We start from the raw sequence: 57671 nt of genomic DNA on the forward strand, positions 1-57671 counted from the left end.
CTCCAATGCATCAAGGAAATAATATATCTCCAATGCATCAAGGAAATAATATATCTCCAATGCATCAAGGAAATAATATATCCCCAATGCATCAAGGAAATAATATATCTCCAATGCATCAAGGAAATAATGTATCCCCGATGCATCAAGGAAATATATCTCCAATGCATATGCCGCCGCAAAAACATATGCCTCACAAGCAACATGGATGTGGTTGTGGATGTACAGGGGAAAAGCCGCCATTTCATCATTACCCGAGCAACATGAATATGTATGAAGAAAAACCACCTTATCAGCAATATGCTAAGAAAATGAATAAGAGTATGTATGACGAAATGCCAGAGATGGAAATGCCTAAAAAACCGAACCATAAATTTGATGATGACTGTAATGATATGGAGAACCAACATCATTATGAAGGATACAATCAATCATATCCTCAAATGGACAATAATAAAGGGTATGGCAATCCGCGTCCAGCTCCACCTGGATTTCAACCTTTCCCTACTGCGTCATTCAGAGATGATGAGGATGAAAATAATAACGAATAAGAAAAAAAGAGAGACGAGACGAATCCAATCAATCGTCTCTCTTTTTTGTGCGAATTTTTTCCAGAAATCATCAAAGAATGTTAATATAATAAATAAATTTATAGAAAAAAGGAGTTTTATGAATGGAAGAGATGGTAGACAAAATTGTCCAGTGGTTACGTGATCAAGTGAAAGAAGCAAATGTTGAAGGATTACTAGTAGGTGTTAGTGGTGGTCTGGATTCTGCAGTTGTTGCAAATTTGATTAAACGCGCAGTACCTGATCATTCCCTGGGTGTCATTATGCCCCTTGATAGTAGTCCAGATAGTGTGACACATGCTGAAAAGGTAATTGAAAAGTGTGGGATAGATAAGATTACGATTGATTTAACAGAAACACATAAAGTCATGTACACGCAAATTCAAGAAAATTTAAAACAAAAAGATGATTGGGTAGAGAGAAATGATCAATTATCGAATGCGAATCTCCGTGCACGGTTACGTATGGGCACGTCATATTCACTAGCAACGAATTACAATTATTTAGTGGTAGGTACTGATAACGCCTCTGAATGGTATACCGGATATTTCACTAAATATGGTGATGGTGGGGTTGATATCTTACCAATTATTGATTTTACCAAACAAGAAGTACGCGAAATGGCACGTGCCTTAGGTGTTCCAGACGAAATTGTCAATAAAAAACCAAGCGCAGATCTTTGGGAAGGTCAAACAGATGAGGCGGAAATGGGAACATCCTATGACAAAATTGATGCATTTTTAAAAGGGGAAGATATTCCCAAAAAGGACAAAGAAATCATCGAAGAAATGCATAGACGAACCGAACATAAACGTAAGGCTGCTAATCAATTTCGATTAACAAATTAAATAAAGATCTAGACAATCTAAAGGAATATATTCCTGTAATTAACTAGGGTAAAAAATACTTCTTTTAAACATGCTAAATGTGAAGGAGGTGTTTTTTGCATGAAACTCAGTTTTGTTGGCTTATTATTTATTGTGTTCGTGACTACAGGCTGTTCGAATGAGGGAAATAATGAAGCAAGTAATGAACAAATCCAATCACAACCAATACAATATGAAACAAAAGACGAACAAAATGAACGTCTTGGTACACGTGATCAGACAATAGGTGAAAAAGGCGGTTATCCTCAATCAGAGCAAAAGGAAATAAATAGGGGTGATAACACAGCTGGAAACAATACCGATACTTTTACAAATGAACAATCTAAGAAAATCGCAGACCATTTGATGAAACGACGTGATATTAAGGCAGCACAAGTAGCAATCACTGATGAAAGAATTGTCGTAGCACTAATGTTGAATGAACATACGGATCATGAAATTAGTGAAGACATTGAAAAAGAAGTTCGTACATTTGATCAAAATAAAACGATTGTTGTGTATACCGATGATATTTATTGGGATCGGATGAACAATTTAGAGGCTAGACTTAAGCAATCAAAATTTCCAAATGATCTAAAAGAAGACATGGAACGATTATTTAATCCTGATCGTGATCAATAATGTAAAAAACCTTTGTGATGCAGCAAAGGTTTTCTTGTTAAAGTCAATTTTATGTTTATATGGGGGTGAAAATTTGATATAGTTAAGAAAGAAACTTTCTAGAGAGGAGAATGTCCAAGTGGCTGGTCATTCTAAATGGAAGAATATTCAAAAGAGAAAGAATGCTCAAGATGCTAAAAAAGGTAAAGTTTTTATGCGTCATGCAAAAGACATATATACAGCTGCAAAGCAAGGTGGAGGAGACATTGCAACAAACGCTTCATTGCGCTTAGTGGTTGATAAAGCGAAGTCTGATAATATGCCAGGCGAGAATATCGAACGTGCTATTAAAAAAGCGACAGGAACACTTGATGGAGCGAGCTTTGAAGAAATTACATATGAGGGGTACGGACCAGGTGGAGTAGCTGTTATTGTTCATATTTTAACCGATAATAAAAACCGGACAGCAGCGGATATCCGTCATGCATTTAAGAAAAACAACGGAAACCTTGGAGAGAGTGGTTGTGTAGCTTTCATGTTTGATCGAAAAGGATACATTGTGATAGGAAATGAAGATGGTAATATTAGCGAAGATGATATTACACTTCAAGCAATTGAAGCTGGTGCAGAAGACATTGTCGTCGAAGAAGATGCCTATGAAATCTTTACTACTCCTGAGGATTTTGAAGATGTTCGTCAACATCTAAATGGATTGGAATATTCCATTTCTGACTCTGAAATAACTTTGATTCCACAAACATACAGTACGCTACCAGAAGAAGAGGAACAAAAAATGTTAAATCTGATTGATTCATTAGAAGATAACGAAGATGTTCAAGATATTCATCATAATTTGGAACTTAGCTAAAAACAAAAACTTCTATTCCTTATTGTGAATAGAAGTTTTTGTTTTATACACCGATAGAGTGTTGCTGTGCGCTCTATCGTCAGTTATGTTAAAATGGGTGAAGGACGTTATAGAGGAGAAGGATTATGATTGCATACATAAAGGGGAAAGTTACATATATTCAAGATGATTCAGTCATCATTGATGTGCAGGGGGTTGGGTATGAGATTTTATGTGCCAATCCTTTTGTTTTTCAAACTTCACTTAATGATGAGGCACTAATATTTACGCATCATCATGTACGAGAAGATGCACAAGTACTGTATGGCTTTAAAAATCAAGAACAAAAATCTCTCTTCACAAAACTCTTGCAAGTATCCGGCATTGGTCCAAAAGGTGCGCTTGCTATTTTAGGAACCGTTAATGTCAGTGATTTTGTTGCAGCCGTTGAACGAGAAGATGATAAATTTTTAACCAGTTTTCCAGGTGTTGGTAAAAAAACAGCACGTCAAGTTATCTTAGACTTAAAAGGGAAGCTTACTACCATGCTTTCTATTCCGCATGAATTACCTGACGATCAACCGGCGCAAAAGGGGTCTGTTGAAGGATTGTCTGAAGCCCAAGAAGCATTACGATCATTAGGATATTCAGAACGAGAAATCAAAGCGGTGATTCCGCAGTTACAAAAAGAAAATCTGTCTAATACTGATGAAATCATTCGAAAAGCTTTAGCGTTGTTAATGAAGAATTAGCAAAGGGGGGATAATAATGGAGGAACGCATGGTCACTGGTGAAATACAGGAAGAGGATTCTACTGTTGAACTTAGTCTTCGCCCCACAGCACTCAACCAATACATTGGTCAAAATAAAGTCAAAGAAAATCTACATATCTTTATTCAAGCAGCTAAGATGCGTGAGGAGCCGTTAGATCATGTTCTTTTATATGGGCCGCCGGGACTAGGGAAAACAACGCTAGCGGCTATCATAGCGAACGAGATGGGTGTGCAATTTCGGTCTACTTCTGGACCAGCGATTGAACGAGCCGGAGATTTAGCTGCTATACTTTCATCCTTAGAACCTGGGGATGTCCTGTTTATTGATGAAGTTCATAGGTTACCCCGATCAGTAGAAGAAGTGTTATATTCTGCAATGGAAGACTTTTTTCTTGATATCGTCATAGGAACTGGTCCAAGTGCGCGTTCCGTTAGGATTGATCTGCCACCTTTTACACTGGTAGGTGCAACGACAAGGGCTGGTTTGTTATCAGCCCCACTAAGAGATCGTTTTGGTGTATTAAGTAGACTAGAGTTTTACGAAGCAAAGGACTTGTGTTCTATAGTAGAGCGTACAGCGGAAATATTTCAAACAACTATATCTAAAGAATCCGCAGCAGAGGTTGCTAGGAGGGCAAGAGGAACTCCGCGAATCGCAAATCGATTGTTGAAAAGAATTCGTGATATCTCTCAGGTAAGGGGAGAGGTGGAAATTAGTCTATCAACAACAGAACTTGCATTGGAAATGCTTCAAGTCGATGATGTTGGTCTAGATCATATTGATCATAAGCTTCTGAAGGGTATAATTGATGGCTTTCAAGGTGGTCCTGTAGGATTGGATACAATAGCAGCTACAATCGGTGAAGAACCACAGACTATTGAAGACGTATATGAGCCATACTTATTACAAATAGGCTTTATTCAGCGTACACCAAGAGGAAGAGTGGTTACTCCAAAGGCTTATAACCATTTTGGAATAAAAGGACCTGAGTAGAATGAGTATGGGAAAATTATTTATTGTTCTAGGATTAGTTTTTATTAGTATTGGAGTTATATGGACACTTTTTGGTAAACTGCCGGGGGATATTAGTTTTAAAAAAGGCAATTTTTCCTTTCACTTTCCAATTATGACATCCATTGTAGTAAGTATAATACTGTCTATTATTTTATTTTTAATAGGAAAATTGAGGTAAGAAAGGGTAAGGCGTTGCAACATGGATATAAATGATTTCGATTTTGAATTACCAGAAAAGTTAATTGCACAAACACCCCTACTGAATCGAACTGCATCAAGACTATTGGTCATGAATCGTGAATCAAAGCGAATAGAACACAAGCACTTTCCTGACATAAAAAACTATCTTGAAAAAGGGGATTGTCTAGTTCTAAATGATACACGAGTTCTACCTGCACGTTTATATGGTATAAAAAATGATACAGGAGCAAAAGTGGAAGTATTACTTCTTCATCAACAAGAAGAAGATTGCTGGGAGGTTCTTGCTAAGCCTGCAAAGAAAATAAAAGTGGGTACTGAGCTAAGATTTGGCGATGGTAGGCTCCGGGCTATTTGTCTTGAAACAAGGGAACATGGTGGGCGGATACTGCAGTTTAGCTACGAGGGTATTTTTTATGAAGTATTAGATGAACTTGGAGAAATGCCCCTCCCTCCGTACATTAAGGAACAGCTACCTGAGAAAGAACGCTACCAAACTGTCTTTGCTAGGGAAGAAGGCTCGGCTGCTGCTCCTACCGCAGGCTTACATTTTACTAATGAATTATTAGATGAACTGAGGGATATGGGGGTAATCATTGCATTTATTACGTTACATGTGGGACTTGGAACATTCAGGCCTGTTAGTGTAGATAATATTGATGATCATACCATGCACTCCGAGTTTTATCATATGACAGAAGAAACAGCAGAAACACTGAAGACTGTTAAAAAAAATAAGGGAAGAATTATCTCAGTGGGTACAACCTCTACAAGAACAATTGAAACAATTGCACGTGACAATGAGGGCGAATTTATTGCTTCAAGCGGTTGGACGGACATATTCATTTATCCACCATATAACTTTCAAGCAATAGACGGCTTAATTACGAACTTTCATTTGCCAAAATCCACTTTAATTATGCTGGTAAGTGCCCTTGTGGACCGGGAGAGTGTACTACATGCATACAAGGAAGCTGTCAAAGAAGAATATCGCTTTTTTAGCTTTGGCGACGCCATGTTAATTTTACACTGAAACAAAATAAATATTTTTTAAGTAAACCTTTATAAGAAAGAGGAAGAATAAAATGGCTGCAATAACGTATGAATTAATAAAGACATGTAAACAAACTGGTGCCCGACTGGGTAAGGTGCACACCCCCCATGGTTCATTTGATACACCAATGTTTATGCCTGTGGGTACACTGGCAACGGTAAAGACAATGAGCCCAGAAGAATTAAAAGAAATAGAAGCAAAAATAATTCTTTCTAATACGTACCATTTGTGGCTTAGACCTGGTGAGGAGATTATCCAAGAGGCTGGAGGCTTGCATAAATTTATGAATTGGGACAGACCCATTCTGACGGATTCTGGTGGATTTCAGGTTTTTAGTTTAAGCAAAATTCGTGAAATCCAAGAAGAAGGCGTACATTTTAGAAATCACATCAGTGGTGAAAAATTATTTCTGTCACCAGAAAAAGCAATGCAAATTCAAAACGCTTTAGGTTCAGATATTATGATGGCGTTTGATGAATGCCCACCATATCCTGCATCCTTTGATTACATGAAATCATCGGTTGAACGTACATCAAGATGGGCAGAAAGGTGCCTAAAAGCACACCAAAACTCAACTAGTCAAGGGCTATTTGGTATTATCCAAGGTGGCGAATATGAAGAATTAAGGAAACAAAGCGCACAGGATCTTGCGTCACTCGACTTACCTGGTTATGCAATTGGTGGATTATCAGTTGGTGAACCAAAGGATATCATGAATCGGATGTTAGAGTATACGACCCCACTCATGCCATCCACTAAGCCACGTTATTTAATGGGGGTCGGTTCACCAGATTCATTGATCGATGGTTCGATTCGTGGGATTGACATGTTTGATTGTGTCCTACCTACACGTATTGCGCGAAATGGGACATGCATGACTTCAAATGGTCGTCTTGTTGTTCGCAATGCAAAATACGCAAAAGACTTTTCACCTATAGATGAAAATTGTGGTTGTCATGTTTGCAAAAATTACACTCGAGCTTATATCCGACATTTAATTAAATCTAAAGAAACATTCGGATTTAGGCTTACTACTTATCATAACCTTCATTTTCTGTTAAAATTAATGGAACAAGTACGAACAGCGATAAGCGAGGATCGACTTGGTGATTTTAAAGAAGCATTCTTTGAACAATATGGTTTGAATCAACCGAATGCAAAGAATTTTTAGAGGGGGGGGAACAAATTGGATACATTATATAGTTTACTTCCAATAATTTTAATGTTTGTCATTTTTTACTTCTTGTTAATTCGTCCGCAACAAAAACGTCAGAAACAAGTAAAGCAAATGCAATCAGATCTTAAAAAAGGTGATTCGATCATCACAATAGGCGGACTTCATGCTACCATCCATGCGATTGATGAGGCTACTGTTATTGTTGCAGCCGATGGAGTAAAGTTTACATATGATCGTTCTGCTATTCGTGAAGTTAGCAATTCAGTTGCTTCAGAATAATAGACACATAGTAAATGCTGAGCTAGCGTAGTACAAGCAAGAAATGGTCTTCATTTTTTGCTTGTTTCTACAACTGTACATAAAAAAAGAAGTTGATGCAAAATTTCGCATCAACTTCTTTTTTCTTTGCCTAAGAAACTATAAAATTTGTAATTGTGGATAACTGATCTAACTAGTCAGCCACGTCCAGCTCCCATTGCCTAGTGCCCTTCCGGCTCTTCCTTACGATAACAGTTCGACATAGTTGAACGTCCTTAATCGCTTACGCTCTTCGTTTTTCCTTTATCTCATAGAAAAAAGGAGGTTCGATTAAAACCGCCACAAAGCATGAGCAACATTGAACTACCCACGTTGCGTGGACACAGGCCATACGGCAATAACCGGACGCTTGCGCTTTTGTTTTATTCTTTACTTTCCCCAACTGCATTTACTCCAATTACTCCTCCAACAACCGCTACTAAAATGTACCCTAAATGATTGAGAGATTGTTCAATAGAAAATGTTTGTTCATATCCTAAATACTGTACCGCAAAGGTGAATAAAGTGAATCCTAGCCCAGTTAAGCCGCCAATTAACCAACCCTTTTGCTTGCTTTTTGTTCCAGCCACAATGCCTCCAATGAATAACGTAATTAATCCAACTACAAGAGTTACCCAGGAAAGAGTTGGTTCATTCAATGGTGTAAACTTGAGTAAAAGCGCTAAAACAATACTTGAAACAAAAATTAGTCCTAGGATAACTACCCAGCCATACGATAGTGCAATAAACTGTTGCTTCCTCATTATGTTTCCCCCTCTGTTTGTCCATTTACTGTCATTTTATTCATGTTTTATAAAAATAGACGAACAATATTTATTTAGCAGGGAACCATTTTGCGAAGAAAGGAATTTGTTTTAATTCTTCTTTTGTGATAAATCTTAATGCAAAAAGTAATGTTATATACACAAGCGTTAAGATGAGGAATATGCCCATAAGAATAAAGAGGTTAGGGTCCATTGATGCATAAGTATTTTTTAGAATACTTCCAACCCACCATGTTACCACTAACAGACCTATCATTTTGCTTAAATCTGAAATAGGGATAGAGAATTTAATTGCTTTTCTTAGAGCAGCTAAATGTAATAATGTTACTAACACAACGCCTATAACCATGGCTAGTGCGACCCCAGTAATTCCGAACTTGGGGCTTGAAGCAAGAACAAATAACGCAGTAAACTTAACAAATGCACCAATAAGGCTATTCCACATAGCTGGCTTTGCTAAGTCCAAAGCTTGCAAGGCAGCTTGAAGCGGAGCTTGTATATAGAGTAGGATGAAAAAAGGTGCCATTAAAACAAGAAAACTACTTGCGTGATCTGTCCCATACATATAAAGTAAAATAGGTGCTGCGAATAGTGACAACACGATAGTTGCCAGTGCACCGGATGCAAATGATATTCGAATAGATTGATGAATCCGGTAATGGATTAATTCTTTATTTCGATTTGCACCTGCTTCACTTATGGATGGCACTAGTGCAATGGCTAATGACTGGGTAATGAAGGTTGGTAAAAATAAAAGTGGCAATACATATCCTGTAAGCTCCCCGTACTGTTTAGTTGCTAGAGTACTTGCAATGCCAGCTATTGCTAGGCTTTGCGTTACGAGTATAGGTTCAATAAAATAGGATATGGATCCTACCATTTTGCTTCCTGTACTGGGTAAGGCTACAGAAAACAAGTCCGATAATGTGTTTTTGCTCGACTTTAAGTAACCAAAGAAACGATATCTAATTTTAAATACCTTTTTCCGTTTAAATACGTATATAATAAAACTCAAGGAAACAAGTTCACCAAGAATAACGCTAATCATTGCACCAGCAGCAGCAAATTCAATTCCATATGGAAGAAGTAACTTAACGAAAAGCGCTACACAGCTAATCCGTACAATTTGTTCAATGACCTGTGAGTAGCTTTGTGGTTTCATATCCTGAAGACCCTGAAAGTAACCTCGAATAACCGATGAGATAGCTACAATTGGTATAATTGGACTTAAAGCTAAGAGCGGATATATTGTTCGACTGTCTGTTAATAAAGATGTAGCAATAAGTGGAATTAGGAATATCAAAAGGATCATTGCAACTATGCTCGTACAACCAGTAATAATTAAAGATACAATCAATATTTTTTTAATTTCTTGTGGGTTATTTGCGGCATCCGCTTCAGCTACACGTTTGGAGATTGCAACGGGTAACCCAAGCTGGGTAATTGTGATAACTAAAAATAAAGTAGGAAGGGCCATCATGTACAACCCTACACCTTCTGATCCCATTAATCGGGCTACGACTATACGATTTATAAAACCCAACAAACGCGTTATCATACCAGCTATAATCAAAATGATCGTTCCTTGTAAAAATGTTTGTTTGGTCATAATGAAAACCCTGCCTTCTCAAATAATAAAATTTCATATACAATGATATATATGCAATGAATGTGTCCAAGCATGACAAAAGAAAGAATTAGGGCTATTGAATAAGATAGGGGGATATGTGTTGGAAATTGTACAGACTGTTAATGAGTGGAAAACACTAATGAAACCCGCTTTGGAAAGCAAGAAGAGTGAATTTCAGTTACTGGGTTATTCCCGGGCTTCAACTGAAGAAATTTGGAATTGTTTGGAACTAAAGGTTTGGAAGGGTAATCCTCCAAAACGCGTATATGAGGTTGTTCAAGATATTTTTCATCTTGCATCGAATATATATTTGAGCTATTTAACAGTTAAAGCATATGAAGATAATGATTTGATGGCATCCATTCAAGCGGTAACAAAAAAGAATGATAAGTAGATAAGATTAGTAATTGAATACATATGAAAGTGCTAGAGAGAAAAGGGAGGCAATTGGTAAATGAAAAATCGAAGTAAAATTGTTGCCTTTTTTCTAATCGTTATAATATTTGCTACAACGATTGGAACAACGGTTACTGGGATAACGAAAGATATTAATTTAGGTTTAGATCTTCAAGGTGGGTTTGAAGTATTGTACGAGGTAGATCCGGTTGAAGAGGGAAGAGGAGTAGATCGTGATCTACTAGAAGCAACTGTGCGAACATTAAACGAACGTGTAAATAGACTTGGTATTAGCGAAGCAAATATTAATATTGAAGGCGATGATCGGATACGTGTCCAACTAGCTGGAGTAGAGGATCAAACAGAAGCCCGCGAATTATTATCAACATCAGCTAGGTTATCTTTTAGGGATGTAAGTGATAAAGAATATTTGAATGGGTCTGACATTGCAGAAGGTAGCGCACAACAAGATTTCGATGCGCAAACAAATGCACCTATTGTTACATTACAATTAAAGGATGCGTCAAAGTTTGGCGAAGTTACAAGTGAAATTAAACAAATGCAAAATCCAGAAACACCCTATCAGGATAACCTGTTAGTTATTTGGATGGACTTCCAAGAAGATGATTCATTTGCAGAAGAATATAAAAAAGAGGATCCAAAATACATATCAGCCCCACAGGTATCAGAAACTTTGAATACAACAAATGTACAGATCTCAGGGGATTTCACTGTAGAATCCGCACAACGATTAGCTGATATTATTAATGCGGGATCATTACCTGTTAACTTGATTGAGAAGTATTCGACGTCAGTTGGAGCCCAATTTGGTGAACAAGCATTAAACAAAACGGTATTCGCAGGAATGATTGGTATCGGACTAATTTTCCTATTCATGATTGCTTACTATCGTTTCCCTGGTCTAATTGCTGTGATCAACTTAAGCATCTATATATATTTAATACTAGTTGTGTTTGAATTACTCAATGGTGTTTTAACATTACCTGGAATTGCTGCGTTAATCTTAGGAGTTGGTATGGCTGTTGATGCGAATGTTATTACCAACGAACGAATTAAAGAAGAGTTACGCGCAGGCAAATCAGTTTCAGCTGCTTTTAAAGCTGGGAATAAAAACTCGTTATCAACCATTTTTGATGCTAATATTACAACCATTTTAGCCGCATCAATTTTATTTATATTTGGGACAAGTTCCGTAAAAGGGTTTGCGACCATGTTAATTATAAGTATTTTGGTGAGTTTTGTTACAGCCGTCTATGGTTCAAGAATACTATTGGGATTATGGATAAAGAGTAAATTTCTACGCAACCGCCCAGGGTTATTTGGCGTTAAACAAAAAGATATAAAAGACATTAAAGATAAAACAGAGTATGAACCGAAAATATTCAATAGAGAAGTCAATACTGTAAAACACCGTAAAAAATTCTTTATTGCTTCAAGTGTAATGGTGATTCTCGGAGCCGTATCGTTACTTCTATTCCAATTGAATCCTGGAATTGATTTCACAAGTGGTTCACGTGTACAGGTTTTAGCGGAGGATAGCTTAACTACTGAAGAAGTTAAAGATAGTTTAGCTGAATTAAATCTAGAAGCAGAATCAGTAGTGTTGTCAGGAGACAACCAAGAGATTGCAGTTATTCGCTACGACACTGTCCTAGAAGAAGATCAAATAGCAGAAGTAAAGAATTACTTTATTGAAAAACATGGCAATGAACCGAATGTAAGTGTTGTATCCCCAATTGTTGGGGAAGAACTTGTTCAAAACGCCTTGTATGCAGTTGGGATTGCGATAATTGGAATGATTATTTATGTTGCCTTCCGATTTGAATTCTTTTTTGCAATAACCGCTATTATCGCACTAGTTCACGATGCATTTTTCGTATTGGCGATATTCAGTCTGTTCGGAATTGAATTTGATGTAACCATTGTAGCTGCAATATTAACAATCGTTGGTTATTCGATTAATGATACAATCGTAACATTTGACCGTATTAGAGAAAATTTAATTAAAAAGAAACGTGTGAAGTCGGCTAAGGAACTTGCTGTTATTGTAAACCGCAGTCTGGTTCAAACATTCACCCGTAGCATTAATACGACTCTTACAACAATGATTGCTGTTTTAGCGTTTCTGTTCTTAGGTGCCGAGCCTATTACCGGATTTGCCATTGCTCTTGCAGTAGGACTTATTGCGGGAACATATTCATCACTTTTCCTAGCATCACAATTGTGGTTGATATGGAGAAGTAAAATGATCAAAAAGAAGCCAGTAGTTTTCGAGAAAAAGAAACGTTCAGAAGGACCTCAAGTATAAGATAAAGAAACCCTTGTTGCCTAATTGTAACAAGGGTTTTATGATTAATAAGTAAAAAAAAGGGTATTTTATAAATATGAAGAGGAGGATACATAATGAGAGGTCAAACATATGTTATATTCGCCATTATTTTTGTTATTATTGTAGCTATTTTTGCCGTAATAAATGTTGATCCTGTTGAAGTGAATTATTTATTCGGTACAGGTGAAGCACCCCTGATTTTCGTTATATTGTTTTCGGTACTAATGGGTGGTATTATAACGGCTGCTGTTGGTATTGTTAAAGTATTTCGCTTACAACGTGAAAATAAAACGTTGCGGAAAGAAAATGAACAATTAAAGAACAATTCCACTTCAGTTCCACACGATACACAAAATGCATCTGCTATCACAAAGGAAGAAGTTGGAATAGAAGACAAAGAAGAAGATAAACAAGTCTAACAGGGATAACTAATTCTCATTGCGACCCTTGGTTCTCTTTTGTATAATAGGAAAGTCAGGGGTGAATTTATGTTTAAAAGCAAAGCAAAATGGAATTTCACGGAAGAGAATTTGGAACAAACACGGTGGATGGGTGATTCAGCTGAAATTTCACCTGTAATTAAAGAATTACTAGTACAACGAGGAATTAATACATCAGACGCTGCCACCGAATTTTTGTCCCCAAATAAAGAAAATTTATTTATGCCTGATGAACTATTAGGTATGGATGTTGCAAGTGAACGCGTACATAAAGCAATTGATCAAAACGAAAAAATTCTTGTCTTTGGTGATTATGATGCTGATGGAGTTAGCTCGACAACTTTATTACTGTCTGCATTGCAAGAGCTCGGGGCAAAGTGTGATTACTATATTCCAAATCGATTTACAGAAGGTTACGGTCCAAATGAACAAGCTTTTTCCTATGCAAACGATCAAGGTTTTCAATTAGTTATTACAGTAGATTGTGGTATTGCATCCGTCCAGGAAGCTTTATTTGCGGAATCTCTTGGACTTGATTTGATTATTACTGACCACCATGAACCACAAGAACAATTACCACAAGCACTGGCTATTTTACATCCAAAATGTTCCCCAACATATCCTTTTAAGGAACTTGCAGGAGTTGGTATAGCTTTTAAATTTGCTCAATGTTTATTAGGCTATTTTCCGGAGCATTTATTAGATTTGGTTGCGATAGGGACAATTGCAGATTTAGTCCCGTTAGTAAACGAGAATAGAATTCTAGCATTTTACGGTTTACAGAAGTTATCGGTTACTAAAAGACCTGGTCTTAAAGCATTAAAAAAACAATGTAAGATTGAAGGTAATGTTTCAGAAGAAGATGTAGGTTTTCGGATAGGGCCCCGGATAAATGCAGTTGGTCGGTTGCAAGATGCTGGTTTAGCTGTTGAAATGTTGATGACACAAGATGAGGACGAGGCGGAGCATCTCGCTGAAGTAGTACATGGCTTGAATCAAGAAAGGCAGCAAATAGTAAACGAAATCGTTATAGAAGCAGAGGCTTTAGTAAGTGAAAACGGTATTCAAGGTGTTACCATTGTTGCAAAAGAAGGTTGGAATGAAGGGGTCTTAGGAATCGTCGCATCAAAACTGGTACGTAAATATGACCGCCCAGCAATTGTTCTTGCGATTAACAGTGAAAAAGGGACTGCAAAAGGGTCTGCCAGAAGTATACCGGCATTTGATTTATTCCAAAATTGTATGAAGGTTAGAGACCATTTCACTCGTTTTGGAGGACACTCCCAAGCTGCTGGAATGACATTACCAATAGACAATATTTCATTGTTGCAGCATGAGTTAAATGAAATGATCTATGCAACTCTCACGGAAGATGACTTTAAACAAGAAATAACGATAAGTAAGACATTATCAATTCAAGAAGTAAATGAGGAATTAGTTAATGAAATTAGTCAACTAGCTCCCTTTGGAATGGCAAACCCAAAGCCAACTTTTCATATAAAGCAAATACCATCAAGTATTCGTCAAATAGGTGCCATGCAAAATCATTTAAAAATACAATTTAAGCAGGAATCATTGATGATAGACGGGATTGGATTTGGACTAGGTGATAGCTTTCCTTTCATATCTGACAAAATCCCACTTTCTGTAGTTGGTGAATTAGGAATAAATGAATGGAATGGAAATAGAAAAGCACAAATCGTGATACAAGATTTACAAATAGATGAGCAGCAGCTATTTGACCATCGAGGTAAGAGACAAATAGATATAATGCCCTTCATAGAAAATGCGGATAACTATCTTGCTATTGGTAATGATGCTCAAAACCGTGTCAAGCTGCTGCCCATTAATTTTAACCAAATGAGTTACCTAACTGACAAGGAATTATTCGATCCAGTAGACACTGCTTTTCTATTTGATTTACCAGATGACCTAGCTGATCTTCGTACAATTATCCAAAAAATTAAACCTGCTAATATTCATGTTTGCTTTCATCTGGAAGATAGTCAATACTTAAAATCTTTCCCTTCTAGAGAGGATTTCAAGCAGTTTTATGCTTTAATCATAAAACGTGGGTATTTTGATATCAAGAAAGATCTTCTTGCTTTGATGAAAGGGCATGATTGGACAGAGGAAAGAATCAGGTTTATGTTAAATGTGTTTTTTGAGTTGGAATTTGTTATTATAGAGAATGGACTTGCAAAACCCAATACGAGTCCTACAAAAAAAGATTTACAGGAATCAAGGTTATATCAACAACGAATTAAACGCGGTGATATTGAAAAGAAACTTTATTATTCCAATTATGATGACTTAAAACAATGGTTTCAGCGCTTAATAGAAGATGTGGATATTCCCAAGGAGGAGCTTACCTATGGATTATAAAAATTATATAAAAATAGTAGATAACTGGCCTAAAGACGGAGTTCAGTTTAAAGATATAACACCATTAATGGATAACGGTGTTGCTTTTAAATCAGCCGTGGATGAAATTGTTGAGTTTGCAAAAGAGAAGGAAATAGACATAGTGGTGGGCCCTGAAGCACGGGGATTTATCATCGGATGCCCTGTTTCCTATGCACTTGAAATCGGTTTTGCTCCAGTTAGAAAAGAAGGTAAGCTGCCACGTGACGTGATTAAGGTTGATTACGGATTAGAATATGGTCAAAATGTTCTAACCATCCACAAAGATGCTATTAAACCAGGCCAACGTGTGTTAATTACAGATGATTTACTTGCAACTGGTGGTACCATTGAAGCTACGATTAAATTAGTAGAAGACCTTGGTGGTATTGTAGTAGGTTGTGCGTTTCTAATAGAACTTACTTATTTAGATGGCCTTAGTAAACTAGATGGTTATGATGTACTAACGCTCATGCGCTACTAAACGTAAAGTATTTTTTAGATACATTGCAATGGTCTGACGAAGCAACCATTATTCGTCAGGCCTATTATTATATAAAGGCTTGCTATCTGCAGCATAATAATAGATTATAGGTATATAGTGGTGTTACTGTTAGATTTAATGTGTATCGCTTTACATTTTTGTAAAAATTTTCGATACTTATAAGAAATAGAATTATTATACTTTAAGAATAACTATTCCCTACAATGAATTTAGGTGATTTCATGGCTAAAGAGGATATTTTAACAAGTGAAGATGTTATTGAAAAAGCTCGCACATATTTTTCGGTGGATGATGCGGCTTTTATTCGACGTGCATATGAATTTGCAGAACGTGCTCATGCAGATCAATTTCGAAAATCCGGTGAACCGTACATTATACATCCGGTTCAGGTTGCTGGTATTTTAGTTGAACTGGAGATGGATCCCGAAACAATTGCCGGTGGTTTTTTGCATGATGTTGTAGAGGATACAGATGTGACTTTAGAAGAGCTAGAGTCAAATTTCAATCATGAAGTGGCAATGCTAGTTGATGGTGTAACGAAGCTAGGCAAAATTAAGTATAAATCGAAAGAGGCATTACAAGCAGAAAATCATCGGAAAATGTTTGTTGCTATGGCGAAGGATATTCGCGTTATTTTGATTAAACTAGCAGATCGACTACACAATATGCGGACATTAAAGCATCTTCCACCAGAGAAACAGCGAAGAATTTCCAATGAGACACTTGAAATTTTTGCGCCATTAGCTCATAGATTAGGGATTTCGACCATAAAGTGGGAGCTGGAAGATACAGCACTACGCTACCTTAATCCACAACAGTATTATCGTATTGTTCAACTTATGAAACAAAAAAGAAATCAACGAGAATCTTATATTCAAGACGTGATGGATCAGGTTAATAAGCAGGTTGAAGAAGTAAATATTGATGCGGATATTTCTGGTAGACCAAAACATTTATATAGTATCTATCGAAAAATGATTCAACACAACAAACAATTCACTGAAATTTATGATTTACTGGCGGTTCGCATTATTGTGGATAGCATTAAAGACTGTTATGCAGTATTAGGTATTATTCATACATGTTGGAAGCCAATGCCAGGCAGATTCAAGGATTATATTGCAATGCCTAAACCAAATCTATACCAATCCTTGCATACTACCGTAATTGGACCTAAAGGTGATCCACTTGAAGTGCAAATACGTACGAAAGAAATGCATGAGATTTCCGAATATGGAATTGCCGCGCATTGGGCATACAAAGAAGGTCGTCAACTTAATAAAGACAAGAAATCATTCGAAGAAAAGTTGACTTGGTTTAGGGAAATATTGGACTGGCAAAACGAGACACACGATGCTGAAGAATTTATGGAATCATTAAAAGTAGATTTATTTTCAGATATGGTGTATGTGTTTACACCAAAAGGTGATGTAATCGAGTTACCTTCCGGATCTGTTCCGCTTGATTTTGCTTACCGAATTCATACAGAGATTGGCAATAAAACAATTGGTGCTAAAGTTAATGGGAAAATGGAGCCACTTGATTATGAACTGAAGAATGGTGATATTATTGATGTAATGACATCCAAGCATTCCTATGGTCCTTCACAGGATTGGATCAAAGTTACACAAACATCCCAAGCTAAGAATAAAATCAAACAGTTTTTCAAAAAGCAGCGTCGTGAAGAAAACATTGTTAAAGGAAAAGAATTAGTTGATAAAGAAATTCGTGCACTGGGAATTGAACCTAAAGAAGCATTAACACAAGAAAATTTGCAACGAATCTATGAAAAGTTTAACTTTACCAACGAAGAAGATATGTATGCAGCTGTTGGTTATCAAGGAATTACTGCTGCATTGATTTCCACCAGACTGACCGATAAGATTCGTCGATCCAAATTAAAAGAACAGGATTTAGCCCAGACCTTAGAAGAAGTAAAAACGGATGTAAAAGCGAATAAAACGCACAAACGTGATTCTGGCGTAAAAGTTGCGGGTGTTGACAACTTATTGGTACGGTTATCAAAATGTTGTAACCCAGTCCCAGGTGATGTGATTGTTGGTTATATTACTAAAGGACGTGGAGTTTCTGTACACAGATCAGATTGTCCTAATGTACAAACAGAAGATGCGAAACAACGATTTCTGCATGTTGAGTGGGAAGCACATCAACGAGATAAAAAACAATATCATGTTGACTTGGAAATATCCGGGTATGATCGTCGTGGATTGCTGAATGAGGTCCTACAGGCTGTAAATGAAACAAAAACGAATATTACGCAAGTTAATGGCCGTTCAGATAGAAATAAAATGGCTGTAATTCATATTACAATACTCATTCATGATACCAATCATTTGAAAAAAATTGTAGAACGAATTAAACAAATTAAAGAAGTTTATACGGTTACAAGAACCGTTCAGTAAAAAGAAAAGCGAAGGCGACTGTTTAGAACCAGCCGTATAAGTAAGGGGCCGAAGATTCATGGTTCTGCATTCTAGTTGTCCATTGCTTATGATGACAGCTTCTGGGAGCAGTAGCTGAGAACAAGAGTGGTGAGTAGTTTATGAGAGCAATTATCCAACGCGCAATTGATGCTAGTGTAACAATTGATGGGAAAGTGTCAGGACACATCAACAATGGTTTAGTTATGCTATTAGGTGTTACACATGATGATACGATAGAGGATGCTAAGTATATCGTGAATAAAGTAGTCAATCTACGCATTTTTGAAGATGAAAATCAAAAAATGAATTTATCACTTAAAGATGTGAATGGGGAAGTACTATCTATTTCTCAATTCACATTGTATGGTAATGTTCAAAAGGGTAGACGTCCAAGTTTTGTCCATGCTGCTAAGCCTGATTACGCAAATAAATTGTATGAAGCTACGAACCAGTTGATAAAAGAACAGGATGTTTCTGTTGAAACTGGAGAATTTGGCGAAATGATGAATGTTCAACTAACCAACGTTGGACCAGCAACATTTATTTTGGATAGTAACGATAATTAGAAAACAATCCGTTCGCATAATGCGAACGGATTGTTTTCTAATTATCGTTACTATCCTATTTATTCCCAAAATATTTGAGTAATCCATTAACCATACCTTGAACCAATTTCTTCTGATAGGCATTTGTTTGGAGTAGTTGCTCCTTGTTCTTATTCGATAAGAAGCCAAGTTCTACTAATATAGCTGGTTTGAATGTTTGTCTGATTACAAGATAGTCTCCAAATGCAACACCACGATCTTCTGCATTAGTCTCTTTAATCAATTCCTTTTGAACATAAGTTGCTAATTCCTTATTTTGTCCGTGATAATAATATGTTCCTATCCCGGTTACGTCTGGTAATGCTGGGGTACTATTATAATGAATACTAATAAACGCATCCGTATCAGCGACATTTGCATAGCTTGTCCGACTTCCTAAAGATATAAATTCATCTTTTGGTCGAGTCAGTACAACATTTGCTCCTAAAACAGTTAGTTCTTGCTTTAACTCCAATGAGGTTTGATAGGTGTAGTCCTTTTCAAAAGTGCCACTTGCGCCAATTGCTCCCACATCACGTCCACCGTGACCGGCATCAATCACGATCGTTTTATTTTCGATTGATGAAGATACTGTATCGGCCGCATCTTTTACGAATTGCTTTTTTAAAAAGCCCTTCAAATCCTTCTGTTTAACCTCATACCAACCTTCTGTTTCACCCAAAACATCAAAGGAAGTTCCCTTATCTGCAAAGCCGGTAATTCCATATTCAGTCGATGGGCCACTTCTTAGGTGTGTATTTTTATATGGTATGGTTATTTTATCAACAGTTGACTGTTTGGAAGATGCTTCTGATTCATTGGTTGAAGAAGGTTTTCCCTCACGGATTGAAATGTATTCTGTCGTTACCCACCCAGTCTTCGAATCTAATTTAATTTCTACCCAATCATTTTGTTGTTGTATGATTGGATAGGTTTCATCTGTATGTACCTCCGTAATTTCCTCAAAGTTTTGTCCAGGACCACTTCTCACATTTAAGATTTCTGTATCGATAACCGCTTCCTTTGTATTCACTGGACTGGCCATGGCAGTTAAAACCAACAGTAAGCCAAAACAAATACCGGCTATTTTCAACTTATGCAAATCAATTCCCCCTATAAGTGCGTGTTCAAAAACAGAAAAGCAAGCTAACAAAGAAATTCGTGCGTCATTTTTACCGGACTTTTTGAACAACCTCTATAAATCGAAACAAATAATATGTATCTTGTTTTATTTTAATAGAAATACTGTATTTAGGCAAAGATAGATGTATTGGAGGTTGTAATTAAATGCGAACGAATGATATGCAATGGAAGACTTCAACTAGTAAAGAACTGCAGGATATTAATTTACATCGATTTATGGAGCTACATGATCATGCTAATCATATGGAAATAGCGATGGAACTTGGAATTTCGTTAGGAGAAGTTAAACAACTAAAGAAAAAAATAAATCGCGCTTGACATTATTACAGGATGCGATTATGATTATAATCATTCTATAAAGAATCGACATTATATTTAAACATATAGTAACCCCGTTGAAGGAAAAAGTAGTTAAGTATTAGATGAGTAGAGAGAAAATGTCGTCGGCTGTAAACATTTTCACATCTGACTTAATGAAAGACATTCCTTAGGATCTTAATTGAAGTAAATGTAGATTAAGACGTTTTGCAGGCGTTAACTGTGAAGAGTGGATGCTAGATAATGCATTAACTAGGGTGGCAACGCGGGTAACTCTCGTCCCTATATATATATATATATATATATATAGGGATGGGGGTTTTTTATTGTTTTTTAATGTATAGAGGAGGACCAATCAATGAATATTAAAGCCCCACGTGGTACTGTGGACATTTTACCTGAAACAGTTAAAAAGTGGCAATATGTAGAACGTGTTATAAAAAATGTATCTGATAAGTTTCATTATAATGAAATACGTACACCGCTGTTCGAACACACGGAATTATTTCAACGAGGTGTGGGGGATTCAACAGATATCGTGCAAAAGGAAATGTATACATTTGAAGATCGTGGCGGTAGAAGCCTAACTTTACGACCAGAAGGAACAGCATCAGTTGTTCGAGCTTTTGTTGAAAATAAGTTATTTGGTTCGCCAATTCAGCCAGTGAAACTTTTTTACTTTGGCCAGATGTTTCGTTATGAACGTCCACAAAAAGGTAGAATGCGTCAATTAAATCAGTTTGGCGTGGAAGCAATGGGGAGTGCAGATCCTGCTGTAGATGCTGAAGTAATTGATTTAGCGATGACATGCTATAAAGAGCTTGGATTAAAATCATTGAAGCTAGTGATCAATAGTCTTGGTGATAGTGAAAGCCGTAATGACTATCGTGAGGCACTGGTTCAACATTTTATACCACATAAAGAAGAGTTGTGCACGGATTGTCAAAATAGATTGACTCAAAATCCATTACGAATATTGGATTGTAAAAAAGACCGTGACCATCCTGCGATGGAAACAGCGCCATCCATGTTAGACTTTTTGAATGAAAATTCAAGATCCTATTTTGAAAAAGTTAAGAGCTATTTAGATAGAATGAATATCCCGTACACAGTGGATAAAAATTTGGTTCGAGGGTTAGATTATTACAACCATACAGCATTCGAGATTATGAGTGAGGCCGATGGCTTTGGCTCCATCACTACATTGGCTGGTGGGGGCAGGTACAATGGTCTTGTAGAAGATCTGGGTGGTCCAAATACACCTGGAATTGGATTTGGGATGGGCATTGAAAGGCTTCTAATGGCACTTGAAGCAGAAAATATAGCAATACCAGTAGAAGATAAAATAGATTGTTTTATTGTTGCCTTTGGAGACGAAGCGGTGTCAGAGTCCGTTAGTCTTGTACACAAGTTACGTGAAAATGGCATTCAAGTTGATAAGGATTATCAGGATCGTAAAATGAAGGGTCAGTTTAAAGCTGCAGACCGTGTCAATGCGAGATTTGTCCTTGTGTTAGGAGATCAAGAAGTAGAAAATAAAGCAATCAATGTTAAGGACATGGAAACGGGTAATCAGACCAAGGTTGCGATTTCAGATATTGTATCGTACATGAAAACTATAATGAAGGAAGAGAGAGGTATATCATAATGGAAAAAGAAGCGCGATGTTTAGCGGGGTCATTGAGTTCAGAACATATTGACCAGGAAGTACTACTTAAAGGGTGGGTACAAAAAAGACGTGATTTAGGAGGGTTAATTTTTATTGATCTACGTGATAAATCAGGTACGGTTCAAATTGTGTTCAACCCAACTGTCTCAGAAGAAGCACTGGCAATCGCTGAGTCCGTTCGAAGTGAATATGTTGTTGAAGTGAAAGGTCATGTAGTTAAGCGTGATGATGCTACAGTTAATGAATCAATGAAAACAGGAACAATTGAGGTATTTGTCAGTAATCTTGAAATATTAAATAAGTCAAAAAACCCTCCATTTCCCATAGAAGATGAGACGGATGTTTCAGAAGATTTACGATTAAAATATCGGTACCTAGATTTGCGAAGAAGTTCATTACAAGAAAGGTTTAAATTGCGCCATCGTACGACCCAGGTTATCCGCAATTTCCTAAATCAAAATGAATTTCTTGAGATGGAGACACCTATTTTAACGAAAAGTACGCCAGAAGGGGCGCGTGATTATTTAGTTCCTAGTCGTGTACATGCAGGTGAATTCTATGCATTACCACAATCACCTCAATTGTTTAAGCAATTGATTATGGTTTCAGGTTTTGAGAAATACTATCAAATTGCAAGATGCTTCCGTGATGAGGATTTACGTGCTGACCGTCAACCAGAATTCACACAGGTTGATATTGAGACCTCATTCATGACGAGCGACGAAATAATGGGAATGACAGAAAACATGATGCAAAAAGTGATGGAGGAAGTAAAAGAGGTTGAACTTTCTTTACCATTACCTCGTATGAAATATCAAGAAGCAATGGAACGCTATGGTTCCGATAAACCAGATACTCGCTTTGAAATGGAACTTATCCATATATCTGATAGTGTGAAAGATTCTTCCTTTAAAGTGTTTCAAAGTGCAGTGAATACTGGAGGTAAAGTAGCATTGCTTAACGCCAAAAGTCAAGCATCCAATTATTCACGAAAAGATATCGATAAGCTTACGGATTTCGTTAAGGTTTATGGGTCTAAGGGACTTGCTTGGTTAAAAGTAGAGGGCAATGAATTAAAAGGCCCTATTTCTAAATTCTTATCGGAAGAAGAAGTTGAAGCAATTAGTAGTAAAGCGGATGTTGGTGATGGGGACTTACTTCTGTTTGTTGCTGATAAAACGTCTGTTGTTTATGACAGTCTTGGAGCCCTTCGTCTAAAACTGGGTAAAGAAATGAAATTAATTGATGAGAGTAAATTTAATTTCTTATGGGTTACAGACTGGCCATTACTGGAATACGATGAAGGCGCAGAGAGATATAGTGCTGCACATCATCCATTTACACTACCTATGGATGAGGATGTGGATAAATTATCAACAGATCCTGCAAATGTACGTGCAAAAGCATACGATCTAGTTTTAAATGGTTATGAGCTCGGTGGTGGATCATTGCGTATTTACAAAAAAGAACAACAGGATAAAATGTTTAAAATACTTGGATTTACCCCTGAACAGGCTCAGGAGCAATTTGGCTTTTTATTAGAAGCACTAGAATACGGTGCACCACCACACGGAGGGATTGCACTTGGATTGGATAGAATTATTATGCTGTTGGCTGGCAGTTCTAACATGCGTGATACAATCCTCTTTCCGAAGACAGCTTCTGCTTCAGACCCATTAACTGATGCACCTAGCGGGGTAACCACTAATCAACTAGATGAATTATCTATTCAGTTAAATATAAAAAATGACAAAAAACAGTAATTGTAAGAAATTTGTTATGAATGTAATGCAATTTTCACAATTATCTATATTGATAAAATATAATTACTGTGTTAAGATTATTTTACAGTAAAATAATGAAGTATTTAATCCTGATGTGTTCGTTTATAAAACGTTTTGACCGAACATTTTTATACTTGGGAGCCTGACCGTTTCTGTGTTGCGTGCAAGCCTTGAACATACTTAGCGAGGAAGCATAATAGGTATAGAACAAGGCACCCACCTGCCGAGAGCGGGATCAAAACATAGAAAATTAGACGGCACAATCGGGATTAAATGCATACATAAAAAAAGGCTGTCACATTGTGACAGTCTTTTTTAAAATCAAGGAAAGTATAAATTTTGGCGTATATCTGTCTAGCTCTAGCGCCTAGCCGGCTTGAGGCTATCCAAGGCGCTCTTTGCGCTTTTCTTAAGAGTAAAGAAAGTATAAACGAAAGTCTGTCTAGCTCCAGCGCCTAGACACTCGAGACATAAGCAGTTCGCTTCCGTGTGAGCAAAGCACCCACACTGCACCGCTCTGCTTATGCTTGTCGTGTCTTTCAAGGCGCCTGCGCTTTTCTTAATTACTTGTGCCATTTGCAACTTGCTGTAAATTTCCGTTCTTATCCATGCGGAAAGCTGGTGTTTTGATTGGACCTTGGTCGTCCAAAACAGTCATTTTACGTGCACGTTCCATAATTTGTATGAAAACTTGGTAGTCTTCTTGGATGGTACTTAATTGTTTTTCAGTAATAGATAATTTCTTTTCTAGTTCAAGTACTTGATTTTTTAAGCCCTGGTTCTCTTTTTCTATCCGTTCTAATGTAACTTTTGATTGATTTGATGTTTGATTCTCTTTTTTTACTTGTTTTAAATATCCAATCACCATTTCCATTGAAATGACTGGCTCTGTAGGTTGTATTGCAACATCCTCTACATTAGAATGTTCGTCTGTATGATCAACATGTTTGACCGTATGTTCAATTCTGTTTACTGGTTGTTTCTTAGATTGAACAGCTACTGCCACGGCTCTCTTTTTTTCTTTTCGTTGTCTTTTTGCAAGATCGATAGCATGATCATATTTATTTCTTACTTCAGCATTCCATCTGAACCCACACGCTGCAGAAGTTCGGTTTAAATGATCGCCAACTTCCTCAAATGCATTTAACTGCGTGCTTCCTTCACGTATATGTCTTAGAACAGTTTCTGCTAAAAGTAAATCATCTTCATGAGACCATGCGTCCTGTCTAACTTTAACCACAATGTTCAGCTCCTTTTACTCGGGCAACTAGATTTGTTTAGTGCACATCGTTATTTGCTAACTAGTTTTACCGTTTGCAGAAGGAAATATACCTATCTCACTTGCTATTATTTTTATCCCTTTTGATTTTTTCATATACTTGTTTCATAGCTTGTTCAAATTTCCCTGTATTCTTAGGTTTATAGTATTCTCTTTTACGTAATGTTTCGGGGAGATATTCCTGATTCACCCAGTTATGTTCGTAATTGTGAGGGTATTTATATTCGACGCCTCTACCCAAGCTTTCTGCTCCGCTGTAGTGAGAATCCTTAAGGTGAGCTGGTATATCACCACTTTTCCCACTTCGAATATCAGATAATGCAGCATCAAGTGCCTTATATGCTGTATTCGATTTTGGCGATAAACATAGTTCCACAATAACGACTGACAATGGTATGCGTGCTTCTGGAAATCCTAACCGTTCCGCGGCCTGAATTGCAGTTACAGCTCTTGGGCCTGCTTGAGGGTTAGCAACCCCGATATCTTCATACGCACAAACGATTAAACGCCTTGCTATACTATCTAAATCGCCAGCTTCAATTAATCTTCCTAAATAGTGTAATGCTGCATTGACATCACTACCGCGAATAGATTTTTGAAAAGCGGATAAAACATCATAATGCGCATCACCATCTTTATCATGTGAAAAGCTTTTCTTTTGCATACATTCTTCAGCCACACTCAGGGTGAGGTTGACTTGATTATCAGCATCCTTTGGCGTAGAAAATACAGCAAGTTCTAGCCCATTCAACGCTGATCGCATGTCGCCATTTGCCGCTTGGGAAAAGTGCTCTAATGCCTCATTCGTTAGCTTTACATCATAATTTCCCAGTCCCCTTTCGTCATCTTTAATAGCTCGATTAATTGCTTCCTTAATGTCTGAAGGTGTTAATGCATGTAGTTCAAAAAGATGACACCGACTTCGAATAGCTGGATTAATAGAATGGTATGGATTACTTGTTGTACATCCAATTAATGTGATTATATCGCTTTCTAGATATGGTAATAAGAAATCCTGTTTTGCTTTGTCTAGACGATGAACCTCATCAAGCACTAGTACAACCTGCCCAGTCATTTTAGCTTCTTCCACTACAATTTCCATATCTTTCTTTTTGTCTACAACTGCATTTAGCATTTTAACGGGTATACCTAAACTTTTCCCCAACGCTACAGCCATAGAAGTTTTGCCGGTTCCAGGTGGACCAAAAAGGATCATGGAAGCTAATCGTTCTGCCTGAATCATTCTGTTTATAATTTTGCCTTGGCCCACAACATGCTGTTGCCCAATGACTTCACTAATGTCTGTAGGTCTCATTCGATATGCTAATGGTTTTTGTTTCATGTTATCGTCCCTTTATAAAGATTATCGTATGTTTCATTTGATTAGTGATGATGATATCTGTACGATGCAACATATCCACTATTCATGCTATAATATCATGTGTCAATAACAAATTCTTGTAATACGATAACTAGAATGATTTAATTTCTATCTATAAAAAAAAGTAGTACAATACCAATAGAGGTGTAATACATGAAGATTTCTACAAAAGGACGATATGGTCTTACCATTATGATTGAACTTGCGAAACATTATGGAAAAGGACCTGTATCACTTAAATCAATAGCACGTGAAAAAGATTTATCGGAACATTATTTAGAACAGTTAGCTTCACCACTCAGAAATGCTCGTTTAGTGAAAAGTGTCCGCGGGGCATATGGCGGCTATATGTTGGCAGCTGAGCCGAAGGAAATAACTGCAGGGGACATTATTCGAGTTTTAGAGGGACCAATTACGCCTGTTGAAGGTATTGAAGAGGAAGATGCAGCTAAACAAGCTTTGTGGTTACGTATCCGTGACGCTGTAAAAGATGTATTAGATACCACAACACTAGAGGATTTACTGCATCATGATAATGATCAGTATCCAGAATCATATATGTTTTATATTTAGTAAGTGGATAGAAAAGCATGTTCAAAAAAGACACCAAATGATAAACTACGTATTTCTTCGTTGGCTTGTCTTTCCGGTCCTCATGTAGCAGTAATACAGAGGAACTTCTACTATCCGGTCTCAGGGACTCGCCGCCTTGAACTTCTTGTTTCTAATTTGGCACCTTTTTGAACACGTACTAGAAGGGAAATGTTTACCATGAATCACATTTACTTGGATCATGCTGCTACCACTCCGATGGCCAAAGAAGTGATAGACGCAATGGTACCAGTTTATTCTGAGGTGTTTGGAAACCCATCAAGTGTGCATGCGTTTGGTAGAAAAGCTCGCCACGTAATAGATCAAGCACGACAGGTATTTGCCAAGAGTATACACGCAGATGAAAAAGAAATTGTTTTAACTAGTGGAGGGACTGAGGCAGATAATCTGGCGCTTATCGGAACTGCACTAGCAAATAAACAAAAAGGGAATCACATTATCACAACCGTTCAGGAACATCATGCTGTCCTCCATGCAGCTGAACATTTAGAAGACAACGGATTTGAGGTTACGTATTTACCTGTTTACGAAGATGGTAAAATATCTGTTGTGGATTTACGGAATGCATTAACAGACAAAACTACTGTCGTTTCTATTATGACTGTTAATAATGAAACGGGAATTGTTCAACCCATACAGGAAGTTGGCGAACTCTTAAGCGAGCATCAAGCCTATTTTCACACAGATGCAGTACAAGCTTATAGTCAATTAACAATAGATGTAGAAAAAGATCACATTGACTTGTTGACAGTGAGCTCTCACAAAGTAAATGGGCCAAAGGGAATCGGATTTTTATATATAAATAAAAATGTACAAGTTAGCACATTGCAATTTGGTGGAGAACAAGAGCGTAAACGGCGTCCAGGAACAGAAAATGTCGTTAGTGTAGTAGGCTTTCAACATGCTGTTCAATTATTGATGGATCAGAAAGAGGAGCGAATAGAAACATATACAGGCTATAAAAAATTATTTTTAAAAACATTAGAACAAGCTGGAGTTAAATTCGAAATAAATGGTGAGCTATCTGATGCAATCCCTTCCATTATCAATATAAGTTTTCCGGGGACAAATGTGGAGGCATTGTTAACAAACTTTGATTTGTCCGGAATAGCAGCATCAAGTGGAAGCGCGTGTACTGCTGGCTCAATAGAGCCGTCACACGTGCTGAGCGAGATGTATGGAACGGATAATCATCGTACAACCAATTCGATTCGGTTTAGCTTTGGACTTCATAATAAAAAAGAGGAGATTGTGGAAGCAGCTGAACGAATTGCTTCTATTGTTATGCGGTTAACCTCTTTATAATAGGTGGTGAAAATAATGAAAAGTAATAAAGATATACGAGTCGTTGTAGGAATGAGTGGGGGAGTTGACTCATCCGTTGCGGCATTATTGTTAAAAGAACAAGGATATGATGTTGTAGGTATTTTTATGAAAAATTGGGATGATACAGATGAAACTGGTTTTTGTACGGCAACGGAAGACTTTGATGATGTCGTTCGAGTGTGTAATCAAATTGGTATTCCTTATTATGCGGTGAATTTTGAGAAACAATATTGGGATAAGGTGTTTACTTATTTCTTAGATGAATATAAAACTGGAAGAACGCCAAATCCAGATGTAATGTGTAACAAAGAAATTAAATTTAAAGCATTCTTAGATCATGCGATTTCACTTGGTGCTGATTATTTAGCAACTGGACATTATGCACAAGTGAGACAGCAAAACGGTGAGTATGAAATGCTTCGTGGTGTTGATGATAACAAAGATCAAACATACTTTTTAAATCAACTCTCGCAAGATGTTTTAGAAAAGGTTATGTTTCCACTAGGTCATCTACCTAAAAAAGAAGTGAGAAAAATAGCTGCTGATCATGAATTAGCAACCGCTACAAAGAAAGATAGTACGGGCATATGCTTTATTGGTGAACGTAATTTTAAAGAATTTTTAAGTGAATACTTGCCAGCACAGCCAGGTAAAATGAAAACATTACAGAATGAGGTAAAAGGGAGCCATGAAGGCCTTATGTATTACACAATTGGCCAACGTCAAGGACTAGGCATAGGCGGATCAGGCGATGCATGGTTTGTAGTTGGGAAAAACTTAAAAGATAATGTTCTATATGTGGAACAAGGATCTACTAATGAATATTTATATTCAGAAAGTTTAGTTGCAACAGATTTGAATTGGATCACAACCAAGGACCTTGGTAAAACGTTTACTTGTACCGCCAAATTCCGTTATCGTCAAAAAGATAGTAAAGTGACAGTGTCCATATTAGATGATGATACTGTTCATGTCAGTTTTCACGATAAACAACGATCAATTACCCCAGGACAAGCTGTCGTATTTTATGATGGCGAAGTTTGCTTAGGGGGAGGTACAATTGATCAAGTGATTAAAAATGATCAGCCCATTAGTTATGTAGGTTAGAATCGTAAAAGGGGATCTCAGTTCCATTAAATAAATGGATTTGGATTCTTTTATTTACATTATTGTTTAAGGAATAAGGGTTAAAGAGATTCTAAGGAAATCAGTATAAGAAATGTGTGGTGTTTTAAGTGGATAAAATGCAACAAGCAATTGAATTCATGCAAGAACAAAAATTTGAAGAGTCTGCCAAGCTATTCACTGAAATTATTGAAGAACAACCAGATGACCCAATTGGTTATATTAATTTTGGTAATTTATTGATTCATCTTCACGAGCTTTCCCGTGCACAACGTTTTTTTGAAAAAGCAATTGAGCTGGATGAGCATGCTGCAACAGCATATTATGGATTAGGTAATGTGTATTTAGAGGAGTCTGTTTATGCTAAGGCACAAGCGAATTTTCAAAAGGCAATTGAGTTAGGTTTAGAGGAAGGCGATGTATACTACATGCTTGGTATGACGTTGCAAAGCCAGGAACAAATGAAGCTAGCATTACCATATCTCTTGCGAGCGACGGAACTCGAACCAAAGGACGGGGAAATTGCTTTTCAATATGCCATATCGTTGGCTCAGAGTGATCACTTAAAAGAGGCAAAAGATGCATTCGAGCACGTCTTAACATTGGACAGTGAACATAGTGATGCACATTACAATCTAGGAGTTATTGCCTTATATAATGAGCAAATAGATATTGCTATGACACATTTTGATACAGCATTGACTATTCAACCGGGTCATGAACTTGCGTCTAATGGTAAAGAGCAAATACAAATATTACTTGACCAAAACAAAAAGTAAGATAGTGAGGTTGTTTTGATGGAACATACCACGCAATCGAGAGAACTTGATGTACAAAAATATATTAAAGGAGAGCTTCTGTACACCATTTTTCATAATGCTACAGAGCATTTTTCGATTGCAAAAATAAAAGTGCTTGATACGAATGAAGAGATACAGGATAAAGAAATTGTTGTAAAGGGCCATTTTTCTAATCTTCAGGAAGCAAAAAATTATATCTTTTATGGTCAAATGGAACGACACACTAAATTTGGCCTTCAGTATCAGGTTACTTCTTATGAATCAGATATACCAGATACAACAGATGGATTAATCGCTTATTTGTCGAGTGATTTATTTTACGGAATTGGTAAAAAAACAGCTGCTAAAATAATTGAGCATTTAGGTGAAAATGCAATATCGCAAATACTGACAAATCCAGATGTGCTAAAAAGTGTTCAAGGATTGAAACCTGATAAAGCCGAGCACTTAGTAAAAACATTACAAGAAAATGAAGGCTTTGAGCATGTAGTTGTATACTTAGCGAAGTTTGGGATTGGCTTGAAGATTGCTCAGAAAATATATCAAGTTTATAAGGATGAATCGATTGAAGTGCTTCAGAAGGATCCCTATCAATATGTATTTGATGTTGAAGGATTTGGATTTCAAAAAGCGGATGAAATTGCCGGACTAAATGGACTATCACTGACTCACCCGAACCGAATAGGTGCAGGGTGTATCTTTGTCATGCAAAAAAGTGTACAGGAAGGCAATGTATACTTGCCAGTAGAAGAATGTATTACAAATGTTATTCTATTACTGGGGAAAATGGGTGGTGAACTGGATGAGGAAACGGTTAAAAGTCGATTGGAATCGTTAAACACAGATAAAACGATGATCATCCAGAATGGAAACGTTTATTTACCTTCTTTATATTATGCTGAAGACGGATTTGCTTCGCACGTGAAACGGTTAATTACCAAGCCTATCGAACACGAGACAACATTGGCAGAAATGATGAAAATTATTGGCGATATTGAAGAAACTGAAACGTTAAGCTACGGAAAAGAACAATTCAATGCTATTAATCAATCATTACACGCTAAATTAATGATTGTAACCGGTGGACCTGGTACAGGGAAAACTACCGTTATTAAAGGAATAGTAGATGCATATGCGGCAATCCACAATGTTTCTATTGACCCAAAGGATTATGAGAAAAAATCCGATTATCCATTCGTTTTGACTGCACCAACTGGTCGGGCAGCTAAACGATTAAATGAATCGACCGGACTACCAGCAGTTACTATTCATCGACTACTCGGTTGGGATGGAAATAGTGGGTTTGATAAAGATCAAAACGAGCCATTGTCAGGCAAGTTTCTAATTGTTGACGAGTTTTCTATGGTAGATATTTGGCTTGCCAATAGTTTGTTTAAAGCAATTCCAGATGATATGCAAGTCCTACTAGTTGGTGATGAGGACCAACTTCCTTCCGTCGGGCCTGGCCAGGTGCTCACTGACTTATTAGCAAGTCAATCAATTCCCTTAGTTAGTCTTAACGAAGTGTATAGACAAAAAGAAGGATCCAAGATTATTCAATTAGCTCATACCATTAAAAATAACGCATGTACAAATGAGACTCTTCAAAACGATAAGGATTTTAGCTTTCTTAAGTGTAATGAATTTCATATGATTGATGTGATTACCAAAGTATTTTCCCATGCAGAAAAGAAGGGTATTGATCTGAAAGATATACAGGTTTTAGCGCCAATGTATCGCTCACAAGCAGGAATAACAATTATTAATAAAACACTGCAAACATTAGTAAATCCTAAAACGAAAACCAAACGTGAGGTAAAGATATACGATACTATATTCCGAGTTGGGGATAAAGTGCTCCAATTAGTGAATAAACCTGAAGAAGGTGTCTCAAACGGTGATATTGGAGAAATTGTAGCGATCTTTTTCGAGGATGAAAATAAGGAAAATGTAGAACAGATTGTTGTGACGTATGAAGGTAAAGAAGTTGTGTATGAACGAAAGGATTATACAAACATCACACATGCTTATTGTGTTTCCATTCATAAATCACAAGGAAGTGAGTTTCCAATTGTCTTGTTGCCTGTAGTATCAACCTACCACCGGATGCTACGTAAAAATTTATTATATACAGCTATAACGAGAAGTAAGCAATCCTTAATTATCTGTGGAGAAACACAAGCATTTTTACAAGGTGTAAATACAATGGATACAAACAAACGGTATACTAGTCTAGTAAACCAATTGCATGAACGATTACCAAACAAAATAGAAAAAGTAACGGAAGACATTACTGAAGGAGAGATTAGTCCTTACGATTTTATGTAAAATATGTATATTTCAGATTTATTTGGGCAAGCATAACCTAATAATGTATAGCTATTTAAAAGGAGTTATGTAGGTTATGGAATGCCCAAATTGCAATCGAAAAGATCTAGGGAAAATAGGCTCTCAGCAATATTACTGTTGGAACTGCTTTATTGAAATAACGGTAGTAAATGAGGAAGTGAAAATTCATCAAATTGAGTCAGATGGATCGCTCAGTTCATTAAATGATTTATTTACGGATGAAGAACGAAAAGTACAGTGGTGAGGTTCAGTTTTAATTCGTAACTTATCTTTAAAACTAAGGAGCGCCATTCATGTTTAAAGAAAAAAATCCCTTACATATTTTATATTGGCTAATAATAGGTATTTTGATATTCTTATTAGTTTATCTTTTTGTAAAACTGTTCCCTTTTTATGGAACTGTTTTTTCCTTTTTGTGGAGTGTTTTTCTCCCTTTCTTCTTTTCCCTATTTATTGCATATTTGCTCTATCCAGTTGTGCAAAAGATTCACTCGTTTAACATTCCAAGAGGATTAGCAATCCTAATAATTTACGTGTTATTCTTCGGAGGGATAATCTTTGCAATTAATCGTATTTATCCACTTTTTCTTCGTCAATTAACAGAGTTAAGCGATCAATTGCCGCAATTTATTTCAACCTATAAAGAATGGATTTATCACATTTATGAGTCAACAGCCTTTTTACCTGAAACAGTTCATGATAAGATGGACACCTTATTTCAGCAGATAGAGGCGAGAATGGGAAATTTAGTCTCGAAAATTATAAACTCTATTACAAAAATATTTGATATTATTGTTGTAGTTACAGTGATACCAGTACTCGTTTTTTACTTTTTAAAAGATACGAAGCGGATTAAAAAGTGGTTAAAAAAATGGATTCCATCAAAATATCATCACCGAGCACATGAAATATTATATTCAATTGATAAAAGCCTGGGAAATTATATACGTGGGCAATTGCTTGTAAGTCTCTTTGTGAGTATTGCGACGTTTACAAGCTATTATTTTCTAGATCTCAAATATGCTTTGGTGTTGGCAATTATTATGGGATTTACTAACTTTATTCCTTACTTTGGCCCAATTATCGGCGCATTACCAGCACTTGCAATCGCGTTAACTGTGTCGACTAAGCTTGCCATCTTTGTATTGTTAACTGTTTTTGTTATTCAACTAATTGAAAGCAATTTACTCTCCCCTTACATTGTTGGGAAAAGCATACATATCCATCCAATAGCTATTATTTTTGCACTTCTCGTTGGTGGACAAGTTGGTGGTGTGATAGGTTTGTTACTAGCAGTTCCATTACTAACGATTATCAATGAAATTGTAAAGCAAGTTCGAGGCGCTGAAACTAGACAACTTACCACGAAAAATACTTCTGATTGACATATAAATGGATATTATTTATACTTAATTAAATTAAAATATTCTAAGGATATAAGTATAAGAAGAGCTCCTCCATTCGCTGTTAAGACAAGGCAATGACGAGTTTTTCTAATATAATCTTATTTTTAGTTATATAACAAAATGTTGAAGGTTCTAAGTACATGGTGCTCTATTTATAAGAGAGGGATTTTCATTTGGCTGAGAGAAATCCTACCTGACAGAGTCATGGAAAGCTAGACTGGAGTATGGTTAATACCCATCGGTTTCAAACCGTTACCATGATTAAGTGATGAACAATTGATTGGTGTTGTTCATAATTAGGGTGGTACCGCGATAAAATCTCGTCCCTGCAAATTTGCAGAGATGAGATTTTTTTATTTGAAAATAGGTACCAATAACCCATGTAGCTGGGTCTAATTTAAAAGCATATTTAGGAGGACAAAAGTTATGAAACAATTATCATCTGCTGACGTAAGACAAATGTTTATCGACTTCTTTAAAGAAAAAGGACATCGTGTGGAGCCAAGTGCGTCACTAGTTCCAAATGAGGATCCAACATTGTTATGGATTAATAGTGGTGTTGCTACATTGAAAAAATACTTTGATGGGCGCGTAATACCGGAAAATCCACGACTAGTAAATGCACAAAAGTCAATTCGAACAAACGATATTGAAAATGTTGGTTTTACGGCACGTCACCATACATTCTTTGAAATGCTTGGAAACTTTTCAATTGGTGATTACTTTAAAAAAGAAGCAATTGAATGGGGTTGGGAATTCTTAACGAGTGATAAATGGATAGGATTTGATCCGGAGCTTTTAGCGGTAACCGTCCATCCAGAAGACGATGAAGCATTTGATATCTGGTTAAAGGATATTCAGATACCAGAAGAACGAATTATACGTTTAGAAGAAAACTTTTGGGATATTGGAGAGGGACCAAGTGGGCCGAATACAGAAATTTTCTATGACCGGGGTGCGAAATATGGCAATGATCCAAATGACCCGGAGTTGTATCCAGGCGGCGAAAATGACCGATATCTCGAAATATGGAATTTAGTATTTTCACAGTTTAATCACAATCCGGATGACACATACACACCATTACCAAAGAAAAATATTGATACAGGTATGGGTCTGGAACGTATGGTCTGTGCTATTCAGGATACCCCTACAAACTTTGAAACAGATTTATTTATGCCAATCATTAAAGAAATTGAAGTATTTGCAAATGTATCGTATGGTTCAAAAAGTGAAAGTGATACTGCTTTTAAGGTAATTGCCGATCACATTCGCACTGTCACGTTTGCTATTGGGGATAATGCAATTCCTTCAAACGAAGGACGCGGCTATGTTTTACGTAGACTATTACGTCGCGCAGTTCGTTTTGCAAAACAAATTGGTATTGAAAAGCCATTCATGTATAAGTTAGTTTCAATTGTGGGCGCCATCATGAAAGATTTCTATCCAGAAGTTTTAAATCAACAGAAACACATTGAAAGAATTGTGAAATTAGAAGAAGAACGTTTTCATGAAACATTGCATGATGGATTAGAGATGCTTCATCATATTATGAAAGAAGAGAAAGAAAAAGGGAGTAAAGTCTTTCCAGGTAAAGAAGTTTTCCGCTTATATGATACCTATGGTTTTCCTAAGGAATTAACAGAGGAATATATAGAAGAAGAGGGCTTTTCCATTGATGAGCAGGCTTTCGAAAAAGAAATGCAGGATCAACGTGATCGTGCTCGAAGTGCACGACAAAAGGTGGATTCCATGCATGTCCAAGATGAGGTCTTAAGCAAGGTCGATCACGCAAGTGACTTTGTAGGCTATAACCAGCTAGAAACACAAACCAGCATTTCGCAACTAATTATAGGAGAAGAATTTACTGATTCTTTGCAGGCTTTGGATGAGGCTTTTGTGTTTTTAAAAGAAACTCCATTCTATGCAGAGAGTGGTGGACAGGTTGCAGATAAAGGGTGGATTTATACTGAAAGTGCTTCTATGTATGTAAAAGATGTTCAAAAGGCACCTAAGGGACAACATATTCATCGTGTTGTAGTGAAAGAGGGAAGCTTCAAGTTTGGAGAGCATGTATCAGCATCTGTAGATCGTAATTTCCGCAATGCTGTTATTAAAAATCACACGGCTACACACTTGCTACATCAGGCATTAAAGGATGTACTGGGTAATCATGTTAAACAAGCAGGATCACTAGTGACACCTGATAGACTACGCTTTGACTTTTCCCATTTTGGTTCTATTTCGGGTGAAGAAATAAAGCAAATCGAAACAAAAGTAAATGAAAAAATCTGGTTGTCGCTACCACTTATGATTGAAAGTAAAAAAATTGCAGAAGCAAAAGAAATGGGTGCAATGGCATTATTCGGTGAAAAATACGGAGATGTTGTTCGTGTTGTTCAAGTTAGCGATTATAGTATAGAGCTTTGTGGTGGATGTCATGTAGGTAATACGGCTGAAATTGGATTGTTTAAAATCATGAATGAAACCGGAATTGGTGCAGGAACACGTCGTATTGAAGCAGTTTCTAGTAAACATGCCTACCATTTTATCAATGAAAAAATGGATATACTAAAAACGACAGGACATTTATTAAAAACGAATCAAGAAAAAGTACCTGAAAAAATTGAGGGATTGTTTAAGGACGTAAAGGTATTGCATAAAGAAAACGAATCTTTACGTGCAAAACTATCCAATCTTGAAGCATCATCAATCCTAGAGCAAGTGAAGATCGTTAATTCTGTTCCTTTATTAGCAGAAAAAGTGAATGTGAAAGATATGAATCAATTGCGTGGAATGGTAGACGATATAAAACAGAAGCTTGGGACTGGTATGATCCTATTAGCTACGGACAACGATGGTAAAGTCCAATTAGCTTCAGGTGTATCAAAAGATTTAATTGAAAAAGGTCTACATGCAGGCAATCTAATTAAAGGAGCTGCACAGCTTTGTGGTGGAGGCGGTGGTGGACGTCCAGATATGGCCCAAGCAGGTGGAAAGGATCCAAGTAAAATCAATGATGCTTTAACTTATGCTACTACCTATATAAAAGAAACGTTGAAAAACTAGCTACTACGTATTTATGGTAGTAAAAAATGATATAATAATAATTACAAACATGTTAAGATGATTGAAGAAGCCAAAACTTGGAATGAGGTGTCACTATGAGCTCTATTGATAAGACAATGAAATTTAATTTTTCGGAAGAACCGTTTGATCAGGATATCAAGGAAATTTTGTTCACAGTCCACGAGGCACTTAAAGAAAAAGGGTACAATCCGATCAATCAAATTGTGGGTTATTTATTATCTGGTGACCCTGCGTATATACCAAGATACAATGATGCGCGAAATTTAATTCGTAAGCTTGAAAGAGATGAGTTAATTGAAGAATTGGTTAAATTTTATTTAGATCATCAAGAGGAATAGTGTAAATGAAAATAATAGGATTAGATGTTGGTTCAAAAACGATAGGTGTTGCTGTTAGCGATGCACTAGGCTGGACAGCACAAGGCATCACGACTATCAAATGGAATGAGAATGATCGAAAATCGGCTGACGCGGAATTGAAAGCAATCATTGAGAAGCATGAAGCTGAAAAGGTAGTGATTGGCTTACCAAAACATATGAATGGGGATATAGGTGAACGTGGAGAAGCATCTATCGCATACGCTAAACATGTGGAAAAGACCCATAAAATCCCAGCAACCTTATGGGATGAACGACTTACAACAGTAGCTGCAGAACGAGTTCTTCTAGAAGCAGATATGAGTAGAAAAAAAAGAAAAAAAGTTATTGATAAAATGGCAGCTGTAATGATATTACAAGGTTATTTAGATAAAAAATAATGAAGGAGTGACGGAATGGCACTAGATGAAAAAGAACGCATTGTAATTCCAGATGAAAATGGAGAAGAACATTTATTTGAGGTGTTATTTACATTTGATGCTGATGAAACAGAACAATCGTATATTGCAGTAGTACCAGTAGAGCAGAAAGATGACGAAGAAGTAGAAGTGTATGCTTTTCGTTATGAAGAAAAAGATGCTGATGATAATGATTTGTCTCTATTCCCAATTGAATCCGACGAGGAATGGGAAATGGTAGAAGAAATGTTAAATACCCTTGCAGACGAGGAAACGGAACAGTAAGGTTTTAGTTTGACGTTTAATGTAAAAAACTGGTGTCTTTTGGACATCGGTTTTTTTATGTTCACATTTCTCGTCATTAAAATACCTAATTCGCTTTTAATCATAGATATTCTATCTAGTTTTTAGTATAATATAGCGGATGAGAGGAGTTAGTTTATGTTCAAGAAGAAAGAACCAGGCAGTTATACGGACAACTTAATAAAGCGTAGTGAAGATGCAAAAACCGTTCGTAAAATTGTAACGATTGTAATTATATCGTTAATTTTGATTCTCCTAGTAGGGGGAATTTCTGGCTATATGTATGTGAAATCTGCACTTCAACCAGTAAATCCTGATAGTAAAAAAGAACTTAAAGTTGAAGTCCCAATGGGTTCTTCTACATCTGATATAGCGTCTATCTTAGAAAACCAAGGAATTATTAAGGATGCACGTGTGTTTCGCTTTTACATAAAATTTAATAATGAATCAAATTTTCAAGCAGGTAGTTATACATTTTCTCCTTCCATGACATTAGATGAAATAATAGAATCACTAAAAAGCGGGAAGGTTTTAGAAGAGGCAAAATATAGTGTTACAATTCCAGAGGGTAAAACAATTAATCAAATGGCAGAAATTTTTTCCGGGAAATTATCGTTTAGTAAAGAGGACTTCTTAGAAAAAGTGAATAATGTGGATTATGTAGAATCATTAATTGATGAACATCCATCAATTTTAACGAAGGAAATTTTGAATCCAGATATTCGTACTCCTTTAGAAGGATATTTATTTGCTGCCACCTATAATTTTTATGAGGAAAAACCTAATGTAGAGGCTGTTATCGAAAAAATGTTAGGTAAAACTGAAGCAGTAGTTACACCATATTTGGATGATATATCGGCACAGAATCTTACCATTCATGAAGCATTAACGATGGCGTCTTTATTGGAAAATGAAGCGAAGACATTTGAACAACGTAAGAAAATTGCTGGTGTTTTTTACAATCGTCTAGAAGATGGTATGCCATTGCAAACAGATCCAACTGTATTATATGCTCTAGGAGGTCACAAGGAAAAGGTATTATTAAAAGATTTAGAAGTAGAATCCCCTTACAATACTTATCAAATCACAGAATTGCCAATAGGACCTATTTCAAATTTTGCTGAGAATTCCTTAAAAGCAGCTCTTAATCCAGAGGAATCCAAAAATCTATTTTTCCTCCATGATAGTAAAGGAAACATTCATTACTCAGAAACATATGAAAAGCATTTGCAGTTAAAAGAAGCGTATATAAACTAAATTACAAAAACAAAAGTGCTTTTGGACTAGATGTGGACGTAATAAATTTGGAAGTGTGGATGAGAATTCACATTTCCCGTTTTTTTGTCAACTGCCTGAGGAAGGAGTAATAACAATGAATGACGAAGTATTGAACAAGTATCTACAAGGAATGATTCCAGTAAATGAAGAATGGGTAAACCGATTGGAATTATATGCAAAAAAGAACCATGTACCGATCATGGATCCAGTAAGTATGCAATTTTTGCAACAGATTATTCGAATTCACAAACCGACGCATATTTTGGAAATAGGCACTGCAATTGGTTATTCGGCTTTACGAATGCTTCAAGCAAATTCAAATGCTTCCATAATATCTATAGAACGTGATGCAGAACGTTTTAAGCATGCGTTGGATGTAATTAAATCACAGGATAAAACAGAACAAATTAACGTGATATTTGGTGATGCGCTTGAAGTTGCTGGAGAAATAACTAGTCAATTCTCATTTGATTTCATGTTTATTGATGCAGCCAAAGGTCAATACAAACGATTTTTTGAATTATATAGTTCCTCCATTCGAAAAGGTGGATTAATTATTTCTGATAATGTATTATTCAAAGGGTATGTTGCGAATCCTAGCAACGATAATCCACGACTCACAAAAATCGCAAACAAAATTAAAGATTATAATCAGTGGTTAATAAACAATGAGGACTTTCATACAACTATTGTTCCGATTGGTGATGGAATAGCCATTAGCATAAAACTATAAGCCCTAAAGGAGTGCACAAGAATATGCGAGACAAGCCAGTAGTTATTGGAGTGGCTGGAGGTAGTGGAAGTGGTAAAACCACAGTTACACGGTCCATATGTAAACGATTCTCTGATAAAACTATTCTTGTGATTGAACAAGACTATTATTATAAAGATCAATCTCATTTACCTTTTGAAGAACGACTAAATACAAATTATGACCATCCGTTGGCATTTGACAACGATCTTTTAATTGATCATTTAAAGGACTTAATGAATAAGGAATCGATTGAAAAGCCGATTTATGATTATAAAATACACACACGTTCAAAGGAATCCATAGTGGTGGAACCAAAAGAAGTCATCATTTTAGAAGGAATTTTAATCTTAGAGGATCCACGATTAGTCGATTTGATGGACATAAAGGTTTTTGTTGATACCGATGCTGACATTCGAATTATACGAAGAATGATGCGCGATATTAAGGAACGGGGAAGGTCTCTAGACTCCGTGATAGACCAATATGTAAATAATGTACGTCCAATGCATTTACAATTTGTTGAGCCAACAAAGCGGTATGCGGATATTATCATACCTGAAGGTGGACAAAATCATGTAGCTATTGATATAATGGCTACTAAAATTGAAAACATATTAGCAAAAAATCATTCAAAACAATAGTGGAAAGCGCAAGCACCTGAATAAAAGCTCGGCATGTCCTCGTAAAAGAAACCCGCTTTTTCTTCGTGCGATGAATTTCGGGGAAGCTTTCCTTGTCCTGTGCCCACGCAACTTAGGCAGTTCGATGTTGCCGCGCAAAGTAGCGGTTTTTAATCGAACATCTATCCGTATGAGATAAAGGAAACACGAAGACATAAGTGATTCGATGTTGATCTTATCGTATGGAGGCGCCTGAAGGTCACTAGGCGAATGGGCGATGGTACTATTTTGTGGAAAAGTATTGAAAATTTAAATAAAATCTGGCATATTAAGATTAGAACATATTTATTTTACCGGGCGCACAATCCAGTGCTGCTTATTTTTATATGTTATTTCTTATTGTAGATAAAAAGGAGTGTTTTTTAATGGCTGTAGAAAAAAGCTATTATATGACTGAAGAGGGAAAATCGAAATTAGAGAAAGAATTACATCATTTAAAAACAGAACGCAGACAAGAGGTAGTAGAACGAATAAAAGTGGCTCGTGATTTTGGGGACCTATCCGAGAATTCAGAATATGATGCAGCAAAAGATGACCAGGCCTTTGTAGAATCGCGTATTTCCCAAGTGGAAAAAATGATTCGTAGTGCGGTAATTATAGAAAATGATAATGATAACCCAGATATCGTTTCACTTGGCAAATCTGTGACATTTCAGGAGTTACCAAGTGGAGAAGAAGAGACATATACAATTGTAGGTAGTGCAGAAGCTGATCCATTTGATGGTAAAATTTCAAATGATTCTCCTATGGCAAGAAGCCTTTTAGGCCATCAGAAAGGTGCAGAATTAACGGTAGTAACACCTGGTGGAGATATCCAAGTTAAAATTGTTCGTGTAAATTAATATAACTCTAGGCGAGATAAAGCTATCTCGCTTTTTCTATTTCTAAAAAAATAGTCAATAAGATTCATTCTTAACTTTGCGTATTAAATAAATTATAAAATATGGTATTATAATAGCATGCGTGAGGGAGGGAATGTAATATGAAAGATTCTAATAAAAATTCTAGGGTAGATAAATTTGAAAAAAGGCGAAAAAATACCAAGTCTATTTCTCTTTTTCTAATTGTAGGCAGTATATTAATTATTCTATTGCTTGGTCTATTTCTCTTTGGTGGAAATGAAGAAACAGAAAGTGGACAATCATCTACCGAATCATCGAGTGAACAGAACACTGGTGGAGATAGCGATGAAGCTACAAAAGAAGAAAAAAATGATGACAAGACATCTAAATCTGATGAAAATAGTGAATCAACGAATGATGATAGCACAAACTCTGATGATCCTAATGCAGAAGATGAGCAAAACGCTACAACAGATGATGAAAATGAAACAGAGGAAAAATCGGATGATAACGATGTAAAGAAAGAAACAGTAGAAATAACTGATGATGCAAACGTCAAGGAGGCATACACTGCAGATTGGGAACCTATTGGAACAGAACAAGAAGGTCCACATACCACTCAATTTGATACAAAGACTCAGGACTGGAAAGAAATGGAAAAAGCAATACGTGTAGCTACAGGTCTACAAGAGGGAAATATGGTAACGGAGATGATTGAGAATGGTGGCGACCAAAAAGTAATAGGAACTGTTACAGATCAGTCGCAGGAGATTATATATCAGGTAAATCTTACTTGGATTGAAGACGAAGGTTGGAAACCAACAATCGTAAAAGTATTAAAAGAAAATCCTTATGACTAACTATATAGTTTACTTAAAAAGCGGAGGCATATCAATGACAATCGGAATAATTGGGGCTATGGACGAAGAGGTAGCTCTCCTAATAGAAAATATGTCAGAGAAAAAAGAGCAAACAATTGCAAGTTGTTTATTTGTAACGGGAAAGATAAATGAAAAAGAAATCGTTATATTAAAGTCAGGGATTGGGAAAGTTAATGCAGCAATGGCAACCACTATTCTTCATGAGCGGTTTAATCCGGATTATGTTATCAATACAGGATCTGCTGGAGGATTCGCACAAGAATTAGAAATTGGGGATATTGTTGTGTCTTCTCAAGTTGTTCACCATGATGTGGATGTTACAGCATTTGACTATGCATATGGACAGGTTCCAGGAATGCCTGCGATGTTTCCGGCAGATTCAAGACTTATTTCATTGGCTACTACTGCAGTTAAATCGCTTAATGTTGCTTCACGGGAAGGTATCATTGCAACAGCAGACACATTCATGGCTGATCCTGTTCATGTACAACGAATAAAGGTAAAGTTTCCTAGCATGATTGCAGCAGAGATGGAGGCAGCTGCAGTAGCGCAGGTTTGTTTTCAATATGATAAGCCATTTGTCATTATCCGAGCACTTTCTGATATAGCAGGTAAAGAATCCTCCATATCATTTGATGCATTTATAGAAACAGCAGCAAAAAACGCAGCTAACTTAATAATGAAAATGATCAAAGACCTTTAACTAGTTAGTCACTTGATAGAAATCCCTCCAACATGGACCAATCCACGTCGGAGGGATTTTTTTAATATGCGCACATTAATTTTCTTCTTGGTGCGTTATATATATTAGAGGGCAATCAAGCTTGATTATCCTTTTTTTCTATTTGGGTTTTCTTGTTTAAAGTATTCATGGAATACCTTCATTAAGGCGCGTTTTTCTATACGTGACACATAGCTTCTTGATATATTTAATTTTTTAGCAATTTCTCGTTGTGTCATTTCCTGATAATTATTTAGGCCATAACGATAAATAATTACTTCTCGTTCTCGTTCATCTAAGATAGAAAAGTATTTTTTCATCTTGTCGAGTTCCATATGTAATTGAATATATTCAATTACATCCTCTGATTCTGATTCTAAGATGTCGATTAAGCTTATTTCATTTCCTTCTTTATCTTGCCCAATGGGATCATGTAAGGAAACATCTTTTTTGACCTTTTTCAAAGCTCGTAAATGCATCAAAATTTCATTCTCTATACACCGAGCTGCATAGGTAGCTAACTTTGTTCCTTTATCTGGTGAATAGCTCTCAATCCCCTTAATCAAACCGATTGTTCCGATTGAAATTAAATCTTCCATGTCTTCACCAGTATTTTCGAATTTCTTAACGATATGGGCAACCAAGCGAAGATTATGTTCAATTAGCTTATTCCTAGCATTTTCGTCTCCGGTTTGCATTTCCTTAATGTACTTGGCTTCATCTTCTGGAGGAAGAGGCTGTGGAAAAGCATGATTTTTCACATAGGATACAAAAAAGAGCGTTTCTTTTATTAATAAAGCAAGAACGCTTAAAATACTCGACAAATTATACACCTCCTGAGAGTTTCTGCTAGGCAAAGGCCTATAACTCATCTATATGAACGAAGATGTACTTTTGTGTATGTCCTATGTAAGAAGGTGAAAATAAAAAAAGTGACTTATCATTCAAGTCACTTTTTCCTAGCTGCTTCTTTTATACTTTTTTGGATTGCTTCTTCATATTCATCCCTTTGTTTATTTGTTACAGGTTTTATCTCATTTCGGTGTGCGGCTCTAGAGATCATATGCCCAGAAACTGGAGCAGTCAGTAAAGTGAAGAAAATAGCCAATAGCAATTTACCACTTACAATCGAATGGGAAACATATAAATATAAAAATGAACCAATTAAAATGCCAGCAATACCCAGTGTCGATGCTTTTGTTGCAGCATGTAGGCGAGTGAAAATATCTGGGAACCGTACAACACCTATTGAACTGGATAAAAGAAAAAACGAACCTGAAAGAATAAATAAGCTAATAATAATGTTTAGGATGATATTAGTCCAAGTTTCGATCAATGATAACACCCTTTTCAAGAAATTTGGCAATAGCTAACGTACCGATAAATAACAGAATTCCAATTAACAAGATAACATCGTTAAAATTAGTAGAACTACGTATGATTGCTAGCAATGCTGCAAGTCCCATTAGACCCATTCCAATTGTATCAAGTGCAACAGCACGATCTGCATTAGAAGGCCCGACTATAATTCGATATAGAAGCAACACCAGTGAAATCGCAATACCTACCGCAGATAATATGGTTGAGATCTCAAGTATATTTTCTGAAAGAGTTAGAAGTTCATTCATCTTGTAACCTCCATTATTGCTTTTTCAAACGTGTTTTTGATTTCAGCAATTGCTTCATCGATGTCATCTATATCCATTGCATGTATATAAAGATGTGTATTGTCATCTGATATAGCGACAGTTAATGTACCGGGTGTTAATGAGATTAGATTAGCCAGTAAGGTAATTTCCCAATTACTCTTTAATGTTGTTGGCATCGCGAATATACCAGGTTCAATATCAAGCTTCGGTTTATAAACTAATTTAACAATATCCATATTAGCCGAAATTAGTTCTTTACAAAACAGAAGAATAAGCTGGATGGTTTTGAAAAATCGTTTCAAATAAAATGAATCAGGAATGAACCTGTTCAGTAATAAAAGCAATATGATTCCAAGAATATATCCGCCAATAAAGCTTGCGGTAGTATACGTTTCCTGTAAAAACATCCACATTACTGCAACCATTAAATTAATAACAATCTGAAATGTCATAGTAATTTACTCCTTTAATACAGCATCAATATATACGTCAGGATCAAGTAAGTAAGTTGAAATATCTTCAACTGTAGGATAAACGAACTCTGCACCTATTCCTAGAATAACAGAAAATGATAATAAAAAGATAATGGGTCCAATTAATCCTTTTGTAGATTTTCTATCCACTTCGTATGCCGGATTTTTCTCACCCCAAAATCCCTTGATAAAGATCTTCATAATAGAATATAAAATCAATAAGCTGGATAGCAAGGCAATAATAACTATGGCAATTTCATCATCAGCCAGAGCGCCCTTTAATAATAGTAATTTGCCTATAAACCCGCTAAATGGTGGGATACCAGCAAGGATAAATGCTGCAACAAATAATAGCCATCCAAGTACAGGATAGTAATGGATTAGACCACCCATTTTTCGTAAGTCAGATGTTCCAGCTACATAAGCAATTGCGCCGACTATCAGAAATAAAGCACATTTGATGAGCATATCATGTAGAAGATAATAGACTGATCCACTCATCGCATCTTGATTAAATACACCGATACCCATAATGATAAAGCCGATGGCGGGAATGATGTTATATGCAATAATGAGCTTTACATTATTTGTTGATAAGGCACCTAGTATACCAAATATCATTGATAGACCAGCGATCCAAATAAATGTTTCATGTGTAAGGTCGAGTTTGTAAACAAATATTAATGAAAAAACTCGTAGTATGGAATAAATACCTACTTTTGTTAGTAGTGCACCAAATAAAGCTGAAACAACTGGATTTGGTACGACGTATGACTTCGGCATCCAGTAATACAATGGAAACAAAGCAGCCTTCGTAGCAAAAACGAAAAAGAATAAAATCCCAATTGCAGTTAGTATTCCTTTTTGATCCACTTCCTGGACACGCTCAGCAATGTGAGCCATATTTACTGTGCCAACAACACCATATAAAAATGCGACTGCTGTTACAAATAATATAGAAGAGAAAAGGTTAATTATTACATATTTAATGGATTCGCGAAGTTGTACCTTACCTCCACCTAAAACGATCAAGGCATAGGAAGCCATTAAAAGCACTTCAAAAAATACGAATAGGTTAAATAGGTCTCCTGTTAAAAAAGCACCTGAAACACCAGTTATTAAAAAGAACATAAACGAGTAAAAATAATGTTGTTCTTGTTTTAAGGTCATGGAATGTGGTGCATAGAAAGCACAGGCCGTTAAGATAATATTCGTTGTCAAAACAAGAATAATTGCCAACGGATCTGCAACAAGAATAATACCGTATGGAGCAGGCCAATTACCTGTTTCCAGTATAATCGGACCAGTAGTAACAACTTGCCAGGTAATATATGTCACTACTGATAAACTAGTAATGGAAAAAACCTTAGTCAATGTTCTTACTAAATTTACTTTTTTTGGGAAAAAGGCCAGGATCATACCAGCTAATAATGGAATGATGATTGGCAAAACTGCTAAATTACTCATTTTCGTTACCCCTTAATTGATCCATGTTATCTGTTTCATTATCATTCGCGGCTCTATATGCTAACGCCAAAAGTAGACTCGTAATACCAAAGCTGATTACAATGGATGTTAAAATTAACGCCTGTGGCAATGGATCAGTGTAATCTGTAACCCCTTCTTCTAAAATTGGAGCATTTCCACGTTTTAATTTTCCCATCGTTAATATAAATAAATGCGCTCCGTGGGATAGAAGGGCAGTCCCAATGATAATCCGTAATAATTGCTTTTGAAGGAGGTTGTAAATACCTGCAGCGAACAATAATCCAGCAAGAATACAAATGATTATTTCCATTTACTCCGCCTCCTTTTTTCGCTTTATTTTAACTAGACTATAAATTGCCAGTGCTGCTATACCTAAAACGGTAATTTCAAACAATGTATCAAGCCCACGCATATCTACTAATATTACGTTAACAACGTTATCCCCTCCACCAAGTGAGTGTGAAGTTTTTATAAAGTAATCTGCAATAGAGTCAAACCAATTACTACTGTGAGCGGAAATTCCAATCAATGTCAGCATTAAACCAAACCCTAGAGAAATAATGACATTAACTAATTTTGTTTTCTTGGATTCTTTAATAGCTTGCAATTTTGGTAAGTGGAAAAAGCATAATAGGAATAATGCTACAGTTACCGTTTCAATAACTAGCTGTGTTAACGCTAAATCTGGTGCTCGATAAATAACAAACAGAATTGAGACCCCGTATCCAACCACACCTAAGATAAGAATTGCCGCTATATTATTTTTGGCAACAATGGTACCAAGTGCTGCTACAATCATAACTACTACTACAGAAACTTCTATAACAGTAACAGTTGCGAGATTATCAAATTGTATTGTCAATCCACCTGTTAATGCCATTATAGTAAAGGTGGCGATCACAGTAGTACTTAAAATTATGGCTACATAAAGTCTCAGTGAACCGTTCATATAGAAGCCTGTAATGTTATTGCCATAAACTTCAAATCTGTCAACAATGGCATCGTAAGCTTTATTTAAGCTTAGTTTACCAGGAAGGAAACGGTAAACGCTACTCCACTTTTTACGTGTAAGAAATAATAGTGTTCCAACTCCTACCACAATTAAGGACATGATAAATGCAGGGGAATTCCATCCATGCCAGTATTTAACATGTTTTTCAATTGACTCACCCTTGATTGCTTCAGCCGCATGCGCTAAAAAGGTTCCATTTACTAAGTTAGGAAATAGTCCAATGATAATAACTAGTGCTACTAGGATGATGGGTGAAAGCAACATACCTATTGGAGCTTCGTGAGGCTTTTTAGGTAGACTCTTTTCTTTTTTCCTACCTGCAAAAACTCCAAAAAAGAAGTACATCGAATAGACAAATGTAAATATACTACCAAAAACGGCTAGCGCAGGAATGATATCAATTAGAAAAATAGCAAACGCACCGACATTTTCATTTAAACCGAGACTAGATTCGAAAAATAACTCTTTACTATAAAATCCATTTAAAAATGGTAGGGGAACACCAGCCATTGAAAATGTACCAAATAATGCTAACGTAGCTGTAATTGGCATAAATGTCAGTAAACCGCCCAATTTACGAATATCACGCGTCCCTGTCTCATGATCAACAATACCTGCTACCATGAACAAGCTACCTTTAAATGTTGCATGATTTAGAATATGGAATACAGCCGCAAATACTGCAACTTTGGTACCGAAACCGAGCATAGCCATGATCATACCTAGCTGACTGATTGTGGAAAATGCAAGTATGGCTTTCAAATCGGTCTGTTTGACGGCCATATAAGAGCCCCAGCATAACGTAACGATACCTGCGATACTTACAATGATAAAGAACCATTCATAGCCCGCAAAAATCGGTGAAAACCGGGCTACAAGAAATAAACCAGCTTTTACCATGGTAGCTGAATGAAGATAAGCACTAACTGGAGTTGGTGCTTCCATCGCGTCTGGTAACCAAATATGGAATGGGAATTGAGCAGACTTGGTAAATGCACCGAGTAATATAAACCCTAGTATTAATGGAAGGTAGGAACTTTCTAAAATAATATCCTTTTGATCAATCATTGCCTGGATACTTGTTGTATCTGTAATGACAGATAATAGAATGAATCCACCAAACATACTTAATCCACCGAAAATAGTAATAAGCATAGATTTAAGCGCACCATAGCGGGAACGTTCATTAAAATGCCAATAACCAATTAATAGAAAAGAGGATATAGAAGTTAGCTCCCAAAACGTATACATAACAAAAACGTTATCTGATAGGACAACACCAAGCATTCCCGCCATAAACAAAATTAAATAGACATAAAAATGCCCTAACCGTTCTGTTTTATCTAAGTAATAGATAGAGTAGAGGACAACTAATGCACCGATTCCGCTTATTAATAATACAAATAGTAGACTTAACCCATCTAAGTAAAAGTCTAAATTGATGGATAAGGAAGGTATCCAGTAGTATGTTTGTCTGACGGGTGAAAAGGTTGAACCAAGAAACTGGATAAAGTAAAGAAAGATTACGAAAGGAACAAAAAAAACAAATATTCCTGTATGTATTTTATGTTTGATTTTGCTTAAGAATGGAATTAAGCAGGCAATTAGAAGTGGAAGTAAAACTGCAAAAATCATCTAATTGGATTCCTCCTTGAAAAGTATATGTGATTTTTAGTTGCAAGAGATAAAAACTCTGAAAATAAGTATATACGGTATTTAATTTTTAGGAAAGTAGGTATGATGATAATACAACCGTTTTTAGGTCGGTAAAATCCTAATAAAACTAGTAATCCTGAAATATAGCTTATCATAAGTACGATCTTGGAAAAATAAAAAACCCTTATCATTCACAAAAATGACAAGAGTTGTGGGAGGGAAGTGTATATAATGCTTATTAACCAGAATATTCCATTTTATGGGTCAGTCTTCTTTTGTGAATTTCCTTTTCAATTAAATAGATAAAGTCAGGGCTTAGCTTTAATTCATGTGCTTTATAGAACGATTCCAATAATAATTCATCAGATAAGTGATTCATGAATACAGCCCTCCTTGAATGAATTTATACTTTAATATGTTAAGTAAATATAATTTACCACGAATACCCTAGTAGGACAAGGTCTGAGTTATCTACAAGCGCCTGTAGATAACTTGTGCATAAATATAAATAAATTGTCGTATCGCCTGATTTACAAGCCTTTATCATGTTAACAAAGTTATCCACAACGAGAAAAATAGGAGAATTTGTCGAACGGTTTTTACAAGTTACCCCTTTATTTTGCGGCTGGCAGGGTTTCCAAGGAAAGGACAAATTTCGCTAGCGCTTTATATATATGTTAAGTTATTATAGGGTTACTATATAATAGGGTTTCCATAAAAGGAAAAGTAAAACTAGGTTTGACAATAATAAAGAGGTGTAAACGTTGTTAAAGAATTTTTTACCTAATGAACATGTGAAAAGTGTTTTTGATATCCAACCTGCGTCACTTAAACAAAGAGGAATTAAGGGTGTCATAACAGATCTGGATAATACATTAGTGGCTTGGGATGTTAAGGATGCAACTCCAGAGATTATAAACTGGTTTAAACAAATGAGGGAATATGAAATTAAAGTAATGATTATTTCCAATAATAAACAAGAGCGTGTCAAAATCTTTTCTGAGCCACTTGACACACCTTTCGTATTTAGTGCAAGAAAGCCTTTGAGTCGAGCATTTAAGACTGCTGCCAAAAAAATGGGATTAAAAAAAGAAAATATCGTTGTTATTGGTGATCAACTTTTAACAGATGTATTAGGTGGGAATTTTGCGGGTTTTTACACAATCCTTGTGCTTCCAATCGTACAGACTGATGGAAAAATAACACAGTTTAATCGTAAAATAGAACGTCGAATACTAAACTACATGAGAAGAAAAGGCAAGATAACTTGGGAGGAGTAATTATGGAAGATATATATTGTCAAGGTTGCGGTGCAGCCATTCAAACAACAAGTCCGGATGAGGTAGGGTTTACCCCTGAATCTGCGCTAAATAAAGATATTGTGTTATGTCAGCGCTGCTTTAAGTTAAAGCATTATAATGAAATACAAGATGTTTCTGTTACGGATGACGATTTTTTAAAAATGGTTAGCCAAATACGAGACGTAGAGGGTTTAGTTGTGCATTTAATTGATATTTTCGATGTCAATGGAAGTATGATTCAAAGTTTGGTACGCATCATAGGTGATAAGCCGATTATATTAGTAGGAAATAAGGTAGATTTATTACCGAAATCAACAAATAAGCAAAAGTTGATAAATTGGCTGAAGAAATCCGCTAAAGATGCTGGAATTAAAGTTAAAGACGTATACCTTATATCATCGATTAAAGGTCATGGTATGGATGAACTAACAGAAGCAGTAGAAGTAATGAGGGATAACCGGGATGTATATGTTGTGGGAACGACAAATGTTGGGAAATCAACATTTATTAATCGACTTATTCAACAATCAACGGGAGATAAAAACGTTATTACCACATCTTATTTCCCAGGTACTACACTCGGATTCATCGAAATTCCACTAGACGATCATTCTGTATTAATTGACACACCAGGTATCGTTAATAAACAACAAATGGCACATTACGTATCAAAAGATGACCTGAAAACTATTACCCCTTCAAATGAAATTAAACCAAGGGTGTTTCAATTGAACAATCAACAGACATTGTTTTTTGGTGGGCTAGGACGAATCGACTTTATAAAAGGAGATAAACAGTCCTTTGTTTGTTACTTTTCTAATCATGTACCAATCCACCGTACAAAGCTTGAAAATGCTGATAAGCTTTATGAAGATCATGTAGGTGAACTATTATCACCACCAGATGAAATGACACGCACAACGTTACCTGAACTAGTACAAAGCACGTTTAAAATTAGAGAAGAGAAAATGGATATTGTTTTTCCTGGTTTGGGGTGGGTTATGATCCCTGAAGTTAACACTACTGTTGTCGTGCATAGTCCGAAAACTGTAGCTGTATCAATTAGGCCATCATTGATTTAAGGGGGACTGTGGTAAATGGGCTATCGTTTCGGATTGATTGGTTATCCAATTAAACATTCTTTATCACCTTGGATTCATGAAAGATTTTTACAAAAGGCTGAACTTCATGGCAGCTATGCCTTGTATGAAATAAATCCAAATGAATCATTTGCTGATAAAATAGAGGAACTGAAAAGTGAAAAACTTGATGGGTTTAACATAACTGCTCCTTTTAAAAAATCCATCATTCCTTATCTAGACGAGCTAGATAAAGAAGCGGAAGCAATTGGAGCAGTAAACACAGTAGTATGTAAAAAAGGAAAATGGATCGGTTATAATACGGATGGTGACGGATATATAAGGTCACTGATTAAGGCCTATCCAACGGTTGAACAGGATCAAAATAAGAAAATTTTAATTTTTGGTGCCGGCGGGGCCGCACGAGCAATTCTTTACACATTTTTAAATAATGGATTTAAACACATCGACTTAGCAAACCGAACAGAAAATAAGGCCAGAGAACTAAAGATGTTATATAAAATGAACAATACTCACCTATTGTCTTTACAGGAAGCTGAAAATGTACTGGATGAATACGACATTATTATTCAGACCACTTCACTTGGGATGAAATCTACACAAGATAGTGCTATTGTTTCGGTTACTAACAGACTATCAAAGAAAAACATTGTGAGTGATATCATTTACCAGCCTGTGACTACTAATTTTTTAAGAAACGCAAAACAGGCTGGTGCTAGGATTCATTACGGACATACTATGTTATTATATCAAGCGCAATATGCTTTCGAATTATGGACGAATGAACGTGTGGAAATAAATGAAATGGAACGAGAATTACTCGAACAATTGGAAGGATGAATTAGATGTTAACTGGAAAACAGAAGCGATTCTTACGAGCAAAAGCAAACCAATTAAAACCTATTTTTCAAGTAGGTAAAGTAGGTGTAAATGATAATATGGTTGAGCAAATCTCGGAGGCATTGGAGAAACGAGAATTGATAAAAGTTAGTATTTTACAAAACTGTATGGAAGAGAAAGATACCGTTGCATCTGAATTAGTAGAAGGTGCCGATGCAGAATTGGTCCAGATTATCGGGAACAATATTGTTTTGTATAAAGAATCACGAGAAAACAAACATATTCAATTGCCATAAAGGAGTATATTATGAGACGTGTAGGCATTTTAGGAGGAACATTCGACCCGCCACATTTAGGTCATTTAATAATAGCTGAAGAGGTTCGGCTTGCATTGGGTCTAGAAGAAGTATGGTTTATTCCTTCACAGGAACCTCCGCATAAAAGTAGAGCGTTCATGAGCGCGGGTGACCGCGTTGAAATGGTTCGAAACGCAATTAAAGGTAATCCTTATTTTAAATTGAATACAATAGAAGTAGATCGTTTAGGTAAGTCATATACATTTAATACACTAAACATATTAAGAAGTGAGCACCCTGACGTTTCTTTTTATTTTATAATTGGTGCTGATATGGTGGAATATCTACCTAAATGGTATAAAATAAGCGAATTAATGGCAATGGTTTCATTTGTTGGGGTGAAAAGAATTGGCTCTAGGTTGGATACTCCTTATCCAATTAAGCTAGTGGATATCCCGTGTATCGAAGTTTCTTCTACAATGATTCGGGAGCGGATAGGTAAAAATAATTCCATTAAGTACTTTCTTCCTGAGGCAGTTATTCGTTATATAAAGGAGAAGCGATTGTATGAGGATAGAAAAAGCAATTAAAATTGTTCAACCATCTTTAACTAAGGAACGATTTGATCATACCTTACGAGTAGCAGAAACAGCAGTAAAGCTAGCGGATTTGTATGAAGTACCAACAGAAAAAATGGAGCTTGCAGCAATTTTTCACGATTATGCGAAGTACCGACCGCTTGAAGAGATGAAAGAATTTATTCTGAACAGCCAATTACCAAACGATCTATTGGATTATCATCATGAAGTTTGGCATGGACCTGTCGCTTCAGTGGTAGTAGAGGAACAATTTGGCATTTCCGATAAAAAAATACGGGATGCCATACGTTTCCATACAACAGGCAAAGCGAACCTTGGAACATTTGAAATGGTTCTTTTTCTTGCAGATTATATTGAACCAGGAAGATCATTCCCAGGAGTAGAGAAGGTCCGGGATATGGCATATAAGGATTTAAACCATGCATGTCTGATGGTTTCACGTAATACAATACAATTCCTACTCTCTAAAAATGCAACGATTTATCCAGATTCATTTTATGCATACAATTATTTTTTGACAAAATTAAATGGAGGTTTTAATTAGATGAACAGTAATGAAATTGTACAATTAGCAGCAGAAGCAAGTGACGATAAACGAGCAGAAGATATCGTTGCTTTAGATATGAATGAGGTCTCATTAGTAGCAGATTACTTTTTAATTTGTCATGGAAGTAACGAAAGACAGGTGCAAGCAATCGCTCGGGCGATCAAGGATGCTGCAGAGGAAAAAGGTATTCCTGTAAGACGATTGGAAGGTTATGAACAAGCAAGATGGATTTTAGTTGATATTGGTGATGTCGTTTGTCATGTTTTCCATAAAGATGAGCGCTCTTATTATAATTTAGAACGTTTATGGGGCGATGCCACGCGAGTATCATTAAGTGTAGGGCAAGAAGGTTAGGCAATGGCATACCAACAAATGGCAAAGCTTTATGACAAGCTTATGGATGAAGCACCATATGATAAATGGGCAGATCTAACAAAAGAAATAGTGAAACACTCATCCATTCCCGTAAAACATATAGTAGATTTAGGTTGTGGAACTGGGCAAATAACAGCAAGACTTGCTCAAAATGGCTATCAGATGATCGGTATAGATTATTCTATTGATATGTTAAGCTATGCCGAACAACGTGCAAGTGAACAAAATTTCGACATTCAGTGGATCAACCAGGATATTCGCGAAACGGAAGGTATTACACAAACGGATGCTGTTGTAAGCTATTGCGATGTTATCAATTATATAACAACTGAAGAAGAACTGGATTTGGTTTTTGCCAATGTTACCAATATGTTAAAAGATAATGGAATGTTTATATTTGATGTTCATTCTTTGCATCATGTGGAACACGATCTAGTAAATCAAACATTTTCAACAGTTGAAGATGATATGTCCTCCATCTGGTTTTGTATGCCTGGAGAAGAAGTGGGCGAAATGTTCCATGATCTAACCTTTTTTGTTTCAAACGATGAAGAGTCTTATTCAAGATTTGATGAATACCATTATCAAAAAACATTCTCTATTGAGGTATATCGGAAAATTTTAGAACAAAATGGATTTAAAATTCGAAACATATGTGGCGATTTTTCTTTGAAAGAGGAAAGTCTCCATGAAAAAACGCAACGAATTTTCTTTGTTGCAGAAAAAGGATCGATAAAATAAAATTTTGTCGATCTTTATTTTTTAGAAGGATTAAGACTTTAAATGTCGAACTATTGTATTGGTAGTAAGAAAATATTTTCACTCCCGTAATCTCTCCTATACCCCGTAAGTTTTTAACCTCATAAATAAAGGAAGTGACCTCATTGATTAATCTTGCCAAGAAAAACCTATTTTTTATTGTGATTGGCATCGCTGCAGTATTGTTTTTATTTGTGTTCAATGAAAAGCCAGAACAAGATAAAGTTGTAGATGTAAAACCAATAAAAGCAGCAAGTATAAAGGAACCTACAACTATTCAAGGAACAACAGATGCGTTTGTTGATGTAAAAGGAGAAGTGATAAGTCCTGGGGTTTACGAAGTTTCCGTTGGTTCACGAGTAGAAGAGGTCATTGATCGTGCGGGTGGATTTACCGAACAAGCAAATCAATCTGTTTTAAATTTAGCACAAAAAGTTCACGATGAAATGATCATTTTGGTACCAAAAACTGGTGAATCAATTGACACGGGAATGGAAGAACCAACCAACTCTACAAAAGTTAACCTTAATTATGCCAAGCAAAAAGAAATCGAACAATTGAATGGTATCGGGCCTTCAAAAGCACAAGCAATCATTCAATACCGTGAAGAAAATGGCTTATTCCAAACGATGGAGGATGTTTTAAACGTACCAGGTATTGGTGAGAAGACGCTTGAAAATATGAAGGAAGGTATTCAAATTCCATAAGAGATTGACGAAAATAAATTACTGCATGTAGACTTATTTTTATACGTTACGTGTAAAATTTCTAAAGAATAAAGTACAAGGAAATCTTCACCATCCCCTATGAAAGAAGGGGTCAATGCTGGAATTTTTCTAATAATTATAAATAAAGGTGGAATTAGGATGGAACGAATTTCATGGGATCAGTATTTTATGGCGCAAAGTCATTTGCTAGCATTAAGAAGTACGTGTGAACGATTAACAGTAGGCGCAACCATTGTACGGGATAAGCGAATTATAGCAGGTGGATACAATGGTAGTGTTTCTGGAGATTCACATTGTATCGATGAAGGTTGTTATGTTATTGGTGGTCATTGTGTTCGAACAGTACATGCAGAGGCAAATGCACTCCTGCAATGTGCAAAATTCGGTGTCCCAACAGAGGGCTCTGAAATGTATGTTACCCACTTTCCTTGCCTACAGTGCTGTAAAACAATTATTCAAAGTGGTGTGAAAACGGTCTATTATGCAGCTGACTATAAAAATGATCCATATGCTGTTGAATTATTTAAGAATTCTGGCGTTCATGTTAAAAAAGTGGAGCTTGAATATAATGCAGTTGATATAAGTGCAAAGGAAAAAGCTTCATATGTAGCGTCATTATTAAACAAGCTTGAAGGTACCTCAATAAATAATAATCAATTAGAGGAATATAGAAATGAAGCCGAGCGGCTATTTCATATTCGTAAGTGATCAGGTATAACGGATATGAAAGGATACTGGCACTTTCTAGCACTTTCGGTTTTGTTAAGCATTTTGACGGTTATTTTCGATAAGAAAGTCTTTATTATTGTTTTATTACTTTGGTTATTTTATCTTTATAAACATAAAAAGCTTGGCCTTGGACCTGTATTTTTATCGTTATTGTTTTATATTGTTTTCTGTAGTTATATACCTTCAATTGAGAATGAAAAAATTAATCGATCAACTGTGGACCAAGCTATTAATGGAGAAATACAAGGTACCATTAGTAGCTCTGTTAAAACGTCGACCAGAAAATTAGAATTTGTGGTACAAGAAGAAACATCGAACCATAAATTGCTTGTATCAGCATTTAAACAAGAAAAGGAAGAATGGAACCAAACTGAGCTAAATCAATTAAAACATGGTGCGAACTGTCATATAAAAGGTTTCATAGAGTTGCCAGACCGGAGCAGGAACCCCGGTCAATTCGATTACCGTTCCTACTTGTATAGTAAAGGTATTTCCTATCGACTCACACTTTCTTCGTTAGAAAATATCACGTGTGAAGGGTCCTCTTACCTCAATTCTATTTTCCAAGCACGATTATCCCTCATCAACTTTGTTATTTCAAAAACAGATCCATATACAGCAAAATGGTTATCAGCGCTTATTTTAGGTG

Annotated in this window: 62 protein-coding genes, 1 other RNA gene and 2 other annotated features (1 of these 65 running past the window's edge); of the genes, 49 read left to right on the forward strand and 14 right to left on the reverse strand. The window is 36.2% G+C overall.

The genetic code is table 11. From position 1 onward, the window contains the following. On the reverse strand, positions 1 to 243 hold a 243-nt coding region (locus tag AC3G7N_RS06275; RefSeq protein WP_489421298.1), incomplete at its 3' end, for a hypothetical protein. A 20-nt stretch (positions 244 to 263) separates the two neighbouring features. On the opposite strand from AC3G7N_RS06275, the gene AC3G7N_RS06280 reads away from it, so the two are divergent. The 10 genes from AC3G7N_RS06280 to yajC all read left to right on the forward strand — a co-directional run bounded on the left by AC3G7N_RS06280 (position 264) and on the right by yajC (position 7399). After that, on the forward strand, positions 264 to 551 hold the full coding sequence (locus tag AC3G7N_RS06280; protein ID WP_489421299.1) for a hypothetical protein: 288 nt from the start codon (positions 264 to 266) through the stop codon (positions 549 to 551). Between the two features lie 122 nt (positions 552 to 673). Further along, the gene (gene nadE / locus AC3G7N_RS06285; protein WP_489421300.1) at positions 674 to 1417 is read left to right on the forward strand and encodes an NAD(+) synthase; all 744 of its coding nucleotides are present in this window, start codon (positions 674 to 676) and stop codon (positions 1415 to 1417) included. A gap of 99 nt (positions 1418 to 1516) precedes the next feature. Beyond that, entirely contained in the window at positions 1517 to 2077 is a 561-nt protein-coding gene (locus AC3G7N_RS06290) for a YhcN/YlaJ family sporulation lipoprotein (RefSeq protein ID WP_489421301.1), read from the forward strand. A gap of 118 nt (positions 2078 to 2195) precedes the next feature. Beyond that, positions 2196 to 2924, forward strand: a complete 729-nt coding sequence (locus tag AC3G7N_RS06295; RefSeq protein ID WP_489421302.1) for a YebC/PmpR family DNA-binding transcriptional regulator — start codon at positions 2196 to 2198, stop codon at positions 2922 to 2924. A 125-nt stretch (positions 2925 to 3049) separates the two neighbouring features. Further along, positions 3050 to 3655 carry a Holliday junction branch migration protein RuvA gene (gene ruvA / locus AC3G7N_RS06300; RefSeq protein WP_489421303.1) on the forward strand — a complete coding sequence of 202 codons (606 nt, stop codon included), beginning with the start codon at positions 3050 to 3052 and terminating at the stop codon, positions 3653 to 3655. A 16-nt stretch (positions 3656 to 3671) separates the two neighbouring features. Next, entirely contained in the window at positions 3672 to 4670 is a 999-nt protein-coding gene (gene ruvB, locus AC3G7N_RS06305; RefSeq protein WP_489421304.1) for a Holliday junction branch migration DNA helicase RuvB, read from the forward strand. Between the two features lie 7 nt (positions 4671 to 4677). After that, positions 4678 to 4869, forward strand: a complete 192-nt coding sequence (locus tag AC3G7N_RS06310) for a DUF2905 domain-containing protein (RefSeq protein ID WP_489421305.1) — start codon at positions 4678 to 4680, stop codon at positions 4867 to 4869. A gap of 21 nt (positions 4870 to 4890) precedes the next feature. Continuing rightward, a complete protein-coding gene (queA, locus tag AC3G7N_RS06315; protein ID WP_489421306.1) occupies positions 4891 to 5922 on the forward strand; it encodes a tRNA preQ1(34) S-adenosylmethionine ribosyltransferase-isomerase QueA in 1032 nt (343 codons plus the stop codon). A 52-nt stretch (positions 5923 to 5974) separates the two neighbouring features. Then, entirely contained in the window at positions 5975 to 7114 is a 1140-nt protein-coding gene (gene tgt / locus AC3G7N_RS06320; protein ID WP_489421307.1) for a tRNA guanosine(34) transglycosylase Tgt, read from the forward strand. 15 nt (positions 7115 to 7129) lie between these two features. Next, positions 7130 to 7399 (forward strand): preprotein translocase subunit YajC, encoded by a 270-nt coding sequence (gene yajC / locus AC3G7N_RS06325; RefSeq protein ID WP_489421308.1) that lies wholly within the window; start codon positions 7130 to 7132, stop codon positions 7397 to 7399. A gap of 401 nt (positions 7400 to 7800) precedes the next feature. Here yajC and AC3G7N_RS06330 read toward each other — a convergent pair whose 3' ends face one another. Next, positions 7801 to 8181 carry a TIGR04086 family membrane protein gene (locus AC3G7N_RS06330; protein ID WP_489421309.1) on the reverse strand — a complete coding sequence of 127 codons (381 nt, stop codon included), beginning with the start codon at positions 8179 to 8181 and terminating at the stop codon, positions 7801 to 7803. A 70-nt stretch (positions 8182 to 8251) separates the two neighbouring features. Further along, positions 8252 to 9811, reverse strand: a complete 1560-nt coding sequence (gene spoVB / locus AC3G7N_RS06335) for a stage V sporulation protein B (protein ID WP_489421310.1) — start codon at positions 9809 to 9811, stop codon at positions 8252 to 8254. A 118-nt stretch (positions 9812 to 9929) separates the two neighbouring features. On the opposite strand from spoVB, the gene AC3G7N_RS06340 reads away from it, so the two are divergent. The 7 genes from AC3G7N_RS06340 (at position 9930) to dtd (ending at position 18936) form a co-directional block, all read left to right on the forward strand. After that, positions 9930 to 10226, forward strand: coding sequence for a post-transcriptional regulator (locus AC3G7N_RS06340; RefSeq protein ID WP_489421485.1), 297 nt, complete (start codon positions 9930 to 9932; stop codon positions 10224 to 10226). 60 nt (positions 10227 to 10286) lie between these two features. After that, on the forward strand, positions 10287 to 12557 hold the full coding sequence (secDF, locus tag AC3G7N_RS06345) for a protein translocase subunit SecDF (RefSeq protein WP_489421311.1): 2271 nt from the start codon (positions 10287 to 10289) through the stop codon (positions 12555 to 12557). A 95-nt stretch (positions 12558 to 12652) separates the two neighbouring features. Next, on the forward strand, positions 12653 to 12997 hold the full coding sequence (locus AC3G7N_RS06350; protein ID WP_489421312.1) for a LapA family protein: 345 nt from the start codon (positions 12653 to 12655) through the stop codon (positions 12995 to 12997). 69 nt (positions 12998 to 13066) lie between these two features. After that, entirely contained in the window at positions 13067 to 15403 is a 2337-nt protein-coding gene (gene recJ / locus AC3G7N_RS06355) for a single-stranded-DNA-specific exonuclease RecJ (RefSeq protein ID WP_489421313.1), read from the forward strand. Then, complete coding sequence (locus tag AC3G7N_RS06360) at positions 15393 to 15905, forward strand: adenine phosphoribosyltransferase (RefSeq protein WP_489421314.1); 513 nt, start codon at positions 15393 to 15395, stop codon at positions 15903 to 15905. The genes recJ and AC3G7N_RS06360 overlap by 11 nt, the downstream gene beginning before the upstream one ends. A gap of 242 nt (positions 15906 to 16147) precedes the next feature. Beyond that, positions 16148 to 18349: a RelA/SpoT family protein gene (locus tag AC3G7N_RS06365; protein WP_489421486.1), complete on the forward strand. Its 2202-nt coding sequence runs from the start codon at positions 16148 to 16150 to the stop codon at positions 18347 to 18349. A gap of 140 nt (positions 18350 to 18489) precedes the next feature. Then, positions 18490 to 18936, forward strand: coding sequence for a D-aminoacyl-tRNA deacylase (dtd, locus tag AC3G7N_RS06370; protein ID WP_489421315.1), 447 nt, complete (start codon positions 18490 to 18492; stop codon positions 18934 to 18936). A gap of 55 nt (positions 18937 to 18991) precedes the next feature. Here dtd and AC3G7N_RS06375 read toward each other — a convergent pair whose 3' ends face one another. Beyond that, the gene (locus tag AC3G7N_RS06375) at positions 18992 to 20056 is read right to left on the reverse strand and encodes an N-acetylmuramoyl-L-alanine amidase family protein (RefSeq protein ID WP_489421316.1); all 1065 of its coding nucleotides are present in this window, start codon (positions 20054 to 20056) and stop codon (positions 18992 to 18994) included. Between the two features lie 185 nt (positions 20057 to 20241). Between AC3G7N_RS06375 and AC3G7N_RS06380 the strand changes: the two genes are divergently transcribed. From AC3G7N_RS06380 to ssrS, 4 genes are all read left to right on the forward strand, one after another. Then, the gene (locus AC3G7N_RS06380) at positions 20242 to 20415 is read left to right on the forward strand and encodes a hypothetical protein (protein ID WP_489421317.1); all 174 of its coding nucleotides are present in this window, start codon (positions 20242 to 20244) and stop codon (positions 20413 to 20415) included. A 68-nt stretch (positions 20416 to 20483) separates the two neighbouring features. Then, positions 20484 to 20702: a binding site (T-box leader), on the forward strand. A 71-nt stretch (positions 20703 to 20773) separates the two neighbouring features. Then, positions 20774 to 22063 carry a histidine--tRNA ligase gene (gene hisS, locus AC3G7N_RS06385; RefSeq protein WP_489421318.1) on the forward strand — a complete coding sequence of 430 codons (1290 nt, stop codon included), beginning with the start codon at positions 20774 to 20776 and terminating at the stop codon, positions 22061 to 22063. Beyond that, positions 22063 to 23847 (forward strand): aspartate--tRNA ligase, encoded by a 1785-nt coding sequence (gene aspS, locus AC3G7N_RS06390; protein WP_489421319.1) that lies wholly within the window; start codon positions 22063 to 22065, stop codon positions 23845 to 23847. Before hisS ends, aspS begins: the two co-directional genes overlap by 1 nt. Before the next feature lie 104 nt (positions 23848 to 23951). Beyond that, positions 23952 to 24142, forward strand: a non-coding RNA gene (gene ssrS / locus AC3G7N_RS06395) — 6S RNA. Positions 24143 to 24427: 285 nt separating this feature from the next. Here the strand turns inward: ssrS and AC3G7N_RS06400 are convergent. Both AC3G7N_RS06400 and AC3G7N_RS06405 read right to left on the reverse strand, forming a co-directional pair. Then, on the reverse strand, positions 24428 to 25108 hold the full coding sequence (locus tag AC3G7N_RS06400; RefSeq protein ID WP_489421320.1) for an RsfA family transcriptional regulator: 681 nt from the start codon (positions 25106 to 25108) through the stop codon (positions 24428 to 24430). A 97-nt stretch (positions 25109 to 25205) separates the two neighbouring features. Beyond that, positions 25206 to 26489 (reverse strand): replication-associated recombination protein A, encoded by a 1284-nt coding sequence (locus tag AC3G7N_RS06405; protein ID WP_489421321.1) that lies wholly within the window; start codon positions 26487 to 26489, stop codon positions 25206 to 25208. A gap of 192 nt (positions 26490 to 26681) precedes the next feature. On the opposite strand from AC3G7N_RS06405, the gene cymR reads away from it, so the two are divergent. The 17 genes from cymR (at position 26682) to mtnN (ending at position 43452) form a co-directional block, all read left to right on the forward strand. Continuing rightward, complete coding sequence (cymR, locus tag AC3G7N_RS06410) at positions 26682 to 27101, forward strand: cysteine metabolism transcriptional regulator CymR (RefSeq protein WP_489421322.1); 420 nt, start codon at positions 26682 to 26684, stop codon at positions 27099 to 27101. Between the two features lie 198 nt (positions 27102 to 27299). Continuing rightward, the gene (locus AC3G7N_RS06415) at positions 27300 to 28445 is read left to right on the forward strand and encodes a cysteine desulfurase family protein (protein ID WP_489421323.1); all 1146 of its coding nucleotides are present in this window, start codon (positions 27300 to 27302) and stop codon (positions 28443 to 28445) included. A 15-nt stretch (positions 28446 to 28460) separates the two neighbouring features. Further along, a complete protein-coding gene (mnmA, locus tag AC3G7N_RS06420; RefSeq protein ID WP_489421324.1) occupies positions 28461 to 29573 on the forward strand; it encodes a tRNA 2-thiouridine(34) synthase MnmA in 1113 nt (370 codons plus the stop codon). 137 nt (positions 29574 to 29710) lie between these two features. Continuing rightward, on the forward strand, positions 29711 to 30370 hold the full coding sequence (locus AC3G7N_RS06425) for a tetratricopeptide repeat protein (RefSeq protein ID WP_489421487.1): 660 nt from the start codon (positions 29711 to 29713) through the stop codon (positions 30368 to 30370). Positions 30371 to 30388: 18 nt separating this feature from the next. Then, positions 30389 to 32719 (forward strand): SF1B family DNA helicase RecD2, encoded by a 2331-nt coding sequence (recD2, locus tag AC3G7N_RS06430; protein WP_489421325.1) that lies wholly within the window; start codon positions 30389 to 30391, stop codon positions 32717 to 32719. 76 nt (positions 32720 to 32795) lie between these two features. Further along, positions 32796 to 32984, forward strand: coding sequence for a YrzR-like zinc ribbon domain (locus AC3G7N_RS06435; RefSeq protein WP_489421326.1), 189 nt, complete (start codon positions 32796 to 32798; stop codon positions 32982 to 32984). Positions 32985 to 33033: 49 nt separating this feature from the next. Further along, complete coding sequence (locus tag AC3G7N_RS06440) at positions 33034 to 34125, forward strand: AI-2E family transporter (protein WP_489421327.1); 1092 nt, start codon at positions 33034 to 33036, stop codon at positions 34123 to 34125. Positions 34126 to 34260: 135 nt separating this feature from the next. Next, positions 34261 to 34477 (forward strand) — a binding site (T-box leader). Between the two features lie 95 nt (positions 34478 to 34572). Next, entirely contained in the window at positions 34573 to 37215 is a 2643-nt protein-coding gene (gene alaS / locus AC3G7N_RS06445) for an alanine--tRNA ligase (protein WP_489421328.1), read from the forward strand. A 95-nt stretch (positions 37216 to 37310) separates the two neighbouring features. Beyond that, complete coding sequence (locus AC3G7N_RS06450) at positions 37311 to 37574, forward strand: IreB family regulatory phosphoprotein (protein ID WP_489421329.1); 264 nt, start codon at positions 37311 to 37313, stop codon at positions 37572 to 37574. A gap of 5 nt (positions 37575 to 37579) precedes the next feature. Then, entirely contained in the window at positions 37580 to 37993 is a 414-nt protein-coding gene (ruvX, locus tag AC3G7N_RS06455; protein ID WP_489421330.1) for a Holliday junction resolvase RuvX, read from the forward strand. 15 nt (positions 37994 to 38008) lie between these two features. After that, the gene (locus AC3G7N_RS06460; protein WP_489421331.1) at positions 38009 to 38296 is read left to right on the forward strand and encodes a DUF1292 domain-containing protein; all 288 of its coding nucleotides are present in this window, start codon (positions 38009 to 38011) and stop codon (positions 38294 to 38296) included. A gap of 156 nt (positions 38297 to 38452) precedes the next feature. After that, on the forward strand, positions 38453 to 39571 hold the full coding sequence (gene mltG / locus AC3G7N_RS06465) for an endolytic transglycosylase MltG (protein ID WP_489421332.1): 1119 nt from the start codon (positions 38453 to 38455) through the stop codon (positions 39569 to 39571). Positions 39572 to 39686: 115 nt separating this feature from the next. Continuing rightward, positions 39687 to 40325 (forward strand): O-methyltransferase, encoded by a 639-nt coding sequence (locus AC3G7N_RS06470; protein WP_489421333.1) that lies wholly within the window; start codon positions 39687 to 39689, stop codon positions 40323 to 40325. 23 nt (positions 40326 to 40348) lie between these two features. Beyond that, on the forward strand, positions 40349 to 40987 hold the full coding sequence (gene udk, locus AC3G7N_RS06475; RefSeq protein ID WP_489421334.1) for a uridine kinase: 639 nt from the start codon (positions 40349 to 40351) through the stop codon (positions 40985 to 40987). A gap of 404 nt (positions 40988 to 41391) precedes the next feature. Continuing rightward, a complete protein-coding gene (gene greA, locus AC3G7N_RS06480; protein WP_489421335.1) occupies positions 41392 to 41868 on the forward strand; it encodes a transcription elongation factor GreA in 477 nt (158 codons plus the stop codon). Between the two features lie 140 nt (positions 41869 to 42008). After that, a complete protein-coding gene (locus tag AC3G7N_RS06485; RefSeq protein WP_489421336.1) occupies positions 42009 to 42728 on the forward strand; it encodes a YrrS family protein in 720 nt (239 codons plus the stop codon). Between the two features lie 34 nt (positions 42729 to 42762). Further along, on the forward strand, positions 42763 to 43452 hold the full coding sequence (gene mtnN / locus AC3G7N_RS06490; protein WP_489421337.1) for a 5'-methylthioadenosine/S-adenosylhomocysteine nucleosidase: 690 nt from the start codon (positions 42763 to 42765) through the stop codon (positions 43450 to 43452). A 125-nt stretch (positions 43453 to 43577) separates the two neighbouring features. Here mtnN and sigK read toward each other — a convergent pair whose 3' ends face one another. The 8 genes from sigK to AC3G7N_RS06530 form a co-directional block, all read right to left on the reverse strand. Beyond that, a complete protein-coding gene (gene sigK / locus AC3G7N_RS06495) occupies positions 43578 to 44294 on the reverse strand; it encodes an RNA polymerase sporulation sigma factor SigK (RefSeq protein WP_489421338.1) in 717 nt (238 codons plus the stop codon). A 125-nt stretch (positions 44295 to 44419) separates the two neighbouring features. Further along, on the reverse strand, positions 44420 to 44806 hold the full coding sequence (gene mnhG / locus AC3G7N_RS06500; protein ID WP_489421339.1) for a monovalent cation/H(+) antiporter subunit G: 387 nt from the start codon (positions 44804 to 44806) through the stop codon (positions 44420 to 44422). Beyond that, entirely contained in the window at positions 44787 to 45098 is a 312-nt protein-coding gene (locus tag AC3G7N_RS06505; RefSeq protein WP_489421340.1) for a Na(+)/H(+) antiporter subunit F1, read from the reverse strand. Before AC3G7N_RS06505 ends, mnhG begins: the two co-directional genes overlap by 20 nt. Further along, positions 45095 to 45571 carry a Na+/H+ antiporter subunit E gene (locus AC3G7N_RS06510; RefSeq protein WP_489421341.1) on the reverse strand — a complete coding sequence of 159 codons (477 nt, stop codon included), beginning with the start codon at positions 45569 to 45571 and terminating at the stop codon, positions 45095 to 45097. Before AC3G7N_RS06510 ends, AC3G7N_RS06505 begins: the two co-directional genes overlap by 4 nt. Positions 45572 to 45577: 6 nt before the next feature. Next, positions 45578 to 47059, reverse strand: a complete 1482-nt coding sequence (locus AC3G7N_RS06515) for a Na+/H+ antiporter subunit D (protein ID WP_489421342.1) — start codon at positions 47057 to 47059, stop codon at positions 45578 to 45580. Then, positions 47052 to 47390, reverse strand: a complete 339-nt coding sequence (locus AC3G7N_RS06520; protein WP_489421343.1) for a Na(+)/H(+) antiporter subunit C — start codon at positions 47388 to 47390, stop codon at positions 47052 to 47054. The genes AC3G7N_RS06515 and AC3G7N_RS06520 overlap by 8 nt, the downstream gene beginning before the upstream one ends. Next, positions 47391 to 49727 (reverse strand): Na+/H+ antiporter subunit A, encoded by a 2337-nt coding sequence (locus tag AC3G7N_RS06525; protein WP_489421344.1) that lies wholly within the window; start codon positions 49725 to 49727, stop codon positions 47391 to 47393. Positions 49728 to 49986: 259 nt separating this feature from the next. Next, positions 49987 to 50127: a sporulation histidine kinase inhibitor Sda gene (locus AC3G7N_RS06530; RefSeq protein ID WP_489421345.1), complete on the reverse strand. Its 141-nt coding sequence runs from the start codon at positions 50125 to 50127 to the stop codon at positions 49987 to 49989. Positions 50128 to 50512: 385 nt separating this feature from the next. Here AC3G7N_RS06530 and AC3G7N_RS06535 point away from each other — a divergent pair, with 385 nt between their 5' ends. From AC3G7N_RS06535 to AC3G7N_RS06585, 11 genes are all read left to right on the forward strand, one after another. Next, positions 50513 to 51028 carry a YqeG family HAD IIIA-type phosphatase gene (locus AC3G7N_RS06535; RefSeq protein ID WP_489421346.1) on the forward strand — a complete coding sequence of 172 codons (516 nt, stop codon included), beginning with the start codon at positions 50513 to 50515 and terminating at the stop codon, positions 51026 to 51028. A gap of 2 nt (positions 51029 to 51030) precedes the next feature. Continuing rightward, on the forward strand, positions 51031 to 52131 hold the full coding sequence (gene yqeH, locus AC3G7N_RS06540; protein WP_489421347.1) for a ribosome biogenesis GTPase YqeH: 1101 nt from the start codon (positions 51031 to 51033) through the stop codon (positions 52129 to 52131). 15 nt (positions 52132 to 52146) lie between these two features. Beyond that, positions 52147 to 52989 (forward strand): shikimate dehydrogenase, encoded by an 843-nt coding sequence (gene aroE, locus AC3G7N_RS06545; RefSeq protein WP_489421348.1) that lies wholly within the window; start codon positions 52147 to 52149, stop codon positions 52987 to 52989. A 5-nt stretch (positions 52990 to 52994) separates the two neighbouring features. Continuing rightward, positions 52995 to 53285, forward strand: a complete 291-nt coding sequence (gene yhbY, locus AC3G7N_RS06550) for a ribosome assembly RNA-binding protein YhbY (protein WP_489421349.1) — start codon at positions 52995 to 52997, stop codon at positions 53283 to 53285. An 11-nt stretch (positions 53286 to 53296) separates the two neighbouring features. Continuing rightward, positions 53297 to 53875, forward strand: coding sequence for a nicotinate-nucleotide adenylyltransferase (locus AC3G7N_RS06555; RefSeq protein ID WP_489421350.1), 579 nt, complete (start codon positions 53297 to 53299; stop codon positions 53873 to 53875). Beyond that, positions 53853 to 54428, forward strand: coding sequence for a bis(5'-nucleosyl)-tetraphosphatase (symmetrical) YqeK (gene yqeK, locus AC3G7N_RS06560; RefSeq protein WP_489421351.1), 576 nt, complete (start codon positions 53853 to 53855; stop codon positions 54426 to 54428). The genes AC3G7N_RS06555 and yqeK overlap by 23 nt, the downstream gene beginning before the upstream one ends. Further along, a complete protein-coding gene (rsfS, locus tag AC3G7N_RS06565; protein ID WP_489421352.1) occupies positions 54429 to 54785 on the forward strand; it encodes a ribosome silencing factor in 357 nt (118 codons plus the stop codon). Positions 54786 to 54788: 3 nt separating this feature from the next. Beyond that, entirely contained in the window at positions 54789 to 55547 is a 759-nt protein-coding gene (locus AC3G7N_RS06570; protein ID WP_489421353.1) for a class I SAM-dependent DNA methyltransferase, read from the forward strand. Between the two features lie 143 nt (positions 55548 to 55690). Further along, positions 55691 to 56272 carry a helix-hairpin-helix domain-containing protein gene (locus tag AC3G7N_RS06575; RefSeq protein WP_489421354.1) on the forward strand — a complete coding sequence of 194 codons (582 nt, stop codon included), beginning with the start codon at positions 55691 to 55693 and terminating at the stop codon, positions 56270 to 56272. Positions 56273 to 56431: 159 nt separating this feature from the next. Beyond that, a complete protein-coding gene (locus AC3G7N_RS06580) occupies positions 56432 to 57001 on the forward strand; it encodes a ComE operon protein 2 (protein ID WP_489421355.1) in 570 nt (189 codons plus the stop codon). 15 nt (positions 57002 to 57016) lie between these two features. Further along, positions 57017 to 57671, forward strand: partial view of a DNA internalization-related competence protein ComEC/Rec2 gene (locus AC3G7N_RS06585; protein ID WP_489421356.1) — the beginning only. 1643 nt of this gene lie beyond the right edge of the window; only the first 655 of its 2298 coding nucleotides appear in the window; it begins with the start codon at positions 57017 to 57019; the stop codon falls past the right edge of the window.

The organism is Virgibacillus carmonensis (genome assembly GCF_057836705.1).

Bases quoted from the DNA above. Each gene is read 5' to 3' on its own strand.
- AC3G7N_RS06280 (WP_489421299.1), top strand. From the start codon at position 264: ATGAATATGTATGAAGAAAAACCACCTTATCAGCAATATGCTAAGAAA.
- nadE (WP_489421300.1), top strand. From the start codon at position 674: ATGGAAGAGATGGTAGACAAAATTGTCCAGTGGTTACGTGATCAAGTG.
- AC3G7N_RS06290 (WP_489421301.1), top strand. From the start codon at position 1,517: ATGAAACTCAGTTTTGTTGGCTTATTATTTATTGTGTTCGTGACTACA.
- ruvA (WP_489421303.1), top strand. From the start codon at position 3,050: ATGATTGCATACATAAAGGGGAAAGTTACATATATTCAAGATGATTCA.
- ruvB (WP_489421304.1), top strand. From the start codon at position 3,672: ATGGAGGAACGCATGGTCACTGGTGAAATACAGGAAGAGGATTCTACT.
- AC3G7N_RS06310 (WP_489421305.1), top strand. From the start codon at position 4,678: ATGGGAAAATTATTTATTGTTCTAGGATTAGTTTTTATTAGTATTGGA.
- queA (WP_489421306.1), top strand. From the start codon at position 4,891: ATGGATATAAATGATTTCGATTTTGAATTACCAGAAAAGTTAATTGCA.
- tgt (WP_489421307.1), top strand. From the start codon at position 5,975: ATGGCTGCAATAACGTATGAATTAATAAAGACATGTAAACAAACTGGT.
- AC3G7N_RS06330 (WP_489421309.1), bottom strand. From the start codon at position 8,181: ATGAGGAAGCAACAGTTTATTGCACTATCGTATGGCTGGGTAGTTATC.
- spoVB (WP_489421310.1), bottom strand. From the start codon at position 9,811: ATGACCAAACAAACATTTTTACAAGGAACGATCATTTTGATTATAGCT.
- secDF (WP_489421311.1), top strand. From the start codon at position 10,287: ATGAAAAATCGAAGTAAAATTGTTGCCTTTTTTCTAATCGTTATAATA.
- AC3G7N_RS06350 (WP_489421312.1), top strand. From the start codon at position 12,653: ATGAGAGGTCAAACATATGTTATATTCGCCATTATTTTTGTTATTATT.
- recJ (WP_489421313.1), top strand. From the start codon at position 13,067: ATGTTTAAAAGCAAAGCAAAATGGAATTTCACGGAAGAGAATTTGGAA.
- AC3G7N_RS06360 (WP_489421314.1), top strand. From the start codon at position 15,393: ATGGATTATAAAAATTATATAAAAATAGTAGATAACTGGCCTAAAGAC.
- AC3G7N_RS06365 (WP_489421486.1), top strand. From the start codon at position 16,148: ATGGCTAAAGAGGATATTTTAACAAGTGAAGATGTTATTGAAAAAGCT.
- dtd (WP_489421315.1), top strand. From the start codon at position 18,490: ATGAGAGCAATTATCCAACGCGCAATTGATGCTAGTGTAACAATTGAT.
- AC3G7N_RS06380 (WP_489421317.1), top strand. From the start codon at position 20,242: ATGCGAACGAATGATATGCAATGGAAGACTTCAACTAGTAAAGAACTG.
- hisS (WP_489421318.1), top strand. From the start codon at position 20,774: ATGAATATTAAAGCCCCACGTGGTACTGTGGACATTTTACCTGAAACA.
- aspS (WP_489421319.1), top strand. From the start codon at position 22,063: ATGGAAAAAGAAGCGCGATGTTTAGCGGGGTCATTGAGTTCAGAACAT.
- AC3G7N_RS06405 (WP_489421321.1), bottom strand. From the start codon at position 26,489: ATGAAACAAAAACCATTAGCATATCGAATGAGACCTACAGACATTAGT.
- cymR (WP_489421322.1), top strand. From the start codon at position 26,682: ATGAAGATTTCTACAAAAGGACGATATGGTCTTACCATTATGATTGAA.
- AC3G7N_RS06415 (WP_489421323.1), top strand. From the start codon at position 27,300: ATGAATCACATTTACTTGGATCATGCTGCTACCACTCCGATGGCCAAA.
- mnmA (WP_489421324.1), top strand. From the start codon at position 28,461: ATGAAAAGTAATAAAGATATACGAGTCGTTGTAGGAATGAGTGGGGGA.
- AC3G7N_RS06425 (WP_489421487.1), top strand. From the start codon at position 29,711: ATGCAACAAGCAATTGAATTCATGCAAGAACAAAAATTTGAAGAGTCT.
- recD2 (WP_489421325.1), top strand. From the start codon at position 30,389: ATGGAACATACCACGCAATCGAGAGAACTTGATGTACAAAAATATATT.
- AC3G7N_RS06435 (WP_489421326.1), top strand. From the start codon at position 32,796: ATGGAATGCCCAAATTGCAATCGAAAAGATCTAGGGAAAATAGGCTCT.
- AC3G7N_RS06440 (WP_489421327.1), top strand. From the start codon at position 33,034: ATGTTTAAAGAAAAAAATCCCTTACATATTTTATATTGGCTAATAATA.
- alaS (WP_489421328.1), top strand. From the start codon at position 34,573: ATGAAACAATTATCATCTGCTGACGTAAGACAAATGTTTATCGACTTC.
- AC3G7N_RS06450 (WP_489421329.1), top strand. From the start codon at position 37,311: ATGAGCTCTATTGATAAGACAATGAAATTTAATTTTTCGGAAGAACCG.
- ruvX (WP_489421330.1), top strand. From the start codon at position 37,580: ATGAAAATAATAGGATTAGATGTTGGTTCAAAAACGATAGGTGTTGCT.
- AC3G7N_RS06460 (WP_489421331.1), top strand. From the start codon at position 38,009: ATGGCACTAGATGAAAAAGAACGCATTGTAATTCCAGATGAAAATGGA.
- mltG (WP_489421332.1), top strand. From the start codon at position 38,453: ATGTTCAAGAAGAAAGAACCAGGCAGTTATACGGACAACTTAATAAAG.
- AC3G7N_RS06470 (WP_489421333.1), top strand. From the start codon at position 39,687: ATGAATGACGAAGTATTGAACAAGTATCTACAAGGAATGATTCCAGTA.
- udk (WP_489421334.1), top strand. From the start codon at position 40,349: ATGCGAGACAAGCCAGTAGTTATTGGAGTGGCTGGAGGTAGTGGAAGT.
- greA (WP_489421335.1), top strand. From the start codon at position 41,392: ATGGCTGTAGAAAAAAGCTATTATATGACTGAAGAGGGAAAATCGAAA.
- AC3G7N_RS06485 (WP_489421336.1), top strand. From the start codon at position 42,009: ATGAAAGATTCTAATAAAAATTCTAGGGTAGATAAATTTGAAAAAAGG.
- mtnN (WP_489421337.1), top strand. From the start codon at position 42,763: ATGACAATCGGAATAATTGGGGCTATGGACGAAGAGGTAGCTCTCCTA.
- AC3G7N_RS06505 (WP_489421340.1), bottom strand. From the start codon at position 45,098: ATGAATGAACTTCTAACTCTTTCAGAAAATATACTTGAGATCTCAACC.
- AC3G7N_RS06510 (WP_489421341.1), bottom strand. From the start codon at position 45,571: ATGACATTTCAGATTGTTATTAATTTAATGGTTGCAGTAATGTGGATG.
- AC3G7N_RS06515 (WP_489421342.1), bottom strand. From the start codon at position 47,059: ATGAGTAATTTAGCAGTTTTGCCAATCATCATTCCATTATTAGCTGGT.
- AC3G7N_RS06520 (WP_489421343.1), bottom strand. From the start codon at position 47,390: ATGGAAATAATCATTTGTATTCTTGCTGGATTATTGTTCGCTGCAGGT.
- AC3G7N_RS06525 (WP_489421344.1), bottom strand. From the start codon at position 49,727: ATGATTTTTGCAGTTTTACTTCCACTTCTAATTGCCTGCTTAATTCCA.
- AC3G7N_RS06530 (WP_489421345.1), bottom strand. From the start codon at position 50,127: ATGAATCACTTATCTGATGAATTATTATTGGAATCGTTCTATAAAGCA.
- yqeH (WP_489421347.1), top strand. From the start codon at position 51,031: ATGGAAGATATATATTGTCAAGGTTGCGGTGCAGCCATTCAAACAACA.
- aroE (WP_489421348.1), top strand. From the start codon at position 52,147: ATGGGCTATCGTTTCGGATTGATTGGTTATCCAATTAAACATTCTTTA.
- yhbY (WP_489421349.1), top strand. From the start codon at position 52,995: ATGTTAACTGGAAAACAGAAGCGATTCTTACGAGCAAAAGCAAACCAA.
- AC3G7N_RS06555 (WP_489421350.1), top strand. From the start codon at position 53,297: ATGAGACGTGTAGGCATTTTAGGAGGAACATTCGACCCGCCACATTTA.
- yqeK (WP_489421351.1), top strand. From the start codon at position 53,853: ATGAGGATAGAAAAAGCAATTAAAATTGTTCAACCATCTTTAACTAAG.
- rsfS (WP_489421352.1), top strand. From the start codon at position 54,429: ATGAACAGTAATGAAATTGTACAATTAGCAGCAGAAGCAAGTGACGAT.
- AC3G7N_RS06570 (WP_489421353.1), top strand. From the start codon at position 54,789: ATGGCATACCAACAAATGGCAAAGCTTTATGACAAGCTTATGGATGAA.
- AC3G7N_RS06580 (WP_489421355.1), top strand. From the start codon at position 56,432: ATGGAACGAATTTCATGGGATCAGTATTTTATGGCGCAAAGTCATTTG.